Here is a 55640-nt window from a genome sequence, read left to right as displayed (position 1 = left end):
AGGACGACCCGCTGCGGCGAACGCAAATGCAAAGCCATCACGCGCCAAAACAGTTTATCTGAGTTTGATCGCTTGCACCGGTTGGGCCTTGATCCTCTTCTGCGTGCTTAGGTTCGCCGGGCTCGTTTGAGCTGAATAGTCCCGAAGCATCTCGCAGTTTGTGTTTTGCCACTCGTTTGCTTCAGGCATCGAATGACAGATGCCGTCTTCAAGACTGAAGCACTGCTGACCCAAGTTGACGCTTAGTCAGCTGAATTCGTTCACTGTTTGATAACTGGCTTGATGTCTTAGTGCCGCATCGAGCCAATAAACTTATCAACTGAAGACTGTAGCCAACTAATGAGTACGGGAAGGGGCACCAGGTCGCTGATTGGCTGCTTTGATGCCTCTTTTTCTTCGTCTACAACCTCGCAATCTCTTCGGAAACTCGAGCCATCTCAACGACCAGTCGAGCGAAGGATTAGTTGGTCAGCACGCCAGTGGCGCCTCCAACAACCGCGCCTTCGACACAGCGTCCATTGACAAGCGTTTCTCCGACGGCGCAACCGATTGCAGCACCAACCAACCCACGCTCCAAGTCAGAGTCGATTGCGTCGCACGCCGTAATGGCAAACACTGAAGCAACAGCCGCAACTGCAATGAATTTGCGCATCTTCATCACCTCCCAAAGTGCAACGCCACTCTAGCAGGTATCCACCAAGTACGCGATTCATTCATGGTATTGGCTGCACCGGGAGAAGCGTTTCAGCCAATATCCGCTCTTGGCAGTATCTGGCTTGTTACAGTCTATTGGGGCTCGAGCAGATTCTCCGAAGTTTTGGGAGCCTATCACGCCTTGGCTTCTGTACTATCTGGTTGACGGTGCATGCGGGGTCCGAAACCTGTCGGGTACGTGACTTCATCACCAGGTTCGATCCTCGATGGATCGCGCTGCAGTCAGATTTGAATAACTCTCAAATTGATTGTTTGTCACTTTGCTCTCTTCAAGGTTGTGTGATTAGCCATAGAGAGATAGGTAAATGGCGACTAAAGGGATCAGCATAATTTCAAATGTTACAAGAGCTTGCTGAGGAATTGGGGATTGAATTGGTCGGAAACGAATTTCAGAAGGTGTTAGACTATTATGCCAAAGAGCCGTGCTTCCCAGAAAGCGGAGAACATGGTCCGCTTGTCGGTCCGCCCGAAAGCCCAAATACACAGAACTTCAATGCTTGACATGCCACCAACCGCGGACTTGAAATCGCGGCCTTCGCCTTTGCGGATGTTCAGCCTGAGATTAATCGTATGCTCTGCCTTGGCCCTCCTGATCTTCAACATGATCAAGTTCGCCGGGCTGATCTAGAACAGCTGTCTTGTCCTTCCCCCTTAGAACTGGGCCATTACATTGGCCACGAGAGGGGCGGTGGACATGGCGAGGAAGCGACATTCAGAAGAAGACGTTTTGAAGCTGCTGCGTGAGATTGAGCTGAAGCTGACGGCTGGTGATGATGTGGCATCGGCGTGTCGCAGTGTCGGGATCAGCGATGCGACGTACTACAATTGGCGGAAACGGTTTGGTGGGATGGGCCGGTCGCAGCAGTCGGAGATGAAGAGCTTGGAGAATTGGAGCCAATTAAGCAAACGATCCGGGGGATCGTTTGTCAGGCGGAACAACGCGCGGCTGAAGAGGATCGTCGCGGAGCTTGAACTGGATAAGCTCATTCTCATGGAAAGACTGAACCATCTAAAGCCCAGGGCCTGACCACAGCGGAGCCCCGTCAGGCCGTCATTCACACACGTCAGAAGCTCGCGACGTCTAAGCGGCGGACGTGCCGGGTGGTTGGCCTTGCGCGGAGCTCCCTGCAGTATCGCCGAGCATCCAAGAACGATGATGCGTTGCGGTTGGCAATCATCCGGCTGGCAAAGGCAATACGGTCGATATGGCTATCGCAAGGTCGTCCTTGGTTGCGCCATTGGTCCGAGCAACCAATGGACGACGAACTGCTCCACATCGAAGGCTGGCCCCTCTCGGCAGATTTGGCCTTGCCAAATCGCCTGCCGGGCAACGGATCAATCACAAAAAGGTCGAGCGACGAGACCTTGTCCGCCATTGGTCCGAGGACAACGGGCGAGTGGCGTGAGGAAGGATTGCAGCTTCCACAGAGACACAAGAAGCGACGCCGGCTCTATCACAAGGACAGCTCGATCATCCGATTGAGGCCCACCCATCCGAACCCGTCTGGGCCATCCATTGCCCGGCAGGCGATTGCAAAGCAATCTGCCGAGAGGGGACTTCGTGCACGACGAGCTCAGCAATGGGTGCAGCTAGAAGATGCGGACGGTTCTGGACGAGTTCACGCGGCAGGCTCTGGCAGTGAAGGTTCGCACTAGGATGGGAGCCGACGATGTCCTCGAAGCGCTTTATCCGCTGCTCCTGAGCCACGGCACCCCAGAGTACATCCGGTCAGATAACGGACCAGAGTTCGCAGCGGAGGCGATGCAGGACTGGCTTATACGCGTTGGTATCAAGCCGATCCGAATTTACCCCGGATCGCCCTGGGAGAACGGATACAACGAGCGCTTCAATGACACGCTGCGCCGAGAGGCTCTCAATGCGGAGTGGTTCACGACGATCGAGCAGGCACAGATCGTCATCAATCACTGGCTCAGGCAGTATAATCACACTCGGCCGCATCAGGCACTAAACATGCGTCCGCCCGTTCCAGAAACCATATTAGAGAAGCCGCCGATTAGTGGCCCAGAGGCAGGGGGCTAGACATTGCGCGGCTTACTCATCCGCCGCGATCAGGCCGAGGCCTCGCAGGTAGATGCCGATGCCGGTTTCTAGCCGGTCGGCGGCCAGAAAGGGCAAGGCCCGTCCGGGCGAGTTGTGGGCAAAAGCTCGACCACTCCGTGGCTCATCGCGCAGATATGCGCCGAGAAAACTACCACGGGAGGCCGCTTTTCCGCCGGGATATGCTGGCTGAGATCGACCGCGCCCTCTTCCAGCACGGCATTGGCACGCAACCCTGATCCGCGATCTAGCCACCGCCGACTTCCTCGATCATCAGCGCAACCTGGTCCTGATCGGTGGAACTGGCGCCAGCAAAACACACGTCGCGGTCAGCATTGCCCGCGCCTGCATTCGGCAAGGCCGGCGAGGTCGGTTCTTCAATGTCGTAGACCTCGTGAACAAACTGGACGCGGAGGCGCGCGTGGTGCGGCAAGAGCCCACTACCGATTGACATACCCACTTCTCGACTGACGTCCAAGTGCCTTCCGATATCACAAAACGAACAGGTTTCTGAGTTTTGCTTTGCAGAACTGAGTCATGTCCTTTGATTCTCACCGAATGGCCGGTCGGTCCCGCGAACTGTGAGTTGCCCTGCCGATCGTCGCTGCGCTGCTTTCGAATGGTCGGTTTTCAGGCCGCCTTGCAGAGACAACGACCATGCGAATGCGGCACAGTTTGCGATGACCGAGTCGGGCTCATTGCCGTCCTTGGAGCAGACGCAGCATTGCCCCCTGCCCCAACTCAATCAGATCTCGTCTCGGCCCAATCCGGACCTTCGACCCACCTTCGCGATGCTGCGGCGCGGCCCGTCAGAGGAGACATTCGCTGCGAACATGAGATTCACGGTTGTTTGAACTCACACGTTGCGGAAGGAACCGATCCAGTGCTTGCAGCTGGCTTTTTTGGTCACTCGGTATTTCTGCAGGAGTATTGCACCAGAAGAAGGGCTCACGCTGTAAATTTGACCACTACAGCTCAACCAAACCGAGGATATGGTTCGGCGCCAGGAATTTCCCCGGTTTGCGCATGCTGCAGGTTGCGACGCTTGGTCGAAAAACCTCAACTCAGTCCGCTTGATGACGCCAGCAGCCAATCGGTATCCTGCGAGGCGGCAATTCCTGGGTCGCACTCTGCATCTCCAGGAAAAAACCCGTCATTGTCGGGCAGCAAGAGTTGCACCATGTCCGAGATATCTGCAGGACGATTGGGGCGAACCTCATTGGCTTTAAACACCATTGCTGGGCTCACGCGACGAAAGCGCAAGCTGTAGCCGTCTACCAACCCAGAAACGCTTTGGTTGCGAGCAGTTAGGTCACAGAGGCCCGCGTCATGACCCTCGATGCAGATCGAGAACAGTTGTGCTGCGATATACGGCGAAACGCCCAGGCAGATCAGCTCCGGGACGTTTCGTGAGTGTTCAAGGCCGATGGTGAAGGCAAAACCAGGCAGTCCGGAAGACGGATCATGTCTTGAGATCTGAGCATAACCGTTCTCGGCAATCATCTTCTGGACCCATGCCTCAACGTCGGGGTGGCCTTCCACAGGAGACTTAGTCTGCATATCTGTTCCCCCAACGGAGCAATCGTTAACGTTCTGTTAACGTCTCGCATTAAGGAATTTGGTGCAACGCCGTCGTAGAATCATGGTAAATGTTGGCTGTTGTTATGGCATTGTGCGCGATTGATCCCAACTAAGTGTGAAAAGCCATACATCAGCTTGGGCAAGTCGGATGCGATTTATGTCAAAGCGACTTGCGAAGCCGCAACCCGTCAGATCATGAGCTTTGTAGCGATCAAAAACAGTTGAGAAGGGGTCCACCCTGCGGTCACTTCTGGGCAGTGATCTTTGAGCCCGTCCAAGGCGGCAGACTCAATGCTCCGCGTACCGTATTTCCTACCTTTCGCGACGCCTTCGGCACGCGCAGGAGATAAACAGCGTTGTACGGTTATCGGCCACGCTTCATCAAGACCTCGACATGCGCAGCAGTACTTGCCGCGAGAGCATTCAGATCATAGCCGCCCTCAAGTGTTGAAACGACGCGCCCATCCGCATGGGTGTCCGCAAGATCGCAAAGCGCTTCCGTAATCCAAGCGAAATCCGCTTCTTTCAGAGCAAGCTGAGCCAAGGGGTCGTCCTCATGGGCGTCAAATCCGGCCGATATTACGATCAGCTCAGGGGCAAAGCTATCGAGCGCTGGTAGCCCATGTGTTTCCCAGGCCCTGCGGAAACCAGCGCCACCGGTGCCGGGGCTGAGCGGTAGGTTCATCACGTTGCCGTGCGCGCCGGTCTCGTCGCGATCACCGGTGCCAGGCCAAAGTGGCATCTGGTGGCTGCCCACGAAAAGCGTGCGCGCTTCGTCCCAGAGCAAATCCTGGGTGCCGTTGCCGTGATGCACGTCGAAGTCGACAACCGCAACCCGGGACAGCCCATGTTGATCAAGCGCGCGTTTGGCAGCGATGGCCGCATTTCCAAAGAGGCAAAAGCCCATGGAATTTTCGGCTTCGGCATGATGACCCGGTGGCCGCGTGGCGCAAAAAGCGTTCGCGATCTCCTCATCAAGAACTGCGTCTACGGCCGCACCAGCAGCACCAACGGCCCGCAGTGCCGCCGCCCATGAGCCAGGGGACACATGCGTATCGGCGTCGAACGCGCGGGTCCCCGTTGCAGGGATGGCGGCTTCAATCCTTGTCACATAGCTCTGAGGATGGCAGCGCCGCAATTCAGGCGGATCTGCCATCGGAGCGTCGCGTCGATCAAGGGCTGAAAACCGATCATCAGACAAAGCCGCTGCGATCGCCTCCAGCCTCTCGACCCGCTCCGGGTGGCCCTGCGGCGTTACATGTGCATGGCTATCTGCGTGTGAATAGAGGGCCGTGGTCATTTGCGTTGATTAACCCTTAAGATTTTAATCATCCCTTGTTGATATTGCAGCGCCGTCAAGTAGCAAAGAAGGAATAAGCCATGGCAGCAGATGTCAGCGAAATGAGTGCATCTGAGTTAGACAAGTTGAGCGCGAAGATCGAGAAACGAAGACAGGAGCTGATCCGCCAAGAAGCTCTTGCGCAGATGGAAGCCGTCGCAAAAAAACACGGGGTGGACTTCGCCGAAATAGCTCGTCTGCACAGCGCGAAGCTCCCAAAAACGCCGAAGAAGGTGACACGCAAAGCTGCTCCCAAGGCAGCGGCTAAAACGGCAACCAAGTCGAAACGAACAGCTGCACCAAAGACCGTCTCCAAGTCGGCAGTGAAATCAACAAGCAAGCCGCCGATGAAGGCTGCTCCAAAGCTGGCCAAGAAGTCGAACGTGGTTTCGAAGGCCAAGTACAAGAACCCGGACAATCCGAAACAAACCTGGTCTGGCATGGGTCGCAAGCCAGCTTGGTTCATCGCCCATCTGGCGGCAGGAAAGAAACCGGAAGGGTTGGCGGCTTAGTCCAATTGAGCTTTCAACTGCAACAACGCTGAAAATGCCTGCGCCCCGCTAGATGGCGCGGGCATTGCTCGCCTTCTCCCGTTCCGAAGTGAAACCTTGGACGATCTGAGCCGGTCTTGAGAAGGACGGCCCATTCCGGACCTTCGACCCAAGTTCAAGATGCTGCGGTCGCAGCCCGCTTACCGGACATTCGCCGCGCATGCGAGATTTCGTGATGGTCGAAATCACACAAGCGGGACGTTGCTGCTATTCGAAGCGTCGATCTGAACGACCGCTTTGCTCATTCTGAAAAATGAAGCCTTCTCATACTTGACGATATGTGCGGACCGCACATAATTGCGTCGAAACGCGAAATCACCATGATTGACTATGAATTCAAGCCGCTTGATGCGCGCACCTGGGACGATTTTGCGGGCCTTGTTGAGGAGAACAATGGCGTCTGGGGCGGGTGCTGGTGCCTGTGGTATCACGGGAAAGAAGGTGCGGACGCCTCGGTGGAACAAAAGCGCGCGATGAAAGAGGCGCGCGTCAAAGCTGGCGAAGCACACGCCGCTCTTGTTTTTCACGACGGCAAGTGTGTCGGATGGTGCCAGTTCGGCTCAACTTCTGAGTTGCCACGCATTTACAACGCGCGGGCCTACCAAAAGGATAACCCCAAGCTACCGGACTGGCGTATCACGTGCTTCTTCTCCGGCAAAGGACATCGAGGTGGTGGCGTCGCCTCAGCAGCTCTCACAGGGGCAGTCGAACAGATCAAGGCCCTCGGCGGAGGGCGGGTTGAGGGCTATCCAGAAGACATCGAAGGCCGCAGGGCGACGCCTGCGTTTCTATTCAACGGGGCGCTGCACATGTTTGATAGGTTGGGTTTTGAGCGATCTCGCAAAATCGGAAAACACAAATGGGTCGTCACACTTGATTTGTAATTCTTGGTCAGAGTTATGACCGTGACTTGACGGATAGCGGCAAGTCCCCAAACAGACCCGGCTCACTGCCAACATCTGCCCCTTCGATTTCCAGCATCTTCAGTTTGAGTTCCACTCCGCCAGGTGCCGAAAACCCGGTGAGACGTCCGCCCGCACCCAAGACACGGTGGCACGGAACATTGATGGGAAGAGGATTGCGGCCCAGGGCTTGCCCGACCTCTCTGGCGCCGGAGGTCGAGGTTTCGCCCGGAGCCAGGGTTCGTGTCGCCGCGTAGACCTTTTCCGCAAAGGGATCGACGCTTCCAAAATCGCAAGCGACGAGTGAAAGGTCTGCGCGATCCCCTTCGAGAAGAGCAGTTATGGCTATGATCGCCCTTTGAATAGTCTCAGGTGGCGAACCCTCTTTCGCTCTTCGCTGATTTGCAAAGAAACGGGACGTCGCTGCTGGTTGCGTATCCGGAAGGCGGGTCGCGATCACGATATTGCCGCTCCATGCCATGCCGCATCGTCCGATGGGTGTCGGGAATAGTGCGAACTCTGCGGCACGCGTCTCTCTGGTCATCCGCTCATGTTCTTGGGTGGCTGGGGCAATTGCAAGAAAGCCAACGTCGCCGCCGCGATTGTCACGCTTACAAACATCAGGGCGGCGCGCGGGGCCTCGATGCCGTAATCCGCGGCCAACGTGCCTGCGGTTCCGCTGAGCCATTGCATCGCGGCGACACCGCCGAACATCGCCATCGTGAACACGCTCAGCGCCCGGCCCGTCATCTCCGCCGGATAGGAGGAACGCACATCCGCGTATTGCATCGTAACATATCCCCCGGATAGCCCGGTGAAGATTGCAAGCGCCGTATCGAACCCCGCGTTCCATCCAAGGGCAAGCCCCGCAAACTGCACCGCATAGGCAGCGCTGAACCAAATGATAATCTTGCGGCGTCCGCTTGGTCCCGGGTCGATGCGCCCGAAGAGATACGGACCGATAATGACGGCAATAGAGATGACCAGCGCGATGTGACCGACTTCGATGAGCGAAAAGCCGTAGCGCTCCGTCAAAAGCGGACCGATCCAGAGTCCGCGCAAGGCCATGAAGGCCGCATAGGTGACAGCACCAAGACAGCAGATGCCAAGCGTATGCGGTTGCGCAATAACCGATCCCAGACCGCGCAGTTCGGTTCTGATGGACTGGTTTTGTGTCCCACGCTTGTGCGGTTCTTTTTCCAGGAAACAAAACACGGCGACCCAGCTGAGCGCCGCCAGTCCCGTGAGCACGGCGAAACCCAGCCGCCAGGACCACACCTCGATTACCCAAGCCAGAGGCGTGCCCGTCATCAGCATGCCCACGCCTCCTGTAGCGAGGATGATTCCGGACAAGGATGCGAACCTCTCCGGCGGGTAGCGGCGGGACACCAGCACCATTGCGGCCAGAAGCGCGGGCGCGCAACCTATTCCCAGCAGGCATTGCCCGAGGATCAGGACATCCACCCGGTGTGCCATCGCCGAAACGGCACCACCGATCAACGCCACGACGAAGGCGACCAGAACGGTGCTCCTGGGTCCGTAGCGATCGAGCGATATGCCAACCGCCGGTTGAGCCAGTGCAAAGGCCAGATGAAAAGACCCGGCGATTGCACCCAGCGCTTGGGCTGAGGCGTTGAACTCGTCTGCCAAAGGTTCGGCTGCGATACCGGTAACAGTGCGGAAAGCGTGGCTGAGGACAAAGACGAAGACCAGCGCCGCCAACATCAGGGGGACGCTCTTTTCCAGATGCTGAGTTGCTGGGTCAGACGGCACTTGGCGGGCTCTGCCTGTGTCGGGTGGATTCCTCTTCCGAAAGCCTCACCGCATCAAACCGTTGAGCTCTGGATAAGGCATTCCGCCCTCAACCCAACCGAACGTGCCATCGGTATGAAGCTCTTGCGCCGCATGTTGCAGTCGGCCCGCAATGGCACTGTAGAATTGTGAACCAACGCTGATACGGCGGACCCCGCGCGCCGCGAAATCGGACACGGTTCCTTCGTTTCCGATACCCGCCAGAACATTGATCGGTGTTTGGACGTGGCCAACAACCTTGTCGACGTCCGCAAGCGTCATGAGCGCGGGGGCAAACAGTAGATCGGCTCCCGCCTCTTCATAAAGCGTCAGGCGTGCGAGAATCTCATCGAGATCGCAGGCTCCAGCAAAGAGACCATCCGCGCGGGCGCAGAGAACGAAGGGGCGATCCAAACCGCGAGCGGCTTCGACAGCTGCGACGATCCGTTCCTTTGCCAGCCCCCTGTCGAAGAGGGGTGCGGCCGGGTCACCCGTGGTATCTTCGATGGACCCGCCAGCGAGACCCGCATCGGCAGCGAGGCGGATCGTTTCCGCGACAGTTTCAGGCGACGCTCCAAAGCCGTTCAGCAGGTCGCCGGAGACAGGAATGTCGACGGCGTTTACGATGGCCTTGGCATTTGCCAGAAGCAGGTCTCGTGACGTCGCGCCGTCCTTTTGGCCAGCTGCCCACGCAAATCCCGCACTGGTGGTGCCAAGAGCCGAGAAGCCCGCGGCCTCCAGCACTCTTGCAGACCCCGCATCCCAGGCATTCGCCATCACAAAGCATCCGCTTGCGTGCAGCTCTTCGAAACGCTTCGCCTTTTCCTTTGTGCTGACGGTCACTTCTCTCTCCTGTATTCCATTGCGATGCGGGGACTTGTTCAGAGAACGGCGTAGAACCGATGTATCGGTCCGCCGTCGCCGGTGCGCGATTTGGTGACCGCGACGATGTTGTTGAGCCAGGCATACCGCGGGTCGCCCGTCTCGAACTGCGGCGCAGCACGGAAGTAATAGCGCCATGCACCTTCCGGATCGTCCGCCTTGGTGACATCCACTGCATAGTCGGCATCTTCGGGGGCGGACCAGAAGCGCCCTTGCCAGTGAACGTAGATCAGCGCGTTGTCATGGGTTTCCCATGTGAAGCGCACGTCAAGATCACCGACGCCATCGGCGCGAATGTTCACCCAGTCCGCACCTGCATCTTCCGTCACACGGCCGCGCAAATGCGGGCCGTCGAAGGTGCCGCCAGTGACGTTGAAGATGACGCGTTGACCGCCTGGCCCTGGGCCTGTGGTCGTGGGCGGCAGTTGAAGCTGTACCCGCGCCTCCGTGAGAAACACCAATTCGGGCGGTGCCTCTGCATCCCAGCCATCGGGGCTAAGCACTACACCGCCACCGTTGGGATCCATTTCATGTGCCTGGCTTTCCCCGGCCAGTGCGGCCGCGCCCAGTGCGCCAGCACCTATGAGCATACTTCTTCGCGTGTAATCCATCAGATACCGTCCTTGTTCGTGTCATTTATTTGAAGCTTGATAGAGTTCGATCAGTTCTCCGCTTGGCCCTTGCAGGAAGGCCATGCGCATGGGTTCCGGTCGTGCGCCGGACATGATCACATCGAGCGGCGTGCCGTCCCATTCCTCTTTGGGCACAGGAATGTCGAACTGCACTCCACCAGCTGAGAGCGCCCGTGCGTAGGCGGCATCGACATCGGCAACGGCCAGGGCCAGATGGTTCATCGGGAAACCGGGTGGGGACAGCTCGCCATCACCTGCAGGGTGCAATTCGATGTAACGACCTTCTCCCGCCTCCAGAAAGACGCTTGCCACGGCGAATGGGAATTTGCGCTCGCTGCGCACACCGATGATGTCATCGAACTCTTCGCGCAGGGTAAGCCCGAGGCCTTCGGTGTAGAAGCGGGCTGACGCCTCCATGTCGGACACGAAGAGACTAACGTGATGCAGAACGGGGCATGCCATCGGGCGAAACACCCGATCTTCCAGCTTAGTTGCCCCTATTCTCTTTGGCCCTTCTTCCGACATCGCGCGCTCCTCGCATTGCCTTTCGATCTTGCGCGATCAGAAATACGTGCGCTGCGCACATATCGTCAAGTTGAAAATCGTGCGGTGCGCACATAATGTGGTGCCATGACAGATCGAACAGCCAATCTTCTCGGGGTCGTTGGCCTCGCTGTGGCCGACCGGATCGAGGATGTCGCGCGCGATGTTCTGGGCCGCGTCGGCGAAACACCCGCAGCCCTGGTCGTAATCGGGCACGGCACCGGGTTATCCAACGACGGGCTGCGCCGCATCCTTGGCCGATCGCACCCGGGAACTGTGAGGCTCGTCGACCGGCTTGTTGCCGATGGCCTTGTCAAGCGCACCGAAGGCCAAGACCGACGTGCCGTTGCACTGCGACTGACCGCTAAGGGCCATGCTATCCGCGACGAGCTTCTTCGCGCACGTTTGTCCGCTGTGGATGCTCTTCTGATGCCTCTGTCCGCAAAGGAACGTGAGTTGCTGGATATCCTTATCGCGAAGATCCTGAACTCCATGGACACGACGGCAACTGAGCGGCGAACGCTTTGCCGACTATGCGACGTTCAGGTCTGCGAAAACTGCCCAATACCGGCCAGTGAAGGAAGAGTGGCGTGATACGGCGAAGGTCGAAGCAAGACCATCCGTACCTCCTCAAATGAGCCTCCCCATCTGAATTGGTCCACCGTTATGTTTAGGAAACGGAGGACAGAGAATGGCGAACAAGCGGCACAAGCCCGAGGAAATAGTTCAGAAGTTACGACAAGTTGACGTGCTGGTGGGCCAAGGAATGGCTCGTGTGGATGCGATCCGCGAGGTGTGCATAACCGAGCAAACATATTACCGCTGGCGCAAGCAGTATGGCGGGATGGGAACCGACCAACTGAAAGAGCTCAAGCGGCTGCAAAAGGAGAATGAGCGGCTGCGGAAGGCGGTCTCCGACCTGACGCTGGACAAGCTCATCCTGAAGGAAGCGGCAAGGGGAAACTTCTAAGCCCCGCCCGGCGCCGTGCCTGCATCGACCTGATCAAGAGTGAAATGAAGGTGTCGGAGCGCCGGATCTGTCGGGTCTTGGGGCAGCATCGCTCGACGCAAAGGTATCAACCACGAGGTCGAGAAGATGAAGACCGGCTCGTGGCGGACATGATCGAGCTGGCCAGGCAATACGGAAGCTACGGCTACCGTCGCATTGCGGTGCTGCTGAGAGACGCCGGCTGGCAGGTCAGCGATGGCCGCGTCGAACGGCTGTGGAAACGGGAGGGGCTGAAGGTGCCACCGAAACAACCCAAGAAAGGCCGGCTTTGGCTGAACGACGGATCATGCATCAGGCTGCGGCCCGAATATCGGAACCACGTCTGGAGCTATGACTTCGTCCACTGCCGAACCGACGATGGCAAAGCATTCCGCACATTGAACATCATCGACGAGTTCAGTCGAGAGTGTCTGGCGATCCGGGTGAAGCGGAAGCTAAACTCGACCGACGTGATCGACGCCTTGACCGACCTGTTCATCCTGCGCGGGCCACCGGCCTTCGTCAGGAGCGACAATGGTCCTGAGTTCGTCGCTGTGGCGGCACGTGAATGTATTGCAGCCGTCGGCGCAAAGACGGCCTTCATCGAGCCAGGCAGCCCCTGGGAGAATGGCTATGTCGAGAGCTTCAACGCCCGGTTCCGAGCTGAATTGCTCAACAAGGAGATCTTCTACTCGCTCAGGGAGGCCCAGATCATCATCGAGGGTTGGAGAAAGCACTACAACACTAAGCGGCCTCACAGCGCCTTAGGTTACCGACCGCCAGCGCCCGAGAGCATCGTCCCAATAGACCAGAGGCCTGTCATGCACTAACAATCAAACCGGACCAGTCAGATTGGGCTGCTCAGAGGTGACCTCTCCTCATCGAACTGATGAAAGTGCACTTTCACTGCACTCACGGAGTGACGATCACCGTCATTCACTCAATGCAATATTACAAGATCGATGCCTCGCTTGACGTTTATGAACACGCCAAGAACGCCCATATCTATTGGATTTGAGGAAATATGATGCTTAATGCTATCAGCGGTATTGCGCCGATAGCATAATATCGTCACTGCTCGGCTCAGGTGTGACAGGTAGTGGCCGACCTTCCTAAACCGAAGGGGTAGATGCTGGCAAGGGGGAAGTAATGACGTTTGATCTGGGGAAGACCGCACCGAATGTGGTCACCGAAGGTCGTTTGCGAAGCCTGATGGTGGAGGGGTTTAATGCAGAAGTCATCTGCACCTCGTCCGCCACTCGAAAAGCCGGAATCTGGTACGGGAAATGGGTCATTCGCGGTGTGAGCCAGGACGGCTCGTCGGAACGCTTGCTGGTTCTCTCAAGAGCCTCAGCCGATAAGGACGAAGTCCAGATCCGCGAATTCAAAACCGCCAACGGTTTGATCTCATTCCTCTATGATCTTGGATGTCGTCACGCCAACATCCCTCTCACAGAAGGTGGACGATCAACGCATACCCTGCAGCCTAAGGACGCAGATTGACGCCGTTCAACGGTCCTTGGATATCCTCTCGAGGAAGCGACCGTATTCCCGGCTGACCTCTTGGGCTTCTGCGAAGGCTCGGGCGCGTTCTTCATCGAGGCACAGGAAGTATCGCTGGATCTCCGAGATGTAAATCTCGAAATCCTTCTGGATAATGTCCGCGAATTCGCGGACTTGTGCCGCATCGCTCGGAACGAATGGCCGTGGCGGCGCAAGGCAGGTCATCGCATGCGCCAGAGATCCGCAAGAAACCGCTGATACTATAAAGATGAAAAGAAGCGCTGGTGGATTGATTATAGCCATCGACCTCTCTTTCACGTTTGAAAACCGTGCAGTAGACCATCGCCCGACACTCGATAGACTATTTTTGATACTATTATTGATGTCAATATTATAATATCATATCGTAAGCATGTCCGTCACCAGGGCCCTGCCTGCAAACCAGGAGGTACGTCCGCAGAGATGGGGTCTCAGTTAAGCGAAGGTGCTCCGAATGTGGTTACAGAGACACTGTTCAAATCCCTCATTGAGAGTATGTGCTGCGCAGAGGTCGTCTGCGTCCAAACAGCCGAGAAAAAATCGTCGGTCTGGTATGGCGCGTGGATCATTCGTGTTGTTGATCCGGCGCGAACCTTCGAAAAACTTCTTGTCCCTGCGAGACACCACACGGCCCATGGTCCTGAAATCGTTCCTCGAACCTTCAAAACGGCCAACGGCCTCATATCGTTTCTTGGAAGTCTTGGCTTCACGCATGTTACAATCCCGCTCTACGAAGGCGGGCGCGCGTCGCACACGCTTCCACTTGAGAAGTCGCCTGACCCATCGCATCGTTAGTGTCTTCGCAATCTGCCTGGCACCTGCAGCCGTGCAAAGCGAAGGGATGGTTCTCGTCATGCAGCGCGACGGCTTGCTTCGGGCGTCAACATCCCAAAGCAAATTCGCGCGAAACTACAACGATGGGATCGGCCAAGGATCGTCAAGCCAGGAACTGGCCATCCTTGGGGATGAATTAAGTACACCCGCCGATGGATTCAGAACGGGCGGTGTCAACCAAAGCGCTCTTGCCCCGACCCCGGAAATCCTCTCAGCGATTGACGATACCGCACTCCGCTATGCCGCCCACCCCGGCCTCAGGCGCGCCGGGATCACCGTCACAGAGTGGCGGCAGGTCTTCCGTTCCAATATCGAGATCGAAAGCGCATATAACCCGACCGCCCGCAGCCGGGTTGGAGCCATTGGTCTCGGTCAACTGATGCCCGATACGGCGCGCGCGCTTGGCGTTGATCCGCACGACTGGCGCGAGAACCTCGATGGCTCAGCTCGGTATTTGGCGCAGATGTTGGCGGAGTTCGGTGATGTCCGCCTCGCCCTCGCCGCCTACAACGCGGGCCCTGAAGCCGTGACCCGCCACGGGGGCATCCCACCCTACCAAGAGACGCAAAACCACGTCAGCCGCGTGCTGGTCGTGTTCAACCGGCTTGAAGGAGAGACCTCGTGAAACCAAACCTGAACGCCACCCTTGCCCTGACTATGCTGCTTTTTACCATGGCCTCCCCTGTCTTGGCGCAGAGCATCGACCTGTCGCCCATCCAGACCCTTCTTCAAGGGATTGTAGACGCCATCACCGGACCACTAGGTATCGTGATTGGCACCCTTGCCCTAATCGGTGTCTTCCTCTCTTGGCTTTTTGGCATCCTCGATTTCCGGCAGGCGCTTTGGGTCCTTATTGCTATCGCGGGCATCGCCGCTGCGCCAACTGTTGTGTCTGCAATCTGGACAACCTGAGGACCACCAAGATGGCAGCGGAACAGTCTCCCCTCTTCACCGGGCTTGTGCGACCCCCGAAATTGATCGGATTGCCGATCATGTATGCCATGGTCTGGCTGTTCGGGTCAGTTCTGCTGTTCTTGTGGGTCCAGCATTGGGCCGTCACCGTTGCAGCGGCGGCGGCCTATCCGGCGATTTGGAAAGCGGCAGATTGGGATCCCAACTTCCTCAATGTGGTGGCCACCACCCTGCAGGAAACTCCACCGACCCCAAACCGCCAAGTACACGGGGGCGACAGCTATGCCCCCTGACGAGGCCCAAGTGCAGGACACGCTTCTTCCAGCATGGACCAGCAGGGAGAAGCAATTGGCCCATATGCTGCCCTACGTGAGCCTGGTCGATGGTCAGACGGTTCGAACGCGCGGCAATGAACTCTTTCAGTGCCTCCGACTGAAAGGCGTCAACAGCAACACGACCGATGATGCGTATCTCGACAAAACACGTGCACTCTTGGCTCAAATCATCGCCCAGATCGGTCCGGATTTCGGGTTCTACGTGCACAAAGTCTCGAAGGGGATTGAACACAACTTGCGGCCAATTGAAGGCAATGACTTTGCTGCGGCAGTAGATGTCGAATGGCGCAGATCTCTGGAGCAACGTGGCCTTCGGGACAAAACGCTGACGCTGACTGTGGTGCACCGCCCTGCGCTGGTTTCACGGCTACCGTTCTCGACGCGCAAATCCGCTTCACTGCTTGCAGCTCAGACGGAGAAACGCTTGCGCCGCCTGAATGAGGTTGTCGGCTTTCTGAAATCGACCTTTGCGGAGATGTCCCCGCGTCTCCTCGAGGCAAGCGCGGGTGAACTGCTGGGCTTTCTTGGAGGCCTGAACACGGGCCAGGAATTACCGCTCTTCTTGTCCTCCAAGTACGGTTTCGTAGCGCATGATGTTGCCAACTGCCGGGTCACCTTCAAGGGCGCAACCTTTGTTGTCTCCGATGGCGCGATCGGGACCCGCTTTGGCACCACATTCGCCATCAAGACCTATCCGCCGAAGACCGCCTGCACCATGTTCGATGACCTGAACCTGCCGGTGGATATGGTCGTCACCCATTCGTTCACGCCCATTAATTCCAACATCATGGCGTCGCGGATCAAGCGCCAGCGACGTCTGATGCGTGCTGCCGATGACGGTGCAATCTCATTGGAAGCCCAACTCGCCCACGCACTCGACGATCTGGAATCGAAACGCCTCAGCTTTGGCGATCACCACATGACCGTGACGGTCTTCGGTGACACATTGGAAGAACTCAGTGCCATTGCTGGGGAGGTGCGCAACATCGGGGTGTCTGAAGGTGTCAATCTCGTCACCGAAGCCTTTGCGGCAAAGACCCATTTCTTCGCACAACACCCCGGAAACACCGCTGCCCGGAGCCGCAAGGCGGCGATCACGAACCGGAACTTTGCCGACCTCGCTGCCTTTCATCGTACCCAACTCGGCAAGACCAATGATCAAGTCCCTTGGGGCCAGGCAATCTCGATGTTCCCGACACCAGAGCAATCCGCCTATCGCTTCAGCTATCATGAACAAGGCGCACCTGCTGCAGAGCCAACCGGCGGGCACACTCTCATCCTCGGCCGCCCCGGATCAGGCAAATCTGTTCTGTCAGCCTTCCTGCTCACGCAGGCGCGCCGAATCGAGGCGCGTGTATTTGTTTTCGATTATCGCCAGGGCATGGAGATGGCTGTCCGAGCAAACGATGGCCGGTATTCGACTGTGAAGGCAGGCGAGCCGACCGGACTGAATCCGCTTCGCACCGAGATTGATGAGCGCGGTCAGGCCTGGTTGTCCGATTGGCTGGCGGCATTGATCCAGCGTCCAGACAAACCACTATCGCCTGCCCAAACCAACCGCATTCAGGAGGTGGTCCGCCAAAACGCGACCGCGGCCCATGACGACCTTCGAAACTGGTCTGATCTCGCATCGCTCTTTGGATCAACGGATGACAACGGCGACCTGCACGAGCGGTTTCGGGAATGGGCAGAAACCGGGCGATTTGGCTGGATTTTCGGACAGACCCAGAAGGATACGTTTTCGCTCGAAGGGGAAATCGTCGGCTTCGATCTCACCGGCATCCTCGACAGTGAGAGCGAGAAAGAGCGCATGGCCGTTCTGTCATACCTATTTCGGCGGGTCGAACGGGAAATCGAAGATCGCAAACCCACAATCATCATCATCGACGAGGCCTGGAAGGCACTGGACAATCCCTATTTCGCCGAGCGGTTATCCAACTGGCTGGTCACTGCTCGAAAGCAGAACGCGGTTGTCGTGATGATGACCCAATACGCCAGTCAGCTGGAACAGACGCGGACCGGCAAAACCATCATCGAAGCCGTTCCGACGCAAATCCTGCTGCCAAATATTCGCGCCAGCGCGTCCGACTACGCGATGCTCAATCTCAACGACAAAGAGCTCGACGTTCTGCTGAACACCGGAAGCAACTCACGTCTTGGATTATTGCGGGATGATCAAGGCTCCGTTGTGGTCGACACCGATCTCAGCGCCTTGGGTCCCTTGCTCACCATCCTCGGCGGCATGGAAAAGGGAGAGCAGCTTGTCGGCACAGACTACCGAACTCGTCCCGACTTCTGGAGGCTGCCATGAGACCTTTCGTTCCCTTCTTGATCCTGATCTCAACCCTCGCGGGATGCGAGCAGTACAGACCGTCCGAGGCCAACTGCTTCAGTTTCGTGGCGCGAGGGGCTGCAGAGAAAAACTGCGACTTTGAGCCCCTGGACGATGTCGATCGCAGCACGGGGCGGCTCGAGTGATCTCCAGATGCGCGGCATATCTCCTCTTTGTCTACATCAGCTTGGGAACGGCGCAAGCTCAAGGTGTGCCAACCGTGGATACGGGGTTGGCCGTGCGTAACCAGGCGGCAAATGCGCATCGCGAACGTGATCTGGCCGTTCAACGCGAAAAGCTCACCGTCAAGGGGCAGATCGCCGAGATCGAACGCAAGCAACTAAGCGTGCTCCAGCAGATCCTCGACGCGCAAACGAGCTTTGGTGGTCACGGCATTCTGAGCACCATCGAAGCGCTCGAAGCGGGCGGAGCGCCAGAGCAAACTGCAGATTTTCTATACGGCGCTGATGATCCCAATCCAGGCGCAGATCAGATGTTTGGCGATGCTGCACTCAATATTGAGGAACTCATCCTTCGCGTCGCACAGGAGACCCATGGTCTTGGGGGCGTCGGCCGCGCGGGTTTGAGCGTCCGCCAATGGCGTGCCCTGCTGCAAGCTCTGATCTGGCAGGAAAGTCGGTTCACCATCGGCGCGCGCTCGCCGGTCGGCGCATTCGGTTTGACACAGATCATGCCGGGCACGGCAGGCGATCTTGGCATCTACCCAGAATACTATGATAACCCCTATCTGCAGGTGCAAGGCGGCGCGCGGTACCTCGCAGCACAACTGGCGCGCTTTGACGGCAACATCATCTATGCGCTTGCCGCCTACAACGCAGGTCCAGGACGCGTCATCGAATACAGCGGCGTGCCACCGTTCACTGAAACCCAGCACTACGTCACAGTCATCCCGCAAAAGTACAACGCCTATCTTGCCCGCATGGGCGGAGCTGAGGCGCTTGGCACCATCGACCCGGCCTTGCTCGCCAACTCGAACCTGTCTCTGACGAGCGCGGGTGCTGCGACCTACGGCAATCATTCGATGGCCACCATTCAGGCTGCCGCCATGCGGCTTGCCGGTATCGTCGAGCAGATCGGTGAAACATCGGACCTACAGGAGTCGATGGCGTTGAATGCCTACGCGCGCGCTGAACTTGTTCGGCTCATCGCCGCGCGCACACGCCTGCAAGCGACCCGAACGCGACCCCTGAGCGCGGGCGAGATTGACATGGCCTCTGCGCAACTAGAGGAGCAAAAGTTCATGGATTTCACTTTGGAGGATTTGGAATGACACACCGCATCTTCAGTTGGGCGCAGCGCAGAGTTTACCTGACCGCATTGGGTCTCTTGATGGCCATGGCGCCTGCCCCTTTCCAGTCTGTTCCGGCGGTCGCCCAGGGTGTGCCGACAGTCGATACTCAAAACATCACTCAGGAGATCCAGCAACTCCGGCAGATGATCGAAGACGAGGTCCTGCAGAACGAACAACTGGTCCAGCTGCGCGAGCAATTCGCCACGCTTCAAGAGCAGCTCGTCCAGCTTCAAGACACCTATTCCGCACTGACGGGGCTGACTGAGCTTCCCACTGTCATCCGCACCGAAATGGAGGACGAACTCAACGGCCTCCTCGATCAGGAGTTCGGCGACATACTGGCGACAATTGATACGATCCGCGAAGGCGACTTCTCCCGGCTCGCGGGCAACAGCGCAGGACAGATCGAAACGCAAATGACGCGCGTTCTGGCCGAGGCCGGGTTTGACGAAGACACGCTGCGAGAGATGGCGACGGGGGGCAATGAAGGGGCAAGTCGCACTGCAACGCGCGCCACAACGGGTGCCGTTATGTCCGCCGCGGCCCAGACCTCTTACGAAGAGGCGGGACAGTCATTGCAACGAGTGGACCGCCTTGTCGGCATGATCGGCGACATGGAAGAGCTGAAAGACAGCGTTGATCTCAACACGCGTGTCACAGCGGAACTGGCGATCGCGCTGGTCGCGATGTGGCAACTCGAAGCGGTGCAAACGGTTGGGACCGGACTGACTGGCGTTATCGACGCAGCCACCATCGCCGAAGAGCAACGGTACATGGATTTCACCCTGCCCGAGATTGAGGCCAGATAGGAGACGTTGGCCGGTGACGCGCGAAGCCGAAATCGTCGAAGAAGAACTGATCTACGGGGCACGGCGCCGGGAGCAGCTGTGGCAGCAACTTGCTTTCGCTGGGCTGATCTTCGGGGTTTTGGGCTGTCTTTCGGCCGCACTCGTCTCAATCCTAGACGTCGATCCGGCTCCCGTTGTCATTCCTTACGACCCCGAGACGGGGCTGGCACTTCCCAATGCATTGGTGGGCGCAGTGTCCGTCACGGAAAACCAGGCCATCATCGAGAGTGCCGTGTTTCGCTACGTGACCGACCGCGAAACCTACAATCAGCTCGACAACGATATCCGCGTGCGCAGCATTCTCGAGCGCTCCGACGGGGCCGCGGAGACCTCAATGCGCAGCATCTGGAACAGCGCAAACACCGATGCCTATCCGCCCAAGGTCTATGGAGCCAATGCCCGCCTCGATGTCGAAATTCTCAGCATCAACCGGATCGGAAGCGATCGCGCGACCGTTCGCTTGCGGAAGCGTTTGACCTCGCCTCAGGGGATCCAGGCGGGTCTCTTCACAGCCACCTTGCTCTTCGAGTTCCGACCCGAGGAACGCCGGTCCATCGACGATGTCTGGACCAACCCCTTCGGCTTTACCGTCACGGAATACGCCATTCGCTCCGACAGGCTGGAGAATTGACCATGCGCTTGATCCTTCCAGCTCTTCTGTCTGTCACTTTGTCATTTGAGGCAAACGTTGCCATTGCCGAGGCCATCCCAAAATCAGGACCGAATGACGGCCGCGTCCGCGTAGCCACATACCAGGACGGGCAGGTCTATCGGCTAAAAGTGAGCCTGACCCATGTCACGACGGTTGAGTTCGGACAAGGCGAAACCATTCGCTCAATCATCGCTGGCGACACCGAAGGTTTTCAACTCGACGGGGCGCCCGGCGGGCGCGCGTTCGCGGTGAAACCCAATGCCCGAGGTGTTCACACAAACATCACTGTCTATACCAATCGACGCAGCTACTACTTCAATGTGACAGAAAGCTCGTCGCCCACCTTCTATGTGGTCCAATTTCGGTATCCCGACGACAACCGGCGGCCCACAAATGCCGTTGCGCAGCGCGCTCCGAACTACAACTACGCCGCCAGCGATCGAAAGAGCTTCACACCGTCTTCGGTATGGGATGACGGCACATTCACCTACTTCCGATTCCCCCGAAACGCGCCCGTTCCTGCGATCTTCCAGCACAACAATGGCCGCGAGCGAACGGTCAACAGCACACAAGTCGAGAATGGCGTCTTGCGGGTCTCTGGCGTTGGACGCGAATGGGTCCTGAGGCTGGGGGATGAGATCGTCTGCATTCAATCGACCCATGAGGGCGAAACGTCGTGAGTGATATCGATGATCTCAGCAATCGCCTCGCTGCTCTCGAAGGAGCGAAACCGTCCAAACCGAGGTCGAGGCCCTCTCTTCTGACGGCGCTTTTGGGAACCAGCGCGGTCACGGTTCTGGGCCTGCTTGTTTACTCAGTTCTGCAAGAAACACCCGAAAACCCGCTTCCGACTGCGCAACCAGAGGAATTTCAGATGACTGGGGATGGGTTTGGCGAGATTAAGCCCTTCGCACCCCCTGCCCCACCGGAACCCGAGGTCATGGTCGTGGAGCCCGACCCGGAACCAAATGCGGAGTTGCTCGAACAGCTTGCAGACCTTCGTGCCGAGCTCGAAGCCCTGCAGACCGCATCGGAACCGGTTGTTGAAGAAGAGACCGCGGCCGCAGACGCTATCAACGCTCTGACGGCACAGATTGCCGCCCTGGAGGAAGCCTCACAAAGAGCGCAGGACCAGTTCAGCGAAGAACTGGCCGCGCGAGATCGGGAACTCCAGGAGTTGCGCATGGACCTCGACCTCGCAAAACTGCAGTCCCCCACCCCTGCGCCTGGACCATCAGAGGCCGATCTCCTGGAAGCTGAACGCCTGCGGTTGCAACGCGAGGAAGACGCAAGACGCTTGGCTGAGCTACAGCGTCGACGGGACCAGGACGCGGCGTTTCAGGAAGCACGGATCAAGTCACCCACCATCGCATTTGGCGGCAACAGCACGGGCGAAGGCGAACTGGAAGAACGGACCTTCGAAGACGTGACCGACTTCGTCCTCAACGGCGCCCTACCCTCAACCGTCACGCAAGCAGAGGTCATCGCAAATCCCGGCAATACCATTGTGCAAGGAACAATGATCCAGGCCGCGATCGAGACGGCAATCTCGAGCGAGCTCCCGGGGCAGGTCCGCGCAGTCATCACCGAGGACGTTCACTCCTACGATGGGTCCCGCATTTTGATTGCGAGAGGATCGAAGCTGATAGGCCGATATCGGTCTGGTGCGGACATCGCACAAAGCCGCATCACTATCGCCTGGGATCGGATCACCCTGCCCAACAACCAAACGGTCACCATCAGCTCGTTTGGAGGCGATGAACTCGGGCGCGCCGGTGCTACGGGGTTTGTCGACACACGGTTCAAGGAGCGTTTCGGCTCGGCGGCGCTGATTTCGTTGATCACGGCTTTACCAGGCGCGGCTGCGGCTCAGGTCGAGGACGAAACGTCTGCCGAAATCCTCGAAGATGTAGGCGACGACTTTGCGGAGAGCGCCGACAGTGTCGTCGACGACTACCTGTCCATCGGTCCGGTGATCTACGTCGAACAGGGTGCAAGGATCACTGTGATGGTAGATCGTGATCTGGAGATCTTCTGATGTCAGGCGCATACCTTCAGGCCTCGCTCGACAAACTTACCGATGCTTCGCGCGACGATGTCATCGAAATCTGCATTAACCCCGACGGTTCTGTCTGGGGCGAATTCCAGGGCGATAGATTCATGTCGCCATTACAAAGCAGCCTGACGCCGACCGAGATAAAGGACATCGGAACCCAGATCGCATCGGCCTCCAACTCGACGATCAGCAAAGACAAGCCAATCGTATCTGTGAGCATCAAGTACCGTGACCGCCCGGTCCGCGCGCAAGTCATCATGCCACCGGCAGTCAGCGAGGGCATGTCAATCTCTTTACGGTTCTTCACGTCGCTGCCCCTCCAAGACGTGGAGCTGAAATTCCTTTTCGGGTCTGAGCGCAGCCTCGAGACAGACAGATTGAAGAGAAACCAGGAACTCCGAGATGTCGTCAAAGGCGGCGATATCTGTGCCGCTGTACGCTTCTGCGTCGCGCACAAGCTGAACATGATCGTCTCGGGCGGCACATCAACCGGCAAGACGGTAGCAGCACGTAAGATCCTGTCATTTGTCGCGCCAGAAGAACGCATCATCACAATCGAGGAAGCCGCTGAGCTGATCCCCACGCAACCAAACGTCGTGACCCTCCTCGCCAGCCGGGAGGAAAGAACCCGCAGCGCTGACACATTACTGACGTCAACGTTGCGCATGCGCCCGGATCGCATTGTCCTTGGCGAGGTCAGAGGCTCCGAAGCAATGACCTTCCTTGAAGCGATCAACACCGGCCACGGCGGATCCATGACCACTTTACACGCCGAAACGCCCCAGTTGGCAATTCAACGCCTAGCGATCGCTGCCCTGAAGACTGAAGTGCCGATGACTCACACCGACATGGTAGAATACATCGAAAACTCAATCGACGTGATCATTCATGCCGCGCGCTACGCAGGCGACCGCGGGATCACGGAATTCCATTTACCTGGACAGACCGGAGCAACCGCAACATGAAGACCTTTGAACACGAAGTCCTGACGTTTGATTCCAGCGACAAGAAGGGTTTCGAGATAATGAAGAGTACTCTGTCGGCTTGGGGTGATGCAGGTTTTGAGATCGTGTCTGTCGTCGGATCTTCGGTCAACGCTTCATTCTTCACAGTATTCCTGAAACGTCCACGATCAGCAGACGAACCACTCGCTTAGGAGACTGGAACATGATCATCAGAGAAGTCGCCTTGGTACTTGCGTTTGTTCTCTCAAGCGGTTCGGCAAAAGCTCAACTTGTTCCAGGATCCGGAGATCAACTCTTGGTTTGTCCGAACCGTCCACCAGACCCCGAATTGGTTACCAAAATGGGCTTAAAGGAGTCGCACAAGGCCATCCTTATTGAGCGCATGTATCGTGCAACCTCATATGACACGATATTGGAAACTGGAGAGTGCTCATGCGCGAACCGTTTTCCGGCGTGGGACACAGTAGTCGAGTACTATCTGGCGAACTACGCGCGCCTCGAAGCCCGCCATGAAATACAGGAACGAACGAAACACTATCGGCACTCAATAGATCAAAACCGGCCAGCAGTTCGCGATCTGTGCATTGCACAAGACAACTGGGACTGACCGATGAGTATTGTCACCTTCTTTGTTGAAACTGCGGATGGTTATCTCGAAGATGCGGCAGAGACCCAATTTGGTGCTGTGGCTTCAACGGTGGGCAGCATCATTCTGGTCTCGATCACACTCTTGGTCATCCTCGTGAGTATCAACATGGCGTTTCAGGTCCGTTCGATGGACGGTCGCACTGCCTTCTGGTTGGGGGTGAAACTTGTTCTAGTCGGCGTGTTTGCCACAAATTGGGTCCAATTCAATGCTTTTGCGACAGCCATTCTGAATGGCCTGGACAGTATCGCGGGCTCATTGGTCGCCGCAGTTGGCGGCGGTGCACCAGGACCCTCAGGCACTTTTGCCGAAGAGTTCGATGCGATCATCGCCGAATTTGCCGCGTACCTCAACACAATTGGCGACGGCATGCATTGGATGGCGGGCACCGCAATGGGAGTCGTCGGGACCGTTTTGCTCTCCCTGCTCGGTGGGCTAGCAGCATTCTTTCTGATTGCATCCCGTTTGATGATTGCGTTGCTGATCGGTCTCGCCCCAATCATGATCTTCCTTACAATTTTTGACGTCACAAAAGACTACTTTGCACGATGGTTATCTGCACTGATCTCGTTTTCCATCTACCCGATCGTGATCGCTGGAGTCTTTGCCACGATAATCGGCGTTTCCGACTCTTTGATCCGAGAACTTGGAGACCCGGAACGGGCATCGACAATTGGGGCAGTGGTACCCTTCTTTATGATGATCTTCATGGCTAAGGGATTTGTTGTTGCGACGCCGTTCCTAGTACGTGCGATCTCAGGGAACATCGTTATGCCAGCACTATCAGGAGGCCTTGGAGGGGCCTACGCCTTCGGCAGAGCCGCCGCCGGTAGTCAGCAAGCCTACAACCGTTATCAAGTTGGAACAGCATCTGCCATGGAATACGCGGCACTCCGCGGACGGCAGATGTTGGGCATTCAAAACCTATCGGGGAGGACTGGCTTTCCACAGCCAGCGAACAATTCTGTATCCGCTAACACCAATCCGCCGGCGACGGGAACTGCGGCTCGCATGGAAGCACAGAAAGCCCGCGCGCAGCGTTTGGCAGACGCCAAGAAAAGTTGATACGGGACTGTTCTCAGATTGGTGCGCACTACCGCATTTATCGCCAAAGCAGACCTTCCAGCAGCTTGTGGCGAATGACCACCAAGAGCCCAAAGTGCTTGATGCTGCAGACTGCGCCAATGTCGGTTCTCAACAGGTGGCCAAAAACGTGACAATATCAAAGGCAGTTTTGCCAAAGGTTTGTGGCACAAGATTTTCCAACGATTCCGGCGTCAGCAGCGACCATGACAAAAACGACCGTTTTTGACCAGCTGGTTCTGGCAGAAGGTTTTTGTCTTCGTTGACCCTGCTATGCCTGCGATCTTAGTTTACTTTAGGATTGTTAGGATTGGCACATGTCTGAAGAATTGCATCTCGCAGAGGTAGGTACACTTCGCGGCGAGCTTAACTCGGTCATAGACCGGATGAATGGGAACGAAAACTTCTCCGCAGGGACCGTCTCAGCCATCTTTGCGTTTGTTCTCTCCACCAAAATTTCTGTGATCAGCTTGGTGCTATCTTTCTTGTCTTTGATCATCATTTTCATCGGCTTAAGGCGCTATACGGAGCTTCGCGCCCATGCTCGTAAGCTGGACGAATACCTGCAAGGGATTGAAAAAGGTTTGTCCTCAGGAGGGGGTTGGACTGTTCACTACTATGACACCATCAAAGGCAGCTCGTCTGGCGGGTACTCGACCACCAGATACATCTTCTGGATTGCTTTGGGAGCTGTGTGCCTGCTGGGAACGGTCTATGTGGGCCATTCACTGTTCGAAGGCGCACCAACAAGCCCATCTGCCTGAGTGCCAAAACTCAGACGTTTCGGTCACCGGCGGAAAGGACCGTTTTTGGCGTACTTGTTTTGGCAGGAGGTTTCTGTCCTATCTGCGTGACGCAACTCTGTATTTCTAAACCGGCAATATCATTTGCTCCGATCACGAAGGAACAGGAGTCCCTTCGCGGAAAAGAGCGCCATTGATCTGCTGGTCAGATAGGAACATGCTGCTAGTCATGAATGTCGGTTTGAGTACAGATGTAGCCCAAGAGAGCTATCGTGTTGTGTTTGTTTGCGGAGATGGGCGTGCGCTTTCTCCTATGTGCGCTTCGATTTTTTCGGCCCTATGCAAAGACGACGACATCGCTGTGTCAGCATCAATCGACGATCCAAAAGATTTGTATTCTGCGGCATCGAAAACATGCCGTGCGGTTGGTATCCGACTGACGAGGCAGCCGCGATCAAAATGGCATGATAAGTTATCAGTTGAGCAGGATGCTACAACCACCATCTGTTTGACCCCCGGAGCACAGCATGTCGTTCTGGAAGCCACGGCACAAGAGAACTTTGACGTAGAGTATTGGCCCCTAAGCCTACCAGATTGGGAAGATGAGGGTTCGTTCGAGAAGCAAGATACAGCGCACAATCAACTCAGGGACACAATTGAGCACAAGATCAAGGAGCGCTTCGGTTTCGAAGGAAACCTCTTGGAAAGAGCTGAGTCTCTTGCCTCTAGTTCTGCGTCGAAGACTGAACGAAGTTCTGAATCGTCGCTTCAAAGTGTCTTGTCGACTAGGTCTACTGAAATTCTGCTTTATCTGAACTCATTGAGTAGCCTGCTTGATGAAAAGCTATCTGACCTCGAGAAGGATAAGCCCAACGACCCTGAGCGATTATCTGAATGGGACGAACTCGTGCAATTCTTGAAGGAGCTTCGCAGTATTGTTGAAGGTCTACATCAACAGGTAGAGGCGTTCATCGCATCGCCATCGCTAGACGCTGCCGACGAACAAAAGTTACAAACCACGCTTTCTTTGTACAAGCAGCACTTCAAAACCTGGCCTCGCGAAAACTCTGGAGAGGTCGTTGATGGGAGCTTCCGCGTGGCTCTCGTTGGGTTCTGCGGCGTTGTCGGTGGTTTATTTGGCCAGCCAATTGCTGGCGCAGTGATAGGAACAGCGATTTTCGGTGGTCAGAAAATCGGAAAGACAATCGTTGAGGCGATAAAATCTGGAAATAGCCTGTAAGAACTCTTCAGCGGTCTTTGTGCAGAAGCACGGCAGGCACCATGGAGGAATAATCCATTCTAGCCAACAAGGCAGGATGTGCCAAATCTCATACGTTTCTGTCACAAGCGAAAACGACCGTTTGTGACCGGCCACGTTTCTCGAAAGCAGACTTTGGCGCAGCCGCAGCGAATTCGCACTTTGTCCCGCACACCGGGCATTTGTGACAGCCAGGGTCAATGACAGGGTTGCGGGACACATACTGGTTATTGACGCTCTCAACCCGAACAACCGTATTTCATGCCAAGTTCCAGTTGAAAGACGACGTCCTGCCCTATTGTGGTGCAGCTTTGGACGCAGAACCAGATCCATCGTACTTGTTGGTTTTCTAAGTTACAGGTGCCCACAACGGGAGAACCTGCTCAGGCGCGCCGCAACTGGTCCCGCAAAGCTAGCTGTGCTCCTTCATGGAGCAAAGGTGCGCCTGCGGTTGACAGGCATCAAGAGTATTGGAGCTAGCGCTTTTCATTGCTCCTAAACGACGGGGCACGCTGTGATTGAGTTTTATCCAGCCTCGTCTACTATCGCGATTGGTTTGGCGGCGGCTGGCGGGCGCAAATTTGACACGAAGGAAAAACTTGATGCGGTTCGCTTCTGTAGCGCTTCTTCTGTTTAGTCTCTCCGGTGCTCTGAACGCGCAAGAGGTCAATCTCGACCCGCTCGTCGTTCCGTTCGCAGAGGTGCCGCCTTTTTCGTTTGCAAACCCGCAAGGTGAGCGAGACGGATTCTTGATCGCGATGGCTGAAGAAATCGGCTCGGAAATAGGTGTACCGATTGAATATCTGGACGTTTCCAATTCCCGCGAGTTCATTGACGTACAAGTCAAAGGACAAACGCAGCTCATCCCCGGAGTTTTGCAGCTTTCCCCGTTAGCCCAAACCAATCTGTTTTCCGTTGCAATCGCCGAAGACAGTTTGCGGCCAGCGGTGCGCGCCGACAATCAGACGTTGATCGACTCGGGTGTACTTGAGGGCCAAAGCGTCGGTATTGTGCCTCCGGCTGTCGGATCCGACGCACCGATCCTAGAGCAGAATAAAGCTGTCGAATTTGACAGTCCGCAGGCTGCTCTAATGGAGCTTTTGACAGGTAGAGTGGACGCACTCCTGCTGCCGCCCCCCACTGTTCATAGGCTTGCACGAGATGCAGGTGTCGATGGGCGCATCCGTTTCATTGGCGAACCTTTGATGGTCGCCTCCCGACATGTCGCTCTGCATCAAAGCCGAGCTGATCTCATGCCTGCAATCAACGAGGCAATTGCTCGAATGGACGCGGATGGGCGCCTTGAGGAGCTGCGCAAGCGCTACAGTATCAGATTGCCACTGCCACCACCTCAAACCCTTACAATTGGTATCAATCACGCACCCCCTTATGGAGTGATAGAAGCCGACGGAGAATTCTCTGGCTTTACCGTGGACGTGTGGAGGGCGATCGCACAGTTGGCAAACTTGTCCATCGAATTCCAAGCGGTCCCGGGGGATGTTTATAGCGCTGGACCCAGTTCGAGTACCGAGATCGACGCTGCCGGCCTACTTCTCATCTCCGAGGAGCGCGCAGAACGCATGGATTTCACGTTGCCGCTGCAAGAGATCGACTATCAGTTATTCTTCAGAGCTGACAATCCACCCGAAGATAATGTCAATCCTCTTGCCGGTCGTTCCATCGGCGTGCTTCCTCAGTCGCTGAACGACGAGAACCGGCGGCTGCTTCGGGAAAGTCAGGTTGTGAGCGCCGCCTCTATAGACACCCTAGTGGACGGGCTTATTGACGGAACGTATGACAAGATCCTCACGCTTCCTGAGGCTGCAAGGGAGTTGTTCCGAGAAAAGGGTGTCACTGATGACATTCGGGTTGCTGATGGGATAGTGATTTCATCACAGCTCGCGCCGGCACTGCGGCAAGGCCTAGGCGCGGTCCAAGAGCGGCTCAACGCCGTGATCCCGGGCTTTGTTCTGTCTGATGAATACGCCGCGCTGCAACAAAAGTACTTCGCCGCGCCGGTGTTTTGGACGCGTGCGCGGATCATCTGGTCTCTGATCGTGACTGGTGGATCGCTTCTCCTGTTGGTCGGAATTGTCATCAGCCTAAACGTGCGGACGCGCTTGAGAGCAGCTGCGACCCTAACATCGGTGCGCCGTGAGCTTGAGACGATTTTCAATGCGGCCACCAGCGGGATCGTGGCTTTGAGCGCGGATGGTCAAATCCTGCGTATCAACAATCGTGCCCGGCATTTTCTCGGTGGTATCTCTGGCGAGCCCCCACTTGCATGGCCGGAGGACATCAGGTTCCTCGAGGCTGAAACCCTGAATCCACTCGACAACAGCGCTGATCCTATACAACGTGCGCTCTCTGGTCATGGTCTCAATAAACAGACCCACCTGCTACGCCGATCGAATTCAGAGGAAGATCGACGCTACGTGCGTGTGGACAACGCCTCTTTGGCAGATCCCGAAAGTGGTATTCACACAGTTCTTGTTATTGACGATGTCTCTGAAGAAGAGCGCAATCGGCAGGTCATTGAACGCAGAACTCGCCTCGATGCACTTGGGCAACTTACCGGCGGCATTGCACATGACTTCAATAACCTTCTCGCCTCTCAGCTTTACTCGATAAGCCTCGCCCGTAAGTCGAAAGACAGCCGGAAGCGAGAGAAGTATCTGGAGGTCACTGAGAACTCGATCAGCCGGGGCCGTTCCCTGACGAACCGCCTCTTGGCATTTGCGCGCAAACAACCTGGCTTGTCATCGGCGCGCAAAACAAACGAAGTCTTGAACGACTTCGAACTTCTCATTCGTCCTATGTTGGAAGAAAAGATCGCACTGACGTTTCAATTGGAAGACCCACAGCTCCGGCACTTCTGTGACCAAACCCAACTGGAAACTGCCTTGATGAACCTCGTACTGAACAGTCGTGATGCCATTCTGCGTTCGGGCCGGGGTAGTCGAATTGAGGTTAGCGCTCGCCCTGTTCGTGCGCCTGATGCTGATCTTGACATGCGTCAGAGCGGTTCTGACCTCGAAAAACCGGCGGTAGACGGCAAGAGTTTCCGATACGTGGAGTTCATCGTTACTGACAATGGACCTGGCATGGACGATGAGACGCTTGCGCGCTGTACAGATCCTTTCTTTACAACCAAGGGCAGCAACTCCGGCACAGGTTTGGGTCTGGCCATGGTCTATGGGTTTGTTCGGCAGTCCTACGGAGATCTTCGCATCTACTCTGAGATCGGTGTCGGAACAACGGTACGCATGACCTTGCCGCGAGGGGCTGAGGATGGATTGCGCGAGGCGCGCGTGCCAGAAATAACACCCAAGCGGGGCGGAGGTCAGAGCATTTTGGTAGTCGAGGACGAAGTACAGTTATTGGCGATGTTAGGCGAAACTCTGGAGGATTTGGGTTATCAGGTGACGACAGCAAGTTCTGGAAAGACTGCATTGGAGATGGTGGAGAAGGGTCAGCAATTTGCTCTGCTGTTGACTGATGTAGTCATGCCTGGTGAGATCGGGGGCTTCGAACTTGCGCGTCGTATTCGGCAGGTCGATTCTCAAATGCCGGTGATCTACATGTCCGGCTACACGGGGTTCACCGCGTCAGAAATGGGGGACGTGCAAGCTCCTCTTCTGCAAAAGCCGACGCCGCCCGCAGAACTTGCTGAAGCGATAGAAGTCGCCATACGAGATTTGTAAGGAGCGGGAAGATGGCCAAGATCTTAGTTCTAGAAGATGATACTGAATTCGCTGACCTCTTGGTAGTTAGTCTTGAAGGGGACAATCACTCGGTAGAGGTTTGCAACACAACGGCTGATGCGCTCAATGCCTTGAAAACTGCGCGCTTTGATTTGATCGTCTCAGATGTCTTCATCAGAGCCGATGGCAAGTTGAGCGAAAAAGGAGGCATTAGCCTGGTCAGTCGGGTAAAGCAGACGAGTCCAAATCCGATACCAGTCATCGCGATTTCAGGGAGCTTTGATGATGGTCAGGGTAAGATCTTCAAATCAAGCCTGAAAACCGTCGGTGCCGATGCTGTGCTAGCGAAACCATTCCACCCTGAGCAACTACTGGATCTCGTCTTTGAATTGACGAATAGGGAGTAGAGCACTCATTGGACCAAACGACAGCGCTCCGGCCTAACGACTAAAGCTTTGGTTCAGAATATACCTCTATTGCGCATGACTGCTGCACGGCGAGACCTTTGGCCCGATACCTGCCGGTGACGGGCGAGCAGCACGGCAGCGAGTTACTTGGCCAGAAAATCATCCCGTGGACCTATCTCTGGCTCTTCTGCTTGGAGGGCTGGCTTGCGTTGGATGGTTGGAAGGGCGGCGGTGAACAGCCTCGCGAAGACGTGGAACCCCTGGGTAACCACGCAACAATACGGCGCTTAGCCTGGTTGTGAGCGTTTTCGAAGGTCCGCTTTTCGCAACGTTCAAGAAGATGGCTGAAACGCAGCAAAGTTCAGCTCTCCGTCCAAGGCTCTTTTCGCTGTTGGCGCGAAGCGCACAAAGCCGCCGTTTAGGTCGAAACACCTGTGTCAGCTTTGTACCGCGGTGCTGCTGTCCGAACGCCTTGCATCTAAGGTCCCGCAGCGAGCCATGGCGACAGATGCTGTGCGCGTTCAGAACCTCGGATTTGCTCATTTATCGGTTGACGCTGGCGGCTAGAAGTCGTGCCCTACTTCGATGGCATCCCTTGCAAAAAACACGAGATATGTCCGCCTCATTGGGGCCTCTGGAGCGACCAATCTAGCGGACGGCATCGCCAGTGTCGCCTTCCCATGGCTCGCAACTCTCCTTACCCGCGACCCTTTTCTAATCGGTCTCGTTGCATTTGCAGGTCGCTTTCCCTGGCTGCTACTCTCCGTGCCAGCAGGGGTGATCACCGACCGCGCGGATCGACGCAATTTGATTGTGCGCGCTGATATCTTTCGCGCTTTGCTGACAATGGGCGTTGTGGGTCTCATTCTTACGCTGCCTGGAGATATCGCGGATCGGTCCGAGTTTGAAAATGCTCTACCTTACGTGCTTGCGCTTTCAGCGCTTGCTTTCTTACTGGGTTGTGCCGAAGTGGTTCGGGACAACGCAGCGCAAACTTTAATGCCATCCATCGTTCGAACCGATGACCTCGAGCGCGCAAATGGCCGTCTTTGGACAGTTGAAACAGTCGTGGGGCGATTCATTGGTCCACCACTGGCAGGGTTTCTCATAGCTTACGCCTTGCCTGCACCCTTCATGTTAGATGCGGTCGCCTTTGGGTTTGCTGCGTTCCTTGTGTGGTGCATTGCGTTGCCGCCTCGGATGGCCCCACCAAGAAGGTCATGGCGCATTGAAACTGTTGAAGGATTGCGATGGCTATGGGAGCGACCAGTTCTGCGGCGTCTCGCTCTCTCGCTAGGTGTCATCAATGGATTGGCTTCGGTTGCGGCAACCATCCTCGTGTTGGTTTCGCAAGAGCGTCTGGGTCTGTCTGCGACCGGATTTGGACTTTTGTTGACAGCAGGAGCCGCCGGTGGCGTCGCGGGTGGGATGCTTTGCCCGGCCATCGTAGCGCGCTTGGGAGCACAGCGCAGCCTGATAGTGTCATTGGGTATCATTCCGTTGCCTTTTATCGCCATGATGTCATCCTTGTCGGTCGTGGTTGGCCTCGGTCTGTTCGTACAGACCTTTTTCGGGACACTCTGGAACGTGGTGACGGTGTCGTATCGGCAGCGCACCATCCCTGACGGCCTGCTTGGCCGTGTCAACAGCGTTTACCGGTTCTTTGGTTGGGGCACGATATCCTTGGGAGCGCTGCTCGGAGGTATTGTTGTTGGCACCAGCGAAATCTTCATCGAACGAGACACCGCGCTTCAAGTTCCCTTCATTCTTGCCTTCGCGGGGACCGGTGCGCTCTTTCTTTGGGGAGTACGTCGCTTGAAGCTTGAATAGTGCGTGCCGCCACGGTGTCCGAAAGCGGCTTTTCGCGCAGTTGCAACGAATTGGCACTCTGACTCGCAGTGCTGCTGGCCAAACACCTTACAGCTAAGCTCTGAATCCAGCCCAATGTGCTCATTAGTCGGAAAAAGGCGAACGTCTGGTTCCGGGGCTTGTCATTCTTCGTCGCCTGTGGATTGCTGCGATCTTAGAGATTTATGGAGAAAGCAGAATGATCGACCCCGCTGTGCTGCTAACCTATTCGTTGATCGTTCTTGGCTTTGTTTTCATTCCCGGACCGGCAACTCTCCTGACGATCGCGCGGGCCACAACTTCCGGAACGAAAGTCGGTATTGCGACGGGTGCTGGTATCACAGCGGGCGACGTCCTCCATACCATCATGGCAGTGGTCGGTATCTCCGCCATCATTTCGGCGTCTGCCACGCTGTTCACCATCGTGAAATATCTTGGGGCCGCGTATCTGGTTTATCTTGGTTTGAACGCGATATTCGAGAAGGCTTCTATCGATCTTGGCCAGGGACGCGTTCCGATCACGGCACCTCAAGCTTTCAGACAGGCGATCCTTGCCGAAGTTTTGAACCCTAAGACCGCGCTGTTCTTCCTTGCGTTTCTGCCTCAGTTTGTCGCCCCAGAAAGAGGCTCTGTCGTCGCACAGCTTACCGTGCTTGGGATCGTATTCGCACTGATCGGCTTCTTTAGCACAATCATCTACTCCGTCGCAGCAGGTGGCCTGGGCAACTTCCTCCGCCGCAATCCGACTGTTCTCAAGTGGCAAGGCAAGGTTGTCGGCAGCATCTATTGCGCTCTGGGTGTTCGGCTCGCGCTTCAGGAGCGGTAACAGACATTCCCGCTATTGCAGCTTTGTGAGCAAAGCCGTCGTTTTGGTAGAGCCATTACAAAATAACCAAGAAGCTGAGTAAGAGATGACTAGGCGAAGTTTTCGTCACGCAAAGATGGCTGATGCAAATCTCTGCTTCGCTATCGAAACCTCTGCCTACGAAGGTGACGAGGCCGCGACCCAAACCAAAATCTCCAAACGGATCGCCACCTACCCAGAGGGTTTTCTGATCCTTGAAGTAGACGGAAAAGTCGTTGGCTTCATCAATAGCGGCTGCGCGTATGAGGTCGAGATGTCCGACGAGGACTTCAAAGAACTCATAGGTCATGACCCCGATGCACCGAACGTGGTCATCATGTCTGTCGTGGTCGATCCTACAGCGCAAGGTCAAGGGCATTCCCGGGCGCTGATGGACGAATTCATCAGGCATATGCGACGGATGGGGAAATCAACAATCCACCTGATGTGCAAAGAACATCATGTGCCGCTCTATGAGAGATTTGGGTACGGCTATGTGCGGCCATCAGCCTCCAATCATGGAGGTATGACTTGGCATGAGATGTTTTTACAAATTTAGACCAATGGCTAATTGACCAAACATTCAACTTTTCAGCGTGAAAATTAGCTTCACCTGCGAAGCCAACCTTGACTTGAACGTCTTCGCTACCGCTGCATCCTGTTACGTCCGTCTGCGGAGACGGACTTCATGGGTGCTTTCACCGCACCTCTGTCGCCAAACACTCTGCACGATAGACGTAATACCTTGCCCTTCCGCGACAGTCACATCGCCGACACCGAAAGCGCCCGACCAGGTTGACCAGCGGCATTGACGGGTTGAACCGTAGGTAGAGCTGATAAGGCGGAACCATGTACTTGTGCGAGCAATCAGCACAGATGACCTCAAGCACGTCTGCCGCCTTTAAGTCGCAAATCTTGACGTGGTGGCCGAAGCCATAGACTTGAGAGATGAGCGGCATACCGGAGAGAACATAATAAGAACATACGTTCTGAGTCCAGCCTCAGATTTCGCTAAGCAGTCTTGCCTGGCGCCAATCGCTACGGTTCCCAATAACCTCATCTGGCCATGGTCTCATAGGCTGCAGTGGCCCGTCGCATCAGCTCGACCGCGATGACCCCGCCTTCATCGAGTGGCAAGGCTGTTGCAAAGCTGAGAGTTGCTGGCGGGTACGCCCTTCCTGTCAGCGTTCGCTTCGAGCCAGTAGCCACTTGCTCCCTCCATGTCGTAAATGCCGCTCTCCCAGAGCACTGATCCGTGCTCGATACTGACCGAAAAGTCTTCTTCATTCTCTAGACCGGATCGAAGCACCCTATCGAGGTTCCCAATCTGGAACTCATCCGTAGACCTCCAGTTTGTGTAATAGACGGTGTTCTCGTTTTCCTGAGGGTCGGCGTGAACCAAGTCGATAGGAACAGCTCGTTTCGAGTTCTGAAAGTTGAAGAAGACGCGCATGCTCGCTGGCGCTCTCCCTTCAGGAAAAACTGCGGATCGGACGCTCTCACTTAGAAAAATCAGCATGACGTTTGCGGCCCGGTAGTTGCATGCAAATCCCAGCTGAAGACCTGTCTGAGTTAGTAACAAGTCGCTGCTGTAGCGGTGATCCCCCTGCGGTTGAGCGACAATCGTCCAACGATTTCGAACGGGATTTTTCCCATCGGTTCTCTCGCTCGGCAATGCGGAAGGTGTCAGTTGGGTGTTCTCGGCCATGAGGCAGGAAAGGCTCCTCTCAGCGATGCACCTTCTCCATTCGCTCAGCGACGTGCGAATGTCTCCTATAGAAGCCGGAAGGAACAAGACGGCGGCCACGAAAGCAATGACGAAGGCCACTTTCTTGCTGAAGTGCTTGCGCGGGTCATCCCCGTAAAGAACCTTGTTGAGCAAAAAAGTAAGGCCAACAGCGATGACGGGCAAGACAATCACGAGAATGGTGTAACGCATTTAGCTACCTGTATTGGGGATGGCTGGCTTGCAGCTTGTTGTCTGGCACTCCAAGTGCGAGCATCGCAACCGCCTACTCGTGAAGCACAGTGCTGCCTTCATCCTGCCGCGCGCCATAAGCAACAATCGTCAACGCATCGTCTGGCAGTGGTCGTTGCAGCGCCAGAGCCTCTGCCGTGGGCGCTGTGAGCCACGTGTGCACTTCATCCCGGCTGGTCAGTATAACCGGCATAGCCCTGGGGTGGTGCGGCTTTACCACCGCGTTCGCATCGGTCGTCAAGAAGCCATAGAGCTCGTCTGTTGTCTCGCCGTCCTTCACCTTCCGTATCGACGTCCATTGCGTCCAGATGCCTGCGAAAAACGCCAAGGGTCGGCTCTCATCCAGCGCGAACCACACGTTGCCCTTCTTACCCTCTGGAAGCTTACCAGGCTCGCAGAAGCTCGTCATCGGGACCACGCAGCGGTTCTCGACGCCCAGCCATCGACGCCAATGACCAGACGCGGTGTTGCGGATGTTGGTCAAGCCCGGATCGCGCCCACTCTTTGACAGTCGGCTGCGAGGCGATGGCATGCCCCACCGCATCATGGTCAGCTCGGGCCCGTCAGGGCCGTTGCGAACGACCGGGGCCATTGTGTCTGGATAGATGCCCGGCAGCGCAGCCAGGTTGCCGGTTTTGTCAGTTATTCCCTCAAATATCTGTCGTATGGCGTCCTGCGCCGTCGTCATCGAATATAGATTGCACATAATTCATAGCCTGATTCCCCATCAACGCATTGGGCCTTCGTATTCCTCTTCGATCAAGGACATATGCGGACGGTCGTGGCTTGACGTGTGCAGGGCCCGCCTTACAGCCCACTTTTCATGATTCTGCGCGGTGAATGAATGTCGGCCCTTTAGATGTAGCTCCTCTCCAACGGCTATTGTTGGCCCTCTTCCGAAGACAGCGCATCCGCCCACTTCTTGGACCATCCACCAAGCGGTTTGAGGAAGGCAAATAGCTCGACACCTTCGCTAGTTAGCTGGTAGCCATGGTCACTTCGCTCCACAATGCTGCTGGCCACCAATTCTTTCAGGCGTCGGTTCAGAATAGTCGGAGACATTTGTTCGCAAGCAGTCTGGATTTGACGAAATGTCATCGGCCCGTTCGAGAGTTGCCAGATAATACCGAGCGCCCAACTCCGCCCAAGCAGATCAAACAGCGCCATGATTGGTTTGCCGGTTCTTGAGCCTCTGACGGGCTGTCCCGGAAACGGTATCTCATCTGTCATAGAACTTCCCCATTGCTACATTTTACGTAGCAGTTTATTGCTACTTATAGTGTAGCGTATCTACGAAGTATTGTCATGTTTATTCTCCCGGTTCTTGCTGCTGTGGGCGCGTCTTTCGGATGGGCTACTGGGATCGTTCTGGCGCAGTGGCCAGCGCGTCAGTTGGGCACGTTCGAATTCACGCGAATTCAATTGGTTGCATGCTCAGCAATCCTTGCCGTCATTGTCAGCTTGCTAGGAAATTGGCCGACGATCGCCTGCGCCTATTGGCCATCTTTTGCAGCAAGCACAGTCATCGGCATTGTCTTGGGAAATCTCGCTATGATCGAATGCTTGCGACGCGGGGGGCCAAGACGCACCGAGCTTATCCTTTCGCTAAAAGCACCACTGGTAGGTGTCATGGCGTATGTATGGCTCAATGAAACTCCGGTTGTTATTGACTTGATCGGAGCGGCCATCACGCTTTTTGGCGTAGGGCTTGCTGTTTTCTTCGGCAGCGATGAACGCTCAGAAAGTGATACGACGAGCGGAAGTCTTGCCACCATCATTGCGCTTGGCGTGGCCGCTACGGCATTCCAAGGCTTCGGGTTTCTTGTTGTGAAACCGGCGATGCTTGCCGGAACCGATCCTTTGGCAGTGTCTGCGCTCCGTTTGCTGGGTGCGACGTTTCTAATTTCTGTTGTAGCGCTATGGCCAGCTAAGACCTTCAAACCGATGTCACCCGTCACACCCTATCTGCTTGGCAGAACAATTCTGCCGGGTTTTATCGGATACGGCGTTTCGTCGACCCTCCTGTTATACGCCTTTTCAGCGATTGATGCGGGTATCGCCGCTGTTCTGGGTTCTCTTTCGCCAGTCCTGGTACTTCCTATCCTTTGGATTAAGGAGGGATTAGTTTCGCGCCTCCAAGCTATTTTAGGGGCTCTCCTGGCAGTTGCGGGCATTGTAATCATTCTTTTGCTGTGAATTGAAAGCTGCCATTGGCACAGTTGCAGCGAAAGAGCGCTTCAGTCGCGCAACGCTGACCCTCGCAAAAGGAGCTCAAGGTCCGCTTCAAAAATGGATGCCAGGGCACCTAGGCCTTGTGTGTGAGCGCCTGTTCTCTGAACTCGGCCTCGATATCCTCACCGTCCCGCACACGATGTTTCGCGTTCTGGCCGATGTCGACACCATCCTCGATTGCCTCGCTCAAGAGATTGATATCTCCATCACCGCCTGAATCGATCGATGCACCGGCTTCGGCGACACTTGCTTTGCCCGCGGCTGCGCCCCCACCCTGCCCTTCCCGGTCTTCAGCGCCAATTTCGGCAAGCGCAGAGATCGTCGATTGGACGGCGGATTTGGTCTCCGCTTCGACACCGGCCATCATGTCTGTCAGCTTGAAACTCTGCTGCACGGTAAGGTCCAGCTCAGCCTGATCTTTGGTCAAGCCAACCTCGCGAAGCGCCTTGGCACTCTTCTTGCGCCGACTGGTGGCAAGCGTCATGCTTGTGGACGCCGTGGTTTGTGCGGCCGCGATGCTTGTCTCAGCGATCTTTGACGGAGCTTTGCGGGAAGACCGCGCCTTCACCCCTCCCGCTTTAGTCTCAACTTCTTCAGCACGGCTCGCCCCCCGTTCCCCCTTCCCCACCTTGGTTGTCTGGTCTCGGGGTACTTCTAAGAGAGCTTTCTCCGGGAACGGCAGCTCACCCGATTGTGCCTTATGAAGGCTCTTGAAGAACGGGTCGTCGAAATACCGAATGCGCTTTGCCCGCACCGGCATCTGGGCGTCCACGACCATCACGATGTCATCAAGCGACATGCGCCGGGCTTCATCCTTGGGCAAAAGGGATGTCTCTTCCGTGCGTTCCGACATGCTGCGCCCCTCAAACGGATTGCGGCCGATGGAGCGTGAGCGGGTGACCACACGTTTGGTGGTCATGCCGACCGCGCCACTCAGCTCCTCGACAGTCTTTTCGTCGGACGGAGTGAGATAGAGCTTGATCCCGGCATTTCCCTGCAATGCGCGGCGCGTATTCTCGCCGTAGATTTCATCGAGCGCCGGGATGGTCTGGGTCACGATTGCCAGGTGGCCGCGATAAGATCGCAATGTCTCGATGCTTTCGACCACGACGGGCATCTTCCCGAGCCGATTGAACTCATCGAGCATGATCATCACCGGCCAGGGCTCGTCCGGACCCGGCTCACGATCCTGCAAGGACGCAATCAGATCGGAAAAGAACAACCGGATCAGCGCCGCCATGGGGCGCACCATGTTTGGAGCCACGACAAGGTAGACCGAAAACGGTTTCTTTCGGATGGTCCGGAAGTCGAAATCGGACGTATTGGTCGCAGCATCGATGGCCGGGTTGCTCCACTGATCGAGGCCAGAGGTCATCAGGAGTGAGATATAGGACGTCAGCGTGTCGTTGTTGGTTGACGCCATCCGCTCGAAGATCAGCTTGGCCGCCGTGTTCTGCACCTCGTCGCGCCGCTTCATAAACTCCTTGCGCTTGTCCCCACCGGACGCCGTGATGCGGTAGATTTCGCCGAGTGTCAGGCGCTTTCGCTCGAATGCGAGTAAACCCGCCGCAACAAAGAGATCGATCCCGCCTTTGAGCAGGCCGGAGGTGCGGTCGTTGTCCGTCTGCAGAAAGAGTGTTGCCAGCAGTTGGAGCTCCATCTGCTGCTGGTTGGGGTCTGGGAGGCCGGCGATCCGCAAGAGCGGGTTGTAGCGATGGGACCGGCGGTCGTTCCAGTCCGTCGGGGCAAAACGATAGACATCGTCCCCGTCCGCCGCCCGGTGTCGGGCCGTCGCCTCGAAATTCTCGCCCTTCACGTCGAGAACCACGGCACTGCCACGGAAGGTCAGCAGGTTCGGGATCACGAAACCGGTGGTTTTCCCGCGCCCAGTTGGGGCCACGCAAAGCACATGAGGGTATACGCTCGAGGACAGATACCGTCCTCGGCGCCTGGGTGAGGTCATCTTGCCGAGGATGAACCCGCTGCCCGGCGCGGTGAAGAAGCCGTTGCGCTTCAACTCGCCGGCCCGCTGCCAATGAGTCTTGCCGAACTTCGTCAATGCGGTGCCGGACAGGACCACACTCACGAGCATGCCCGCCAAGGCTGTACCGCCAACGATGAGATTGGCCAGCTGAAAATCATCAGGACGCACCTGACGGAGGCTCAGGTAATTCCCGGCGAGCCAGAAAAAATCGATCTCAGCGCGCAATCCAAGGTCGCGAAACGTCAGGAACGCACTCGCAAAGACATATCCGAGCGCCGCGCTGAGCAAAGTCAGCAGGACAATGCCGAGCGCGATCCGACCCCTATCCATGGGTCTGGCCTTTTTCGGTATGGCTTTGCAGACTCTTCAGACGCTGCGCGTCATATTCCTCCTCGGCAATTTCCGAGACCACCTCGCGCACGGCATCACTGTTTGCAGTCGCCTCATCCGACTGCAAATAGGCTTTCGCAGCGTAGAGCCGGTCCAGCCGGTTGTCGATCGCCGCGTCGAACGCGTCGGCATCCCCGTCGCGCAAGGCGGCGATTCTGTCATCGTCAAGGAGACGCTCCACTTCCGCCCGATAGGCCGCCCTGCCCTCTTCATCGGCAAAGGGGGGAGTGATCTTGTCTGTGCGTTCATGGGCAACGACGCTTGCAAGCACCGGATTGTCCGGCAATCTGTGGGTGGCGTCCGCGACCGCGTCTCGATCATCCGTTACGACCTCACCGCGTCTGGCGGCAGATGTGGCCGCATAGGTTGCCCCGAGACCGCGCGCCAGATGTTCCGGCATGTCGGGATAACGTCCACGCATCTCGGCCGCGACAGCCGCGTCGATCTGCAAGGGCCCATCGGACCGCGAGAGGATACGATCAATCTCGACGTCAATTCGCTCCGCGCGCGTCTCGTCAATGATGCGGACGTTGAATGGGTCGCGCGCATCGATCACATCGCTCGGCCGTGCAGGCAGATCAGGATGACGCCGCAGATAGGCACGTTGCTCCTTCTCGAGGCGAGCTTCGGCCCGGATGGTGATGTCATCCGCGCGCTTCGCGATGTCCGTCTCTGAAAGCCCCTGCCCGCGTAGGTCTTGTCGGATCGCACGGGCAGCATCATCCACGCTTTCTGGATCGTAATGCATGTCTGGAGCATGGGTATCCTCGATGACACCGTCACGGCGCAGCACGTCCGCGCGCTCCAGGACTGTCCCGAGGGCGACATGCACCTTGTCGAGCGTGTCGACCGCGACCCTCAGGTCCTCGCGGCGCTCCAGATTGAGGTCCCGCGCATCCGCGATTTTCTGAAGATCGTCAGCATACCATTCCCGTTCCAGGGCCGCCGTATTGGCCCCCTGCTCCATCCGCGCCACCACCGCTTCCGATGAAACGCCGGTCCCGCGCAAGGCGGTCTCAATCTGTGCCCGCGTCCGCCCCTCCCGTAGTTTCTCCACCAAGCTCGCGTTGATGTTGGTCTCAGAATAAATGCCGGTCTCGGTCGGCCGCTCTGTCAATGTCCTCGAGCGCAATCCGAGCGGCTGCATATGCGCAACCGGCCTGAGTGCAGCCACCATCTGCTTTTGCAGCGCCGGGCGGTCGGCCTCAGCTGCCTCCCGGATCAGAACCGCCACGCGGTTCATCTCATCCGCAAAGCGACTGTTCAGATCGTCAAAACTCTGGTCCTGGCTCATGTAGATGTCTCCGGTTTGCAGAAGTTTGCCCTGTCGCGCCAGGAACGTGCTTGCCTTCAGCAAGGCGGCTTCGATATCTTCGCGATTTTCAGCTGACGCCTCGGCCGCAAGCGATCGAAAAACTTGGGCATTGCCAGCGATCTCGCCGAGGGCGCGGTCAAGGTCCTCTCCGACCCGTTCCCGCTGCAGAGCTGAACGCCCCTCCTCCTTCGCGGAATAGACCTCGCGCGTGAGAGGCGGATAATGGGTTTCACCGCGATCGATACGTCGGGTCGCTTCAAGGCGGACCCCGTACTTTTCCGCCTCTTCGACCATCGCAAGGCGGAAGGCGTCGTAGTTGAAGTGATGATCCCGTCCCAGATAGAAGAACTCACCTTCCTGCGACCGGCGATTGATGACCACATGGGCGTGTGGATGGTCACGGTCCCTATGGACCGCGATCAAGTAGTCGAAATTGCGATCCTCTTTCTGGAAGAAGCGCTCGCAGACATCGCTGGCAATGTCGCGCACATGGGTGCCTTTGGTGCCGCGCGGAAACGACATCAAAAGATGGCTGGTATGTCCGAGCTTGGGATTGAACCCCTCATCCCACCGAGACGTGAACCGCTCAACCACGGAGGTGATCTCTTCGCCCGTCAGCCGCGTCTTTCCATCATGGACGCCGCGGCTGTCAACGATGTGGGAAGACTTCGTTGTCAGATAGGCCAGCTGGTTTTCGAGTTGGGCCTTCGTGTGTGTGCCGCCCGTGCGGATCGGTTTGAAAACGGCAGCGCGATGCCCGTAAGCCGCGCGGACCATCTGCGCCCGCCGCGCCCCAAGACCTTGCATCGATCCTCTGATACGGCTCCAGCCCTCGCGAAAGATTTCGCCGGTGACGAGCGTGACAGCATCACTCCGGGGCATCTGAAAAGTCCTTCAGAGCGCTGTGGGCTTCAAGCGTCACATGGCTCACCCGCCGCCGCGCGAGCGCATCAACCTGGTCTGCGAAATCGAGAACGAAACCGGATAAGAGTCGCAATTGCGTGAGGCTGCGGTCGCCAAAGATCGGCGCGATACCTTTGGCGCGGGCCTCATTCAGCCGCTTCGCAATCTGGGTGACGTTGTTGCCCACGCGATTGAGTGCTGCACGGAACGACTTGAGCTCCTCTGCCAGATGTTGATCCGGTTGAAAAACGCCGTTTGCCGATTGGATGAGAAGACGAACACCGGCCGATCTGCTCGGCACCCCATGCTGCGCGAGCACGTTGTCGAAGCACTGCAACTCCTCCGGTGTGAGCGTGACACTGACCTGTTTGGTCCGAATGCGCGTGTCGCGGCGTCGATCTTTTTCAGTGCGGAGCGTGTAGTAGACCGTGCGCTCACTGACCCCGAACCGCGCTGCCAAACCTGCATGCGTCACACCCTTCAGGCGTTCACGAACGATCTCTTGACGCTCTTCGGGGGTCAATCTGCGCCGTGACGACATACTGCAAATACACTCCCTATTTCCTGCCAATCTCATACAGGCCATCTGGAGTGTCTAATATTATATTATTGCAGTCAATACATACATCACAAAGAACGATCACCAGATGGTCTGTATTCCGTTTCAAGCCGAACGCGTTAGCGTGAGCGCTCCTCCTTTTCTGCACAAGCTGATCATTGGCCCAGAATATGAGTTTGAAAAAGCAGCGCGCTGAGCGTCTCCGCTGCGATTCGGCACCCCTACCCCACCAAAGCCTCTTAGTCGGCCTGTAGGCCCCCTCTGGGGCGCGCTACGCATGGCTACCGTCGAAGGCAACAGGCGGAAGATACTGTTTGAGCCTGGATTCCCGCTCGAGTGATGGCACATGCAACCTGCGACATGGTGAATACAGTATCATTTATGGCAAATCATATATCGTGAATGTCTACGGCGTTCTTTCGCCCAAAAACGCGTAGTAGGCCCCTTGCCATCTGCCGGGACCCATCAAACGCCCCACGCAGCAACAAGGACCGCTCCTTTCCGGCTCATGGCAAATCATTTATGCAGCATCATACCTGAAACATCCGACATGCGCCCTCAAAAATCTCAAAAATGAGCATGCGATATCAGTCGTGTGATATCCATTATCTTTCCTCAGATATCAACTATCGATCATCAGACATGATTTATGGCAAATGGCACATGCTGCATCAGTTATCCTTGATGCAACATCCGTCCTGACATATACCGTATCCAAAATCATAAAGAAGACCCTTGAGGATACAGGATCATGCCCAACGAGCAGTTGAAGGTCATCGCAATCATGACGCGAAAAGGCGGTGCCGGAAAGACCGCACTTGCACGCGCCTTAATGAGCGCCATCATCGCTGACGGAAAACGGTGCATCGCCATCGATGCCGACCCGCAGCAAGCGCTCTTCCGCTGGTGGGAGAGCGTCACCACCGAAAACCCGGATGTCGCATCGACGGCCCCAGACCTTCGAGTCATGGGGATCGAAAGTCCCTCCGACCTCGAGGCAATCATCGAAGACGCCTACGAAAACGACACGGCAGACTTCGTAATCATCGACACGATGGGGGCAGGGGGCCAATGGGCCGACGAACTGGCGGTCCACAGCGATCACATCGTCTTACCAATGATGCTCTCGGACACCGACATGCGGATCGCCACCGACACTTACAATTGGTATCAGGGCCTCTTCGAACGCGCAGAAGACCCATCAGCCCTTCCAAAACTCACGGTCGTGCTCTCCCGAGTCGATAAGACCCCCTCAAAGGCCATGCGCGCCATGGCACGTGAAGCCAATGCCAAGTTCCCGGTCATCGAGGAGCTCTTCATGGATCGTAAACAACATGCGGATGTCGATCGTGAGGGCCTCTTCCATCAGATATCGAAATGGCGAACCGAAGACCCGAACCCGCTGATGCGCACCCATGCCCGCCTTTACGACGAGGCGCTCGACGAGGCGCGCGAAATCCTCTCATTGGTGCTGGAGGCAGAATAATGGCGCGCAAGAAAATCACCTCGCTCCTTGGAGACGATCCGGTTTACAGCAAACAGTTTGGAGACAAGCCTAAACCGGCCGAGCCCGATCCCAAGCGAGAACCAGTTCAGACCGCGGAAGCCGCCACTGCACCCGCAACAGACCCAAAGCCAGCTGCGGAAAAGCAGGCCTCGACCCGGAAGCAGCCGACCAAAGCTGCAGGCCCTGCAAAGAAGACCACGCCAGAGAAGAAACCCACGCCGAAACCAAAGCTGCCGAAAAAGCCTGAGACACGCGCAGTGCATGTCCGCGCCGCCCCGAAAAAAGACCATGGACCTGGATTGGAAGCTCTGGAAGCGGCGGGTCTGCCGGCCTCCGATGTTGTGCGCCTTGCCGGCAAACGCGCCATCGACAAGTTCGAACTCACGCCGAAATACGTGGCCCCGGACGAAGCCGAGCGTCTTCCGAGCAATATGAGCTTTCGGACCATGAAGACACTCGACGCCCAGGTCCTCGACAAACTGCGGGATCAGGCCGACCCGCTCCGCCTGCGCTCGGACGCGGCCGTGATCCAGGGCCAGTTGGAGCCTGTCTTCTGGTCAGAACTTACAAGCCTCATCAAGGAACTGCGCAAGCAGTATTCTTGAAGGCGCGGCATCGCCGCGCCGCGATTCTTGCTGGGAGGGGGAAGGAGTTTCGGCTTCCTTCCCCCTGAAACAAAATAGACAAGACCGTGTTGTCGGCTGCGCCTCCGCCCGCACCACTCTTGTCGATTTGGTTTCACCCCCATCCTCTCAAGCTCCGCGCATACTCGCGGGTAAGCAGCAGCTTACCCTGTCACGATTTGTGATGCAGGGAAGGGAAGCACTGCCTGTGCAAAAAAACCGTGAGAGACAGCGATGCCGGACAACAAGAGAACCGAGGCGCAACCCATCAAGAAGATCATCGATCGGGAGACCGGCGCACATGTTGGCTGGCTCTATGAATGGAACACCGGCGACCTCGTGCCGATGTGGTGCAACGGTCCCAAAGACAATGTGCGATACGAAGACATTCCCCCAGGAGAGATGCCACACGGGTAGGATGGTCACCCAAACGGCTCCGCGCGAAGCGCCAGGCGGGGCAGGCGGGATGTGCCCGCCGCCCGCTACCGCATCACCTTCAATGAAAAGCGACGAAAAGAGGGGGAGGGGCCGCCTATGCGGCCTGCCCATCCCGTTCAACTTGTGCATTGATGAGATCCACGGCCTTCTGCGCCTCGGCAGCGGCCTTGAAGATCAACCCTCTGTCCGATTTCAGCGCTTGCAACCATCCTTCGATGTAAGCGGCACTTTGATCGAAGGCAGGTGCGACCCCCAACTGAACCGCCAGAAAACACGCGCCGATCTCGGCGACCAGTTCCTCGAACGCGTATCCGGCGCGGTCCTCGAAACGCTTGATTCGATCGAGCCGCAACGCATGCCCGGTCCAGTGGACGGTCTCATGCCCCAAAGTCCCGTAGTAACCGCTCGCATCGAAGAACGTGCCAATCGGGGGCATGTGAATATGGTCCGGACATGGTGCATAATAGGCCTTTGGCGTCTTACTCGTGATGACTGTCGCGCCCGTGGCGGCAAAGAACGCCTCCAGCTCAGGCACCGCTTCAGTGCCAAGATCACGCGGCGGGGCAGGGCGGACGTAATAGTCTGCCGGCAATCCCTCGATCTGATCGGCATTAAAAACGTTGTTGCACTTGGCGAAGCGGCTGGTTTGTGGTTCGATCTCGCCATCGACCTCTTTCTCGAAGGTTCCATAGAAAACCGACCGCGTGGCCTTCTCGCCTTTGCGCACGCACGCCCCGAGCGCGAGCGCTTGCCGATAGGTTATCCACCGGGCCGACGCATAGCCTTTGATGTGAGACGTCGCCCAGAGCATCAGGACATTCACCCCCCGATAGGCGGTGCCATCATGTCGCAAGGGCAGGGCGGCTCCGGTAGCATCCCCTGTCCACGGTTTCCGCCACGGCGGCGTTCCCTTCTCCATCTCGGAGATGATCGTATCCGTCACATGCTGTTTGATGTCGATCTTGGCCATGTCTCTCGCTCCTCATCCTGAACGCGGGTTACAGGCACCGCGCCTGTCGCGGCTGTCCTGCAAACCTGCTCACGGCGAGTGCGGAGGGGGCGAGACCAGATCGAAAATGGGGAGGGGGATCGCCCGGCATCGCAGCGCGGCACAGCCGTGACCGATGTTGGGGAGACCCCATTTTTGCGTCTGGTCCGAGGGGGAGGCCGCGCCTCCCCCTGAAACTTACTGTGGCGGGAGGATGGGAACCACGTGGCTGGTGAGACCACCTTTCCTGGGATAGGTTCAGCTCATGTCAGATTTCAGCAAATACATTGTCTATGTGGACGAAAGCGGCGACGCCAATTGGAAGGCTGCACCGGAGTTTCCCCTACTCTGCGTGAACTACTGCATGTTCGAGAAAGAGCATTATCTGGACGAGCTCGTTCCGCGGTTTAATCGACTGAAGTTCAAATCTTGGGGTAGCGATAACATCGTGCTTCACGAACGGGATCTTCGAAAGACCGACAAGATCCGCGACGCCGCGGTGCGCTCAAAATACGAGCGTCTCAAGGGAGATCGGCGCGCAGAGTTCATGGACGAGTTGACGGCTCTCATGAAGGACGCCGAAGTGAAGTGCTTCTGTGTCATCATCGACAAACCGAAGGTACCGAAGCGCCACCAATCCTTTGACCCCTATCACATCAGCCTATCTCGCGGCTTCCGGCAGATCGAAAACTACTTGAAGCTCCATGACCCTGACGAACTCACCAAAGACCTGCATGTCGTTTTTGAGATGCGTGGCCGGACGATGATGCCGCACTAAGCCGTGCCTATCAGCAGGTGACAGTACAGGGTTCTCTGCTTGGTCCGCTTGCAAAGTATGATTTCTCGAACTTCCGCCTGGAATTGATGGACAAGAAGAGCAACTCGACCGGTCTACAGATTGCGGACCTGACGGCAAAACCGATCGGGAACCACTACCTGCACGAAACTGGACAGAAGCGGCTGACCGACCAACGCGTCGCCGAAGTACTCCTCGAAAAGCTGCATTTCTGCACCGGAACAGTGTGTGAGACAGGCAAATATGACGTGTTTCACCAAGGCCTTTAGAATCCAAAGGCGGGCCGAAGCCCGCCAATGAACGGACGGTTAGACCATCCCGTTACTGAGTGTCATATAGCATTGAAGGGTTAAATTTTCAACTGCTACCCGCGTGGCGCACTCGAACCTAGCCGGGTGAGCCAATCCTTCCTCCTCAAGTGCGAAGATGAGAGTTTGATGTCAGATAGAGGACCCTCGAAGCCCGGCTAAAAGTCGCGCTTCGAGCTTGATATCTGTTATGGATTTGCTCGAAAGCTCTCCATTTCGGGCTTCTTGGATACGCGGAGCAAGGAACCGGGACAGGCTTTCGAGAGCCGCGGCCTGGTCTTCGCCATCCGCATTCTTATTCAAACGGTCTTTGTCTGTGTCACCCGGCATAGCTCGAGCATAGCTCTGGAACTTTGCAAAATCCAGATCGACGCGTTGGAGGCTCTATCTGGGCGACTACGCGGCAGCGCGTTCAATCGACTTCTTCACGGCCAGCGTGAGATTGTCGAAGTCCTCGGCGGCCATGGTCACGCCGTATTCCGTCCCGCCATCCTGGTTTTCCCATTGCGACTGGCGAAGTGTCCCACGGGCATTCACAAGATCGCCGGGAGCGACATTCTCAAGCGCCCATTTCATCACATTCGGATTGAAGATCGTCACCTCATTCCAATAGGGATTTGCCTGGAAATCTCCCCGGTCATCCTTCCGCCCGTACTCGGCAGCGATGGTGATCCGCACGGTCTTGCCGACTTCCTTGACCTTGCCGACGCGGCCGAGAATCTGGAATTCCGCAAATGTACGCATGACTGTCTCCTTTCAGGGACCGGCCGGCCCACATAAGTGATCGCCCGCTTCACAATATTATAATATTGATGTGCTCGCAAAGGAGCCGCTACCCAGATAGCGGAAATTCGCCAAGAACCTACTGGCTTTAGACGCGTGAGCTGCCCCAACATTAGCGCTAGGTCGTGAGTGTCTCGAGGCGACTGCTGTCAATGAACCCTATTCCGGGCTGACAAGCTCTAGGGATGGAAAGTAAGTTCGATACCGTCGCGCGTCCCGTGTGAGCAGCGGCACAGACAGCACCATCGCATGTGCACCGATGAAAAAGTCGGGCAACACGTTCTGCTTAGTCCCTTTGGACCGTCGATAGGAAGAAAAGGCCTTTCCGGCCAAAAACAGCGCATCTCTTGGCATCATTTCGTGGCGCAGCCCAGCCGCCTCGATGAAGGCATCGAGCCGTTCCTTCTCACGATAACCAACAGAGAGCTCGGCATAAACACTGTCATTGATGAGCAGATCACCTTGCAGAGCTGCTGCTTCCAATTGTGCGATGGACCACTCTGCAAAGTTCTCGTCATCCGTCACAACATCAAGAAGAACATTTGTGTCGACGAATATCACCCATCGCCCCGCGTCAGCGCCATGATCTCGTTGGTGCTGAGCTCTGTTCGCGCGTGTCCGCGCAGTGCGCCAAAGCGCGAAACCGCCGCGGCGCCATGTTCCGGAACAATTTCTACCCGGCCGTCCTTCGTACGACTGAAGGTGACTTTGCTTCCTGCCTTAAGTCCCAAAAAGTCACGAACGGCTTTGGGGATCGTGACCTGACCTTTGGTTGTGAGTGTGGTAGGCACATGCATCTCCAGTAATACCTCTTTTCTTTCAAGTATTACTTCGCGTACCGTTTTGCAAGGTTTGATACTGGCAGTGCCCGACGGTCTTTCCTGTCCGACGGGTCTCCGCCAGCGGGCGGAATGTTTGGCTTTGGTGTCAACGAACACGCGTAAGGGCGGCATCTCTGCCGCCCCCTCTGCTCGATGTGGTCTTATTCGGTGACCTGGCCATCGTCGCCATCCGCCTTGGGTGGAAAAGCGACCAGATCGGTGACCGCAACCGGGAAGTCGAGCTTGATGGAGAGCACGGTCTCGCCATTCTCGCGGGTGTTTTCGAAGACCGCGCCGACGCGGCGGAAGCTGGTTTGGTCCTTGCCGTCTTTCTTGAAGGCGACGGGAACGGTGAGGGTGAACATCTTGTTGGACATTGTCGATCTCCTTGTTTCGATGCGGGTGACCCAGCGGATCGACCAAGGCAGATCGCGCAAGTGGAAATCCGGAGGCTCCACCCTGAGGGTGGAAACCGGATTTCTGCTTGCCGGAGCGAAGCGACGGGCACGCGAGCGGCCGAGATCCGCAACCCGTAGATCGAAAAGAAACAAGGCAGATCGACACGCTCAAACGGTGTCAAACCATCCTCATCCCAGAAACATCGGAGACGGTGATTCAATCCCCCTCCCAACATCAAAGGCGGTCTTCGACGAAGGCCCGCCCGAAACGCGAAATGCACCACCGTTAGCCGCACACCCGGGCCATTGGTCGTGACGGGCGTATCGGTCCTCCAAGGTGGGTGGGGATGCGTGTTCAGACAACGGACGGCCTGCAGCCGGGCGGCAGAACACCGTCCCGAAATCGCTGGCAGACACTCAGGTGAGGTAAAGGAAAGGGCCTGCCCTAGGGACAGTCACCCGCACGGGCGAAGACAGCGTTGCAGGCGGCGTGCGCAGCATAGAGTCTGGTCGGCTCTGCCGAAGGTCGAATAAACAACAAACTGGAAGCGACTTACTGATCCTTCGACAACAGGCCGCGCGACGTAATGGCTGTCAGATTGTCCGGTGTCCGCCGCGTCAGCTCCATGCCATCGGAAGAAACCGCGGCTTCGACAAACTCGGTCTTCTTCAGGACACCGCCATCCGCCTCGACCCAGGTGGTGCTGTCGCCGTCCTCGCGCGTGATCGAGCCGTCATGATTGATGCGGATCGACACGCCGCCAACCTTGACGGCGACGGAATGAACATCGGCGATAATACCTTCCCAGGCACCGTCGAAATCCCGGCGCAGCACCACCATGTCGGGCCGTAACTTGATCTGCACATCCTGATCGGCATCGCCATCGGCACTTTTGAGCATCAGGAAGGTTTCCTGTATGTCCGGATCGGCGTGGATGCTGGCCCGCGCATCCTTGGGAGGCCAGACCTTTGGCGCGCTGCGCTGTCGGCCCTCCGGGTCCCGGTGAAACCCGATGTAGAGCTGTGCCGATTTCCAGACGCGGGCGGCTTGCGATGCAATCTTTGACATGGTCGGTCTCCTGAGCGGTAAGACTACGCGGCTCCTGGCTCAGTTGAGCCGGAAGCCGCGCAAACCGAGGGACTTGAGGAAGCAAGGGCAGGGAGGCTGCCCTCACAGGTGTCCACCTTCAATCGTAGTAGTCCGGCACCCAAGCCTCAATCCGGGCCTTCTGCGCCGCTGTGACCCCGAGCAGTTCCCGCTTGGTCTCGTCCGAGAACAGGTCTTCCAGCGTCTTCGCCTTCTCGGCCTTCTTCGACTTGGCGAACGCCTTGGCCTCCGCACTCGTTGGCGCAAGGTCGAGGAGGTCACAGTAGATGGTCTCCAGCATCGGTCCTGACAGACGCTTGAAGAGATTCTCTGCTGTGGGCGTCCAGACTTTGCGGATATCGGCCCCTGCTTTTTGGGACAGTACCCCACGGAAGATGGCATCCCCGCCTGTCAGCAGTTTTGCCAGATGTCGGGTCAGTTCCGCAGCCCGATGCTTCTTCCCTTTCTTCTTGAAGCTGGCGAAGGCGTTCTTGAGATCAACGCCCCAAGCGTCCGCCGGGCTGACGCCGGGTTTGCTCAGCCGGTTATCGACCTTGAACCCGGCCTCAACGGAGGGGGCGTTGCTTGGTGTCCCAAGGCTGACCTCGAACACGTCGCGAAACCCGGTTGCACCGCTCAACTGGAAGGCCAGCAGATCGAGCAGGAGGTCGGGTTGATCCAGCATGGCGTTCTGCAGCGCGGCCAGCTTGATCGCCTCCAGATCGTCCTGCAACTTTTGCGAATAGGGGGTTTTCGGAGCCTTGTCGTCACCGCTCCCATGCGCGGACGTCTGCAACACACCCGCCGCAATGGCAGGCTTCTTGTCTTCGGGCCGGATCAGCCCTGCCTCGACTTTCAGACCGCCGTTCTGATCAACATAGACCACGCATCCGGCGTGGGCTTTCTGCGAGTCGGTGAAGGCACCCTCCAAAACGACATGGAGGTCCGCCAGCTCTTCTTCACCTTCCGCATTGAGAACGTCATTGTCGGCCATTTCGCAGAGGTTCTCATAGCGCTCCATCTGACCATCGGAGAGAATACCTTCGACCGGATAGACGCGGGCGAACTTGTTATCCTCGATGAAATTCCAGCCGAGGTAGGCGTCGCTGTGAGTCTCAACCCAGACCCAGCCATCGGAGATGCGCACCTGTTCTGCCGCTTCAGCCAATTGCGCTGCAAAGGCTTCGTCCAGAACCTCCCTGTCCTCGAAGAACACGTCTTCGGAGAAGAGATCGCGGGTGATCTTGCCGCCACTGGCCTCGTAGGCTTCCACACCGACAAACACTGCGCGGCGGTCTGTGGCTTTGGCCGCTTTCGGGTGCAGGAAATGGTCCAGCTGGCTCACGCTGGAGAGGCGCCCCTCGGCAATGGCTTGCAGCGCCTCGTGAACCAGCTTCTCATCTTGAGCGGTCGTCATTTTCTGCGCCGCCGAGAGATTGATGGTCTTGGCCTTGAGTGCATCAAGCGCTGCATCGGGCAGATTGGCGAGTTTCAAGCGGCCTTTGACATGGGCGACGGTCACACCGAAGGCGCTGGCAATTGCCTCGGCATCGGCATTGGTTTTGGCCATCCGTCCGTAGGCCCGGATTTCGTCTGCCGGATCGAGCGCTTCACGGGCCGTGTTTTCCGCATTGGCCCAGTATTCAGCCTGCTCTGGATCACTTGCCAGAAGAACGGGAATCGAAGATGTGCCCTCGAAGTCGGGATATGTCTCTGCGAGAAAAGCCAAGGCCTTGAGACGGCGACCGCCTGACACGATGCCGATCTTGCCGTCGTCGTCCTGAAGGCCGCCCAGGTTTTGCAGAAGTCCACAGGTTTTGATGCTGTCCGCCAGCGTCTCCACGTCCGTCTGCGCCACATCTTGGCGGGGGTTGAGGTCGTGCAGGTAAAGCTGGTCCAGCGATGCATAGATGATCGCGGCGTCGTTCTTGATGGTCGATTGATTGGTCATGTCTTTCTCCTTTGTTTTCGAATGATGGTGGGTGCGGTGGGGCAGGGGGCATGTGTCCGCCGCCCGTCGTTTCAAACGGGGTGGATCACCTCCTTTCCTGGGGACTTTGGTGCTTGTTCCGGGGATCAGGCGGCTCAGTATTCGGAGGCGTGAAGGATCGTCAGGACGCGGCGGGTCACATCGAGGTTTGCCGGATCGGCGCTTCCCATGGCATAGTCGGTGTCGTAAAGATCGATCTTCCAGAAGATGCGATGGCTATCGCCCGCCATCTCGACATCGAAGGCCCCGAAACTGTGATCTCCGTAAGGATCGTTGTCCTCGGTGAAGGTATCGAACCCTTGGACCCGCTGCATGATAATCGCTTTCGCAGCAGGCGAGAGGTCGGCTACACCGCGGGTCATCACGATCTGACCGGGCACGGTGAAATCCGCGCCCCATGTTGTGCGGAAGCGGTCGTTCTGTTCCGCGATCTTGGTTGCTTCGGGTGTAGAGGTCTCTGGTGTGGCACGCATCGGCTTGCTCCTTGGTGTCTGGTTTTGAGATCAGCCCCTGAGGGGCGTCGTCTCTAAAACCTGACCCACTGGCGAAGTGCCGGAGTGAGCAAGGGCACACCCCAATCGATGGGACGTGGTGCGGCCCGCAGCGCCCGGGGCGCGAGGACACGGGTCCTGTCTATTTGGGTTGCCTGCGCGAGAACCCAGCGGGTTCTAAAGCAACGTCCCCGCAGTGGCGTATCGCGCTTGTGCGAACCCCAAGGGGACTATGGAAAGCGCGCACAATGTGCGCCTCATCCTTAGAAACAAGGCGATTCGGTACATCGGGAACACGTTGTTTGCCCTGTAACGCGACGGGCTTGGGTGACGTCTGTGATTAAGAAACGGAAAGATGGGCCAAAACCGCATGAAAGGGTGGGTATCTGTGGGCCAACGATTACTTCAAGCTCCTGTTTCTTAGTATGCCCCAGGGCTATCACTGAGAGCTGCTCTTTGTGGGGCTCTCCGGCCTAGGTTATTTCTGTTAGAAATTTGGTTAGGTTTGTTATGTTGTTAGACCTCTGAAAAGACTCAGGGAAATCAGTCTTCTGGTGTTGTTTTGCGTTCCTGATGTACCGAACATGCGTTCCCGATATACCGAGGATGTGTTCCTGTTGTACCGAGTCGAGTGTTCCTGATGTACCGAAGATATGTTCCCGTTGTACCGAGTCACCAGATCGGGTTCGCCTCGATGTACTTCTTGGCGAAGGCGCGGAAGGCGGCGTTTGCACTCTTCACGGGATCGTCCTTGCGTGCCGCCCATTCCCGCCAGGCGCCGAGGATATACTGGATGTCGTATTCCGGGTTGGCGTGCTTGATCTCGGTCAGAACGGAGTGTGAGACGGTCAGCTCCGCCAGATTCGGTACATCGGGAACAGCGAGGTCATCAAATTTTGGCTGAAACCGCACAAGCGCCTGTTTTCCTTTGGTTTTGAATGGGGTTGACACTTCAGCAGGATCCACGATCTCGACAGTGTAATCGGGGATGGTGCCGGCTTCGCAGATCTCGTTGATCCGGAACTTGAATTTGCGCTCGGTATCAATCGACCCGCACTTCTCGGCCAGACGCTTGATTCCGATATACCATTCCGGCTGACGGCCGACATGCTTGCGGGCCAGCTCGTAAAGACGGCGTTCAAGGCCTTTCGAGAGCCGGAAGTAATCCCGATTGATGGTCAGGACCCGGCGGTCCTTGACGATGGCATTGAACATCCATCGGTTCATCGTGACTTCGACAGCCCCCATGACGCGCTGACCGTTGCGGTTGGTCCGTTCGATGACCCGCCAATCCTCGATCCAGCCGAAGCCGCGTCGCTCGCGCTCATCACCGGCGGTGATGTTCGTCAGAATGTTGGTTGAGCGCAGCCGATCCAGCGCGTCGAGGAAGAGCTCGTAGGCGCGTTTGCCGGAGCTGCGGCCGGTCACCTTGAGAAAATCATAGGCAGAGAACTTGATTGTGCGGTCCTGGACGGTCGTGGGCACATCCATGTCGAACTGCCCATGCTCGATCCGCTCATTCACCAGCGATGTGAGATAGATCAGGATGTCTTTGTCCCAGATCGTCGCGATGCCCTTGTGACCAGGCTGGATCTCAATCTTCACCGTGCCGTCGTCAAAGACGAAGGGGGTCATCCGCGGGCGCTTCTGAAGGGAGAAAAACGGGAACTCCATCAGGGCACGCTCGTCTTTGACCGGGGCGTCAGCGAGCTGGTCCAAGAAGAGGTCTACCTGTTTTTCTGACAC

Annotated in this window: 56 protein-coding genes and 2 pseudogenes; 32 read left to right on the top strand and 26 right to left on the bottom strand. The window is 56.9% G+C overall.

What is annotated here, in order from left to right; genetic code table 11:
* Nucleotides 1–460: 460 nt before the first annotated feature.
* Nucleotides 461–652 (bottom strand): hypothetical protein, encoded by a 192-nt coding sequence (locus ACVC7O_RS21990; protein WP_458326375.1) that lies wholly within the window; start codon nucleotides 650–652, stop codon nucleotides 461–463.
* Between the two features lie 756 nt (nucleotides 653–1408).
* Between ACVC7O_RS21990 and ACVC7O_RS21985 the strand changes: the two genes are divergently transcribed.
* Together ACVC7O_RS21985 and ACVC7O_RS21980 are read left to right on the top strand one after the other, a co-directional pair.
* Nucleotides 1409–1741: a transposase gene (locus ACVC7O_RS21985; protein ID WP_458326374.1), complete on the top strand. Its 333-nt coding sequence runs from the start codon at nucleotides 1409–1411 to the stop codon at nucleotides 1739–1741.
* 570 nt (nucleotides 1742–2311) lie between these two features.
* The gene (locus tag ACVC7O_RS21980) at nucleotides 2312–2755 is read left to right on the top strand and encodes an integrase core domain-containing protein (RefSeq protein ID WP_458326373.1); all 444 of its coding nucleotides are present in this window, start codon (nucleotides 2312–2314) and stop codon (nucleotides 2753–2755) included.
* A gap of 12 nt (nucleotides 2756–2767) precedes the next feature.
* Here ACVC7O_RS21980 and ACVC7O_RS21975 read toward each other — a convergent pair.
* Nucleotides 2768–3003: pseudogene (locus ACVC7O_RS21975) on the bottom strand (TetR/AcrR family transcriptional regulator); the annotation flags it as partial.
* Nucleotides 3004–3008: 5 nt separating this feature from the next.
* On the opposite strand from ACVC7O_RS21975, the pseudogene ACVC7O_RS21970 reads away from it, so the two are divergent.
* Nucleotides 3009–3221, top strand: a pseudogene (locus tag ACVC7O_RS21970) (ATP-binding protein); the annotation flags it as partial.
* Nucleotides 3222–3832: 611 nt separating this feature from the next.
* Here ACVC7O_RS21970 and ACVC7O_RS21965 read toward each other — a convergent pair.
* Together ACVC7O_RS21965 and ACVC7O_RS21960 are read right to left on the bottom strand one after the other, a co-directional pair.
* Nucleotides 3833–4333 carry a DUF4262 domain-containing protein gene (locus ACVC7O_RS21965; protein WP_458326372.1) on the bottom strand — a complete coding sequence of 167 codons (501 nt, stop codon included), beginning with the start codon at nucleotides 4331–4333 and terminating at the stop codon, nucleotides 3833–3835.
* A gap of 385 nt (nucleotides 4334–4718) precedes the next feature.
* Complete coding sequence (locus ACVC7O_RS21960) at nucleotides 4719–5654, bottom strand: histone deacetylase family protein (RefSeq protein WP_458326371.1); 936 nt, start codon at nucleotides 5652–5654, stop codon at nucleotides 4719–4721.
* Between the two features lie 80 nt (nucleotides 5655–5734).
* Here ACVC7O_RS21960 and ACVC7O_RS21955 point away from each other — a divergent pair, with 80 nt between their 5' ends.
* Together ACVC7O_RS21955 and ACVC7O_RS21950 are read left to right on the top strand one after the other, a co-directional pair.
* The gene (locus tag ACVC7O_RS21955) at nucleotides 5735–6205 is read left to right on the top strand and encodes an H-NS histone family protein (protein WP_458326370.1); all 471 of its coding nucleotides are present in this window, start codon (nucleotides 5735–5737) and stop codon (nucleotides 6203–6205) included.
* Nucleotides 6206–6564: 359 nt separating this feature from the next.
* Nucleotides 6565–7128, top strand: a complete 564-nt coding sequence (locus tag ACVC7O_RS21950; protein ID WP_458326369.1) for a GNAT family N-acetyltransferase — start codon at nucleotides 6565–6567, stop codon at nucleotides 7126–7128.
* Nucleotides 7129–7141: 13 nt separating this feature from the next.
* Here the strand turns inward: ACVC7O_RS21950 and ACVC7O_RS21945 are convergent, their stop codons facing one another.
* The 5 genes from ACVC7O_RS21945 to ACVC7O_RS21925 form a co-directional block, all read right to left on the bottom strand.
* Nucleotides 7142–7690 carry a methylated-DNA--[protein]-cysteine S-methyltransferase gene (locus ACVC7O_RS21945; RefSeq protein WP_458326368.1) on the bottom strand — a complete coding sequence of 183 codons (549 nt, stop codon included), beginning with the start codon at nucleotides 7688–7690 and terminating at the stop codon, nucleotides 7142–7144.
* Complete coding sequence (locus ACVC7O_RS21940; RefSeq protein WP_458326367.1) at nucleotides 7687–8871, bottom strand: MFS transporter; 1185 nt, start codon at nucleotides 8869–8871, stop codon at nucleotides 7687–7689. The genes ACVC7O_RS21945 and ACVC7O_RS21940 overlap by 4 nt, the downstream gene beginning before the upstream one ends.
* Nucleotides 8872–8964: 93 nt before the next feature.
* On the bottom strand, nucleotides 8965–9780 hold the full coding sequence (locus tag ACVC7O_RS21935) for an isocitrate lyase/PEP mutase family protein (RefSeq protein WP_458326366.1): 816 nt from the start codon (nucleotides 9778–9780) through the stop codon (nucleotides 8965–8967).
* Between the two features lie 38 nt (nucleotides 9781–9818).
* Complete coding sequence (locus ACVC7O_RS21930; protein WP_458326365.1) at nucleotides 9819–10430, bottom strand: DUF3237 domain-containing protein; 612 nt, start codon at nucleotides 10428–10430, stop codon at nucleotides 9819–9821.
* Nucleotides 10431–10451: 21 nt separating this feature from the next.
* Entirely contained in the window at nucleotides 10452–10976 is a 525-nt protein-coding gene (locus ACVC7O_RS21925) for a VOC family protein (RefSeq protein WP_458326364.1), read from the bottom strand.
* A 105-nt stretch (nucleotides 10977–11081) separates the two neighbouring features.
* Here ACVC7O_RS21925 and ACVC7O_RS21920 point away from each other — a divergent pair, with 105 nt between their 5' ends.
* The 3 genes from ACVC7O_RS21920 (at nucleotide 11082) to ACVC7O_RS21910 (ending at nucleotide 13485) form a co-directional block, all read left to right on the top strand.
* Complete coding sequence (locus tag ACVC7O_RS21920; RefSeq protein WP_458326363.1) at nucleotides 11082–11588, top strand: MarR family winged helix-turn-helix transcriptional regulator; 507 nt, start codon at nucleotides 11082–11084, stop codon at nucleotides 11586–11588.
* A 97-nt stretch (nucleotides 11589–11685) separates the two neighbouring features.
* Nucleotides 11686–12812 (top strand): IS3 family transposase gene (locus ACVC7O_RS21915; RefSeq protein WP_458326362.1). Its coding sequence is split into 2 segments (ribosomal slippage): nucleotides 11686–11950 and nucleotides 11950–12812, totalling 1128 coding nucleotides; the frame shifts between segments, so codons are not numbered across the junction.
* 319 nt (nucleotides 12813–13131) lie between these two features.
* On the top strand, nucleotides 13132–13485 hold the full coding sequence (locus tag ACVC7O_RS21910) for a hypothetical protein (protein WP_458326361.1): 354 nt from the start codon (nucleotides 13132–13134) through the stop codon (nucleotides 13483–13485).
* Between the two features lie 6 nt (nucleotides 13486–13491).
* Here ACVC7O_RS21910 and ACVC7O_RS21905 read toward each other — a convergent pair whose 3' ends face one another.
* Nucleotides 13492–13710, bottom strand: coding sequence for a hypothetical protein (locus ACVC7O_RS21905; RefSeq protein ID WP_458326360.1), 219 nt, complete (start codon nucleotides 13708–13710; stop codon nucleotides 13492–13494).
* 655 nt (nucleotides 13711–14365) lie between these two features.
* Here ACVC7O_RS21905 and ACVC7O_RS21900 point away from each other — a divergent pair.
* The 19 genes from ACVC7O_RS21900 (at nucleotide 14366) to ACVC7O_RS21810 (ending at nucleotide 34862) form a co-directional block, all read left to right on the top strand.
* Nucleotides 14366–14983, top strand: coding sequence for a lytic transglycosylase domain-containing protein (locus ACVC7O_RS21900; RefSeq protein WP_458326359.1), 618 nt, complete (start codon nucleotides 14366–14368; stop codon nucleotides 14981–14983).
* Nucleotides 14980–15270 (top strand): TrbC/VirB2 family protein, encoded by a 291-nt coding sequence (locus ACVC7O_RS21895; RefSeq protein ID WP_458326358.1) that lies wholly within the window; start codon nucleotides 14980–14982, stop codon nucleotides 15268–15270. Before ACVC7O_RS21900 ends, ACVC7O_RS21895 begins: the two co-directional genes overlap by 4 nt.
* An 11-nt stretch (nucleotides 15271–15281) precedes the next feature.
* Nucleotides 15282–15563 carry a type IV secretion system protein VirB3 gene (locus ACVC7O_RS21890; protein WP_458326357.1) on the top strand — a complete coding sequence of 94 codons (282 nt, stop codon included), beginning with the start codon at nucleotides 15282–15284 and terminating at the stop codon, nucleotides 15561–15563.
* Nucleotides 15553–17916 carry a VirB4 family type IV secretion/conjugal transfer ATPase gene (locus ACVC7O_RS21885; RefSeq protein ID WP_458326356.1) on the top strand — a complete coding sequence of 788 codons (2364 nt, stop codon included), beginning with the start codon at nucleotides 15553–15555 and terminating at the stop codon, nucleotides 17914–17916. Before ACVC7O_RS21890 ends, ACVC7O_RS21885 begins: the two co-directional genes overlap by 11 nt.
* Nucleotides 17917–18148: 232 nt before the next feature.
* Nucleotides 18149–19228, top strand: a complete 1080-nt coding sequence (locus tag ACVC7O_RS21880; RefSeq protein ID WP_458326390.1) for a lytic transglycosylase domain-containing protein — start codon at nucleotides 18149–18151, stop codon at nucleotides 19226–19228.
* A gap of 59 nt (nucleotides 19229–19287) precedes the next feature.
* Entirely contained in the window at nucleotides 19288–20058 is a 771-nt protein-coding gene (locus ACVC7O_RS21875; protein ID WP_458326389.1) for a type IV secretion system protein, read from the top strand.
* 13 nt (nucleotides 20059–20071) lie between these two features.
* Nucleotides 20072–20728 carry a virB8 family protein gene (locus ACVC7O_RS21870; protein ID WP_458326355.1) on the top strand — a complete coding sequence of 219 codons (657 nt, stop codon included), beginning with the start codon at nucleotides 20072–20074 and terminating at the stop codon, nucleotides 20726–20728.
* A 2-nt stretch (nucleotides 20729–20730) separates the two neighbouring features.
* Nucleotides 20731–21429: a TrbG/VirB9 family P-type conjugative transfer protein gene (locus ACVC7O_RS21865; protein ID WP_458326354.1), complete on the top strand. Its 699-nt coding sequence runs from the start codon at nucleotides 20731–20733 to the stop codon at nucleotides 21427–21429.
* Nucleotides 21426–22787: a TrbI/VirB10 family protein gene (locus ACVC7O_RS21860; RefSeq protein WP_458326353.1), complete on the top strand. Its 1362-nt coding sequence runs from the start codon at nucleotides 21426–21428 to the stop codon at nucleotides 22785–22787. The genes ACVC7O_RS21865 and ACVC7O_RS21860 overlap by 4 nt, the downstream gene beginning before the upstream one ends.
* The gene (locus ACVC7O_RS21855) at nucleotides 22787–23770 is read left to right on the top strand and encodes an ATPase, T2SS/T4P/T4SS family (RefSeq protein WP_458326352.1); all 984 of its coding nucleotides are present in this window, start codon (nucleotides 22787–22789) and stop codon (nucleotides 23768–23770) included. Before ACVC7O_RS21860 ends, ACVC7O_RS21855 begins: the two co-directional genes overlap by 1 nt.
* Nucleotides 23771–23972: 202 nt before the next feature.
* Nucleotides 23973–24377, top strand: coding sequence for a hypothetical protein (locus ACVC7O_RS21850; protein ID WP_458326351.1), 405 nt, complete (start codon nucleotides 23973–23975; stop codon nucleotides 24375–24377).
* Nucleotides 24378–24380: 3 nt separating this feature from the next.
* Nucleotides 24381–25481 carry a type IV secretion system protein gene (locus ACVC7O_RS21845; RefSeq protein WP_458326350.1) on the top strand — a complete coding sequence of 367 codons (1101 nt, stop codon included), beginning with the start codon at nucleotides 24381–24383 and terminating at the stop codon, nucleotides 25479–25481.
* A gap of 335 nt (nucleotides 25482–25816) precedes the next feature.
* Nucleotides 25817–26263, top strand: coding sequence for a hypothetical protein (locus tag ACVC7O_RS21840; protein ID WP_458326349.1), 447 nt, complete (start codon nucleotides 25817–25819; stop codon nucleotides 26261–26263).
* 196 nt (nucleotides 26264–26459) lie between these two features.
* On the top strand, nucleotides 26460–27482 hold the full coding sequence (locus ACVC7O_RS21835) for a hypothetical protein (protein ID WP_458326348.1): 1023 nt from the start codon (nucleotides 26460–26462) through the stop codon (nucleotides 27480–27482).
* A 620-nt stretch (nucleotides 27483–28102) separates the two neighbouring features.
* Entirely contained in the window at nucleotides 28103–31204 is a 3102-nt protein-coding gene (locus ACVC7O_RS21830; RefSeq protein ID WP_458326347.1) for a transporter substrate-binding domain-containing protein, read from the top strand.
* An 11-nt stretch (nucleotides 31205–31215) separates the two neighbouring features.
* Nucleotides 31216–31611: a response regulator transcription factor gene (locus ACVC7O_RS21825; protein ID WP_458326346.1), complete on the top strand. Its 396-nt coding sequence runs from the start codon at nucleotides 31216–31218 to the stop codon at nucleotides 31609–31611.
* Nucleotides 31612–32196: 585 nt separating this feature from the next.
* Nucleotides 32197–33441, top strand: coding sequence for an MFS transporter (locus ACVC7O_RS21820; protein ID WP_458326345.1), 1245 nt, complete (start codon nucleotides 32197–32199; stop codon nucleotides 33439–33441).
* Nucleotides 33442–33658: 217 nt separating this feature from the next.
* Nucleotides 33659–34285 carry a LysE family translocator gene (locus tag ACVC7O_RS21815; protein WP_458326344.1) on the top strand — a complete coding sequence of 209 codons (627 nt, stop codon included), beginning with the start codon at nucleotides 33659–33661 and terminating at the stop codon, nucleotides 34283–34285.
* 85 nt (nucleotides 34286–34370) lie between these two features.
* Nucleotides 34371–34862, top strand: coding sequence for a GNAT family N-acetyltransferase (locus ACVC7O_RS21810; RefSeq protein ID WP_458326343.1), 492 nt, complete (start codon nucleotides 34371–34373; stop codon nucleotides 34860–34862).
* 564 nt (nucleotides 34863–35426) lie between these two features.
* On the opposite strand, the gene ACVC7O_RS21805 is transcribed toward ACVC7O_RS21810, so the two are convergent.
* The 3 genes from ACVC7O_RS21805 to ACVC7O_RS21795 form a co-directional block, all read right to left on the bottom strand.
* Nucleotides 35427–36242: a hypothetical protein gene (locus ACVC7O_RS21805; RefSeq protein WP_458326342.1), complete on the bottom strand. Its 816-nt coding sequence runs from the start codon at nucleotides 36240–36242 to the stop codon at nucleotides 35427–35429.
* A gap of 73 nt (nucleotides 36243–36315) precedes the next feature.
* The gene (locus tag ACVC7O_RS21800) at nucleotides 36316–36987 is read right to left on the bottom strand and encodes an SOS response-associated peptidase (RefSeq protein ID WP_458326341.1); all 672 of its coding nucleotides are present in this window, start codon (nucleotides 36985–36987) and stop codon (nucleotides 36316–36318) included.
* Between the two features lie 173 nt (nucleotides 36988–37160).
* A complete protein-coding gene (locus ACVC7O_RS21795) occupies nucleotides 37161–37511 on the bottom strand; it encodes a winged helix-turn-helix transcriptional regulator (protein WP_458326340.1) in 351 nt (116 codons plus the stop codon).
* A 75-nt stretch (nucleotides 37512–37586) separates the two neighbouring features.
* On the opposite strand from ACVC7O_RS21795, the gene ACVC7O_RS21790 reads away from it, so the two are divergent.
* Nucleotides 37587–38477, top strand: coding sequence for an EamA family transporter (locus tag ACVC7O_RS21790; protein WP_458326339.1), 891 nt, complete (start codon nucleotides 37587–37589; stop codon nucleotides 38475–38477).
* A gap of 109 nt (nucleotides 38478–38586) precedes the next feature.
* Here the strand turns inward: ACVC7O_RS21790 and ACVC7O_RS21785 are convergent, their stop codons facing one another.
* The 3 genes from ACVC7O_RS21785 to ACVC7O_RS21775 are packed head-to-tail and all read right to left on the bottom strand — an operon-like array spanning nucleotide 38587 to nucleotide 43628.
* Nucleotides 38587–40827, bottom strand: a complete 2241-nt coding sequence (locus ACVC7O_RS21785) for a type IV secretory system conjugative DNA transfer family protein (protein WP_458326338.1) — start codon at nucleotides 40825–40827, stop codon at nucleotides 38587–38589.
* Nucleotides 40820–43084, bottom strand: a complete 2265-nt coding sequence (locus ACVC7O_RS21780; protein ID WP_458326337.1) for a relaxase/mobilization nuclease domain-containing protein — start codon at nucleotides 43082–43084, stop codon at nucleotides 40820–40822. Before ACVC7O_RS21780 ends, ACVC7O_RS21785 begins: the two co-directional genes overlap by 8 nt.
* The gene (locus ACVC7O_RS21775) at nucleotides 43071–43628 is read right to left on the bottom strand and encodes a helix-turn-helix domain-containing protein (protein WP_458326336.1); all 558 of its coding nucleotides are present in this window, start codon (nucleotides 43626–43628) and stop codon (nucleotides 43071–43073) included. The genes ACVC7O_RS21780 and ACVC7O_RS21775 overlap by 14 nt, the downstream gene beginning before the upstream one ends.
* Before the next feature lie 787 nt (nucleotides 43629–44415).
* Between ACVC7O_RS21775 and ACVC7O_RS21770 the strand changes: the two genes are divergently transcribed.
* The 3 genes from ACVC7O_RS21770 to ACVC7O_RS21760 all read left to right on the top strand — a co-directional run bounded on the left by ACVC7O_RS21770 (nucleotide 44416) and on the right by ACVC7O_RS21760 (nucleotide 46211).
* A complete protein-coding gene (locus ACVC7O_RS21770) occupies nucleotides 44416–45150 on the top strand; it encodes a ParA family protein (RefSeq protein WP_458326335.1) in 735 nt (244 codons plus the stop codon).
* Entirely contained in the window at nucleotides 45150–45776 is a 627-nt protein-coding gene (locus ACVC7O_RS21765; RefSeq protein ID WP_458326334.1) for a hypothetical protein, read from the top strand. The genes ACVC7O_RS21770 and ACVC7O_RS21765 overlap by 1 nt, the downstream gene beginning before the upstream one ends.
* A gap of 252 nt (nucleotides 45777–46028) precedes the next feature.
* A complete protein-coding gene (locus ACVC7O_RS21760) occupies nucleotides 46029–46211 on the top strand; it encodes a hypothetical protein (RefSeq protein WP_458326333.1) in 183 nt (60 codons plus the stop codon).
* 115 nt (nucleotides 46212–46326) lie between these two features.
* Here ACVC7O_RS21760 and ACVC7O_RS21755 read toward each other — a convergent pair whose 3' ends face one another.
* Nucleotides 46327–47202, bottom strand: coding sequence for an ArdC family protein (locus ACVC7O_RS21755; protein ID WP_458326332.1), 876 nt, complete (start codon nucleotides 47200–47202; stop codon nucleotides 46327–46329).
* Between the two features lie 283 nt (nucleotides 47203–47485).
* Here ACVC7O_RS21755 and ACVC7O_RS21750 point away from each other — a divergent pair, with 283 nt between their 5' ends.
* Entirely contained in the window at nucleotides 47486–47998 is a 513-nt protein-coding gene (locus tag ACVC7O_RS21750) for a DUF3800 domain-containing protein (RefSeq protein WP_458326331.1), read from the top strand.
* Between the two features lie 458 nt (nucleotides 47999–48456).
* Here the strand turns inward: ACVC7O_RS21750 and ACVC7O_RS21745 are convergent, their stop codons facing one another.
* The 9 genes from ACVC7O_RS21745 to ACVC7O_RS21705 all read right to left on the bottom strand — a co-directional run bounded on the left by ACVC7O_RS21745 (nucleotide 48457) and on the right by ACVC7O_RS21705 (nucleotide 55640).
* On the bottom strand, nucleotides 48457–48654 hold the full coding sequence (locus ACVC7O_RS21745) for a hypothetical protein (protein WP_458326330.1): 198 nt from the start codon (nucleotides 48652–48654) through the stop codon (nucleotides 48457–48459).
* 66 nt (nucleotides 48655–48720) lie between these two features.
* Nucleotides 48721–49068, bottom strand: a complete 348-nt coding sequence (locus tag ACVC7O_RS21740; protein ID WP_458326329.1) for a single-stranded DNA-binding protein — start codon at nucleotides 49066–49068, stop codon at nucleotides 48721–48723.
* 198 nt (nucleotides 49069–49266) lie between these two features.
* Nucleotides 49267–49668 carry a type II toxin-antitoxin system VapC family toxin gene (locus ACVC7O_RS21735; protein WP_458326328.1) on the bottom strand — a complete coding sequence of 134 codons (402 nt, stop codon included), beginning with the start codon at nucleotides 49666–49668 and terminating at the stop codon, nucleotides 49267–49269.
* On the bottom strand, nucleotides 49665–49904 hold the full coding sequence (locus ACVC7O_RS21730) for an AbrB/MazE/SpoVT family DNA-binding domain-containing protein (protein ID WP_458326388.1): 240 nt from the start codon (nucleotides 49902–49904) through the stop codon (nucleotides 49665–49667). The genes ACVC7O_RS21735 and ACVC7O_RS21730 overlap by 4 nt, the downstream gene beginning before the upstream one ends.
* 185 nt (nucleotides 49905–50089) lie before the next feature.
* The gene (locus ACVC7O_RS21725) at nucleotides 50090–50305 is read right to left on the bottom strand and encodes a hypothetical protein (RefSeq protein ID WP_458326327.1); all 216 of its coding nucleotides are present in this window, start codon (nucleotides 50303–50305) and stop codon (nucleotides 50090–50092) included.
* A gap of 574 nt (nucleotides 50306–50879) precedes the next feature.
* Nucleotides 50880–51395: a hypothetical protein gene (locus ACVC7O_RS21720; RefSeq protein ID WP_458326326.1), complete on the bottom strand. Its 516-nt coding sequence runs from the start codon at nucleotides 51393–51395 to the stop codon at nucleotides 50880–50882.
* Between the two features lie 118 nt (nucleotides 51396–51513).
* Nucleotides 51514–53364, bottom strand: a complete 1851-nt coding sequence (locus tag ACVC7O_RS21715) for a ParB/RepB/Spo0J family partition protein (protein ID WP_458326325.1) — start codon at nucleotides 53362–53364, stop codon at nucleotides 51514–51516.
* A gap of 134 nt (nucleotides 53365–53498) precedes the next feature.
* Nucleotides 53499–53876 (bottom strand): DUF3768 domain-containing protein, encoded by a 378-nt coding sequence (locus ACVC7O_RS21710; RefSeq protein ID WP_458326324.1) that lies wholly within the window; start codon nucleotides 53874–53876, stop codon nucleotides 53499–53501.
* 690 nt (nucleotides 53877–54566) lie between these two features.
* Entirely contained in the window at nucleotides 54567–55640 is a 1074-nt protein-coding gene (locus tag ACVC7O_RS21705) for a replication initiator protein A (RefSeq protein WP_458326323.1), read from the bottom strand.

The sequence above is a fragment of the Roseobacter cerffii genome, assembly GCF_054226325.1.
Note: the sequence above shows the minus strand (reverse complement) of the source record. Positions and strands in the feature narration are given on the sequence as shown.

Excerpts from the sequence above, each read along its gene's own strand:
- ACVC7O_RS21885 (WP_458326356.1), top strand. The coding sequence starts at position 15,553 with ATGCCCCCTGACGAGGCCCAAGTGCAGGACACGCTTCTTCCAGCATGG.
- ACVC7O_RS21875 (WP_458326389.1), top strand. The coding sequence starts at position 19,288 with ATGGCCATGGCGCCTGCCCCTTTCCAGTCTGTTCCGGCGGTCGCCCAG.
- ACVC7O_RS21725 (WP_458326327.1), bottom strand. The coding sequence starts at position 50,305 with ATGTCCAACAAGATGTTCACCCTCACCGTTCCCGTCGCCTTCAAGAAA.
- ACVC7O_RS21740 (WP_458326329.1), bottom strand. The coding sequence starts at position 49,068 with ATGCGTACATTTGCGGAATTCCAGATTCTCGGCCGCGTCGGCAAGGTC.
- ACVC7O_RS21855 (WP_458326352.1), top strand. The coding sequence starts at position 22,787 with ATGTCAGGCGCATACCTTCAGGCCTCGCTCGACAAACTTACCGATGCT.
- ACVC7O_RS21710 (WP_458326324.1), bottom strand. The coding sequence starts at position 53,876 with ATGCGTGCCACACCAGAGACCTCTACACCCGAAGCAACCAAGATCGCG.
- ACVC7O_RS21965 (WP_458326372.1), bottom strand. The coding sequence starts at position 4,333 with ATGCAGACTAAGTCTCCTGTGGAAGGCCACCCCGACGTTGAGGCATGG.
- ACVC7O_RS21715 (WP_458326325.1), bottom strand. The coding sequence starts at position 53,364 with ATGACCAATCAATCGACCATCAAGAACGACGCCGCGATCATCTATGCA.
- ACVC7O_RS21905 (WP_458326360.1), bottom strand. The coding sequence starts at position 13,710 with ATGACCTGCCTTGCGCCGCCACGGCCATTCGTTCCGAGCGATGCGGCA.
- ACVC7O_RS21820 (WP_458326345.1), top strand. The coding sequence starts at position 32,197 with ATGGCATCCCTTGCAAAAAACACGAGATATGTCCGCCTCATTGGGGCC.
- ACVC7O_RS21960 (WP_458326371.1), bottom strand. The coding sequence starts at position 5,654 with ATGACCACGGCCCTCTATTCACACGCAGATAGCCATGCACATGTAACG.
- ACVC7O_RS21805 (WP_458326342.1), bottom strand. The coding sequence starts at position 36,242 with ATGCGTTACACCATTCTCGTGATTGTCTTGCCCGTCATCGCTGTTGGC.
- ACVC7O_RS21925 (WP_458326364.1), bottom strand. The coding sequence starts at position 10,976 with ATGTCGGAAGAAGGGCCAAAGAGAATAGGGGCAACTAAGCTGGAAGAT.
- ACVC7O_RS21950 (WP_458326369.1), top strand. The coding sequence starts at position 6,565 with ATGATTGACTATGAATTCAAGCCGCTTGATGCGCGCACCTGGGACGAT.
- ACVC7O_RS21795 (WP_458326340.1), bottom strand. The coding sequence starts at position 37,511 with ATGACAGATGAGATACCGTTTCCGGGACAGCCCGTCAGAGGCTCAAGA.
- ACVC7O_RS21920 (WP_458326363.1), top strand. The coding sequence starts at position 11,082 with ATGACAGATCGAACAGCCAATCTTCTCGGGGTCGTTGGCCTCGCTGTG.
- ACVC7O_RS21800 (WP_458326341.1), bottom strand. The coding sequence starts at position 36,987 with ATGTGCAATCTATATTCGATGACGACGGCGCAGGACGCCATACGACAG.
- ACVC7O_RS21730 (WP_458326388.1), bottom strand. The coding sequence starts at position 49,904 with ATGCATGTGCCTACCACACTCACAACCAAAGGTCAGGTCACGATCCCC.
- ACVC7O_RS21955 (WP_458326370.1), top strand. The coding sequence starts at position 5,735 with ATGGCAGCAGATGTCAGCGAAATGAGTGCATCTGAGTTAGACAAGTTG.
- ACVC7O_RS21830 (WP_458326347.1), top strand. The coding sequence starts at position 28,103 with ATGCGGTTCGCTTCTGTAGCGCTTCTTCTGTTTAGTCTCTCCGGTGCT.
- ACVC7O_RS21810 (WP_458326343.1), top strand. The coding sequence starts at position 34,371 with ATGACTAGGCGAAGTTTTCGTCACGCAAAGATGGCTGATGCAAATCTC.
- ACVC7O_RS21850 (WP_458326351.1), top strand. The coding sequence starts at position 23,973 with ATGATCATCAGAGAAGTCGCCTTGGTACTTGCGTTTGTTCTCTCAAGC.
- ACVC7O_RS21745 (WP_458326330.1), bottom strand. The coding sequence starts at position 48,654 with ATGCCGGGTGACACAGACAAAGACCGTTTGAATAAGAATGCGGATGGC.
- ACVC7O_RS21845 (WP_458326350.1), top strand. The coding sequence starts at position 24,381 with ATGAGTATTGTCACCTTCTTTGTTGAAACTGCGGATGGTTATCTCGAA.
- ACVC7O_RS21865 (WP_458326354.1), top strand. The coding sequence starts at position 20,731 with ATGCGCTTGATCCTTCCAGCTCTTCTGTCTGTCACTTTGTCATTTGAG.
- ACVC7O_RS21770 (WP_458326335.1), top strand. The coding sequence starts at position 44,416 with ATGCCCAACGAGCAGTTGAAGGTCATCGCAATCATGACGCGAAAAGGC.
- ACVC7O_RS21890 (WP_458326357.1), top strand. The coding sequence starts at position 15,282 with ATGGCAGCGGAACAGTCTCCCCTCTTCACCGGGCTTGTGCGACCCCCG.
- ACVC7O_RS21940 (WP_458326367.1), bottom strand. The coding sequence starts at position 8,871 with ATGTTGGCGGCGCTGGTCTTCGTCTTTGTCCTCAGCCACGCTTTCCGC.
- ACVC7O_RS21945 (WP_458326368.1), bottom strand. The coding sequence starts at position 7,690 with ATGACCAGAGAGACGCGTGCCGCAGAGTTCGCACTATTCCCGACACCC.
- ACVC7O_RS21985 (WP_458326374.1), top strand. The coding sequence starts at position 1,409 with ATGGCGAGGAAGCGACATTCAGAAGAAGACGTTTTGAAGCTGCTGCGT.
- ACVC7O_RS21815 (WP_458326344.1), top strand. The coding sequence starts at position 33,659 with ATGATCGACCCCGCTGTGCTGCTAACCTATTCGTTGATCGTTCTTGGC.
- ACVC7O_RS21790 (WP_458326339.1), top strand. The coding sequence starts at position 37,587 with ATGTTTATTCTCCCGGTTCTTGCTGCTGTGGGCGCGTCTTTCGGATGG.
- ACVC7O_RS21835 (WP_458326348.1), top strand. The coding sequence starts at position 26,460 with ATGCTGCTAGTCATGAATGTCGGTTTGAGTACAGATGTAGCCCAAGAG.
- ACVC7O_RS21990 (WP_458326375.1), bottom strand. The coding sequence starts at position 652 with ATGCGCAAATTCATTGCAGTTGCGGCTGTTGCTTCAGTGTTTGCCATT.
- ACVC7O_RS21930 (WP_458326365.1), bottom strand. The coding sequence starts at position 10,430 with ATGGATTACACGCGAAGAAGTATGCTCATAGGTGCTGGCGCACTGGGC.
- ACVC7O_RS21760 (WP_458326333.1), top strand. The coding sequence starts at position 46,029 with ATGCCGGACAACAAGAGAACCGAGGCGCAACCCATCAAGAAGATCATC.
- ACVC7O_RS21980 (WP_458326373.1), top strand. The coding sequence starts at position 2,312 with ATGCGGACGGTTCTGGACGAGTTCACGCGGCAGGCTCTGGCAGTGAAG.
- ACVC7O_RS21900 (WP_458326359.1), top strand. The coding sequence starts at position 14,366 with ATGGTTCTCGTCATGCAGCGCGACGGCTTGCTTCGGGCGTCAACATCC.
- ACVC7O_RS21765 (WP_458326334.1), top strand. The coding sequence starts at position 45,150 with ATGGCGCGCAAGAAAATCACCTCGCTCCTTGGAGACGATCCGGTTTAC.
- ACVC7O_RS21840 (WP_458326349.1), top strand. The coding sequence starts at position 25,817 with ATGTCTGAAGAATTGCATCTCGCAGAGGTAGGTACACTTCGCGGCGAG.
- ACVC7O_RS21780 (WP_458326337.1), bottom strand. The coding sequence starts at position 43,084 with ATGCCCCGGAGTGATGCTGTCACGCTCGTCACCGGCGAAATCTTTCGC.
- ACVC7O_RS21785 (WP_458326338.1), bottom strand. The coding sequence starts at position 40,827 with ATGGATAGGGGTCGGATCGCGCTCGGCATTGTCCTGCTGACTTTGCTC.
- ACVC7O_RS21910 (WP_458326361.1), top strand. The coding sequence starts at position 13,132 with ATGACGTTTGATCTGGGGAAGACCGCACCGAATGTGGTCACCGAAGGT.
- ACVC7O_RS21720 (WP_458326326.1), bottom strand. The coding sequence starts at position 51,395 with ATGTCAAAGATTGCATCGCAAGCCGCCCGCGTCTGGAAATCGGCACAG.
- ACVC7O_RS21825 (WP_458326346.1), top strand. The coding sequence starts at position 31,216 with ATGGCCAAGATCTTAGTTCTAGAAGATGATACTGAATTCGCTGACCTC.
- ACVC7O_RS21750 (WP_458326331.1), top strand. The coding sequence starts at position 47,486 with ATGTCAGATTTCAGCAAATACATTGTCTATGTGGACGAAAGCGGCGAC.
- ACVC7O_RS21755 (WP_458326332.1), bottom strand. The coding sequence starts at position 47,202 with ATGGCCAAGATCGACATCAAACAGCATGTGACGGATACGATCATCTCC.